The organism is Vibrio limimangrovi, from assembly GCF_054064025.1.
This window is the reverse complement of record NZ_JBSUGF010000013.1, coordinates 57,672-115,342: the sequence shown is the minus strand read 5'-3', so window position 1 is coordinate 115,342 and position 57,671 is coordinate 57,672. Positions and strand designations below refer to the sequence as shown.

The 57,671-nt window shown below is 44.2% G+C and carries 52 protein-coding genes and 1 pseudogene (2 of these 53 cut by a window edge); 27 read left to right on the top strand and 26 right to left on the bottom strand.

Annotated elements, in window-relative coordinates:
• Window positions 1–1,658, top strand: partial view of a M14 family zinc carboxypeptidase gene (locus tag ACWYU8_RS18230; RefSeq protein ID WP_457521149.1) — the 3' portion only. 1,006 nt of this gene lie to the left of the window's left edge; 1,658 of the gene's 2,664 nt are visible here — the last part of the coding sequence; its start codon lies off the left edge, out of view; the stop codon is at window positions 1,656–1,658.
• A gap of 187 nt (window positions 1,659–1,845) precedes the next feature.
• On the opposite strand, the gene ACWYU8_RS18225 is transcribed toward ACWYU8_RS18230, so the two are convergent.
• Complete coding sequence (locus ACWYU8_RS18225; protein WP_457521148.1) at window positions 1,846–2,712, bottom strand: LysR family transcriptional regulator; 867 nt, start codon at window positions 2,710–2,712, stop codon at window positions 1,846–1,848.
• A gap of 107 nt (window positions 2,713–2,819) precedes the next feature.
• On the opposite strand from ACWYU8_RS18225, the gene ACWYU8_RS18220 reads away from it, so the two are divergent.
• A complete protein-coding gene (locus ACWYU8_RS18220) occupies window positions 2,820–4,076 on the top strand; it encodes an adenylosuccinate synthase (protein ID WP_457521147.1) in 1,257 nt (418 codons plus the stop codon).
• Window positions 4,077–4,208: 132 nt separating this feature from the next.
• Here the strand turns inward: ACWYU8_RS18220 and ppsR are convergent, their stop codons facing one another.
• Complete coding sequence (gene ppsR, locus ACWYU8_RS18215) at window positions 4,209–5,042, bottom strand: posphoenolpyruvate synthetase regulatory kinase/phosphorylase PpsR (RefSeq protein WP_457521146.1); 834 nt, start codon at window positions 5,040–5,042, stop codon at window positions 4,209–4,211.
• A 339-nt stretch (window positions 5,043–5,381) separates the two neighbouring features.
• Here ppsR and ppsA point away from each other — a divergent pair, with 339 nt between their 5' ends.
• The 4 genes from ppsA to tyrS all read left to right on the top strand — a co-directional run bounded on the left by ppsA (window position 5,382) and on the right by tyrS (window position 10,979).
• Window positions 5,382–7,751 (top strand): phosphoenolpyruvate synthase, encoded by a 2,370-nt coding sequence (gene ppsA / locus ACWYU8_RS18210; RefSeq protein WP_457521145.1) that lies wholly within the window; start codon window positions 5,382–5,384, stop codon window positions 7,749–7,751.
• A gap of 192 nt (window positions 7,752–7,943) precedes the next feature.
• Complete coding sequence (locus ACWYU8_RS18205) at window positions 7,944–8,723, top strand: YSC84-related protein (RefSeq protein ID WP_457521144.1); 780 nt, start codon at window positions 7,944–7,946, stop codon at window positions 8,721–8,723.
• Between the two features lie 114 nt (window positions 8,724–8,837).
• Window positions 8,838–9,644, top strand: a complete 807-nt coding sequence (locus ACWYU8_RS18200; protein WP_457521143.1) for a helix-turn-helix domain-containing protein — start codon at window positions 8,838–8,840, stop codon at window positions 9,642–9,644.
• Between the two features lie 81 nt (window positions 9,645–9,725).
• On the top strand, window positions 9,726–10,979 hold the full coding sequence (gene tyrS / locus ACWYU8_RS18195) for a tyrosine--tRNA ligase (protein ID WP_457521142.1): 1,254 nt from the start codon (window positions 9,726–9,728) through the stop codon (window positions 10,977–10,979).
• A 92-nt stretch (window positions 10,980–11,071) separates the two neighbouring features.
• Here the strand turns inward: tyrS and ACWYU8_RS18190 are convergent, their stop codons facing one another.
• Window positions 11,072–12,106 carry an ABC transporter substrate-binding protein gene (locus ACWYU8_RS18190; RefSeq protein ID WP_457521141.1) on the bottom strand — a complete coding sequence of 345 codons (1,035 nt, stop codon included), beginning with the start codon at window positions 12,104–12,106 and terminating at the stop codon, window positions 11,072–11,074.
• 342 nt (window positions 12,107–12,448) lie between these two features.
• Here ACWYU8_RS18190 and ACWYU8_RS18185 point away from each other — a divergent pair, with 342 nt between their 5' ends.
• The 5 genes and pseudogenes from ACWYU8_RS18185 to ACWYU8_RS18165 all read left to right on the top strand — a co-directional run bounded on the left by ACWYU8_RS18185 (window position 12,449) and on the right by ACWYU8_RS18165 (window position 16,014).
• Complete coding sequence (locus ACWYU8_RS18185; RefSeq protein ID WP_457521140.1) at window positions 12,449–13,660, top strand: hypothetical protein; 1,212 nt, start codon at window positions 12,449–12,451, stop codon at window positions 13,658–13,660.
• A complete protein-coding gene (locus ACWYU8_RS18180; RefSeq protein WP_457521139.1) occupies window positions 13,660–14,460 on the top strand; it encodes a hypothetical protein in 801 nt (266 codons plus the stop codon). Before ACWYU8_RS18185 ends, ACWYU8_RS18180 begins: the two co-directional genes overlap by 1 nt.
• A gap of 444 nt (window positions 14,461–14,904) precedes the next feature.
• Window positions 14,905–15,162 carry a hypothetical protein gene (locus ACWYU8_RS18175; RefSeq protein WP_457521138.1) on the top strand — a complete coding sequence of 86 codons (258 nt, stop codon included), beginning with the start codon at window positions 14,905–14,907 and terminating at the stop codon, window positions 15,160–15,162.
• A 78-nt stretch (window positions 15,163–15,240) separates the two neighbouring features.
• A pseudogene (locus tag ACWYU8_RS18170) lies at window positions 15,241–15,353 on the top strand (ABC transporter ATP-binding protein); the annotation flags it as partial.
• A 1-nt stretch (window position 15,354) separates the two neighbouring features.
• On the top strand, window positions 15,355–16,014 hold the full coding sequence (locus ACWYU8_RS18165; protein WP_457521137.1) for an HAD family hydrolase: 660 nt from the start codon (window positions 15,355–15,357) through the stop codon (window positions 16,012–16,014).
• Window positions 16,015–16,070: 56 nt separating this feature from the next.
• Here ACWYU8_RS18165 and ACWYU8_RS18160 read toward each other — a convergent pair whose 3' ends face one another.
• The 6 genes from ACWYU8_RS18160 to ACWYU8_RS18135 all read right to left on the bottom strand — a co-directional run bounded on the left by ACWYU8_RS18160 (window position 16,071) and on the right by ACWYU8_RS18135 (window position 23,839).
• Window positions 16,071–16,928 carry a DNAase gene (locus ACWYU8_RS18160; protein WP_457521136.1) on the bottom strand — a complete coding sequence of 286 codons (858 nt, stop codon included), beginning with the start codon at window positions 16,926–16,928 and terminating at the stop codon, window positions 16,071–16,073.
• Window positions 16,928–17,650, bottom strand: a complete 723-nt coding sequence (locus ACWYU8_RS18155) for a hypothetical protein (protein WP_457521135.1) — start codon at window positions 17,648–17,650, stop codon at window positions 16,928–16,930. The genes ACWYU8_RS18160 and ACWYU8_RS18155 overlap by 1 nt, the downstream gene beginning before the upstream one ends.
• Entirely contained in the window at window positions 17,617–18,150 is a 534-nt protein-coding gene (locus ACWYU8_RS18150; protein WP_457521134.1) for a hypothetical protein, read from the bottom strand. Before ACWYU8_RS18150 ends, ACWYU8_RS18155 begins: the two co-directional genes overlap by 34 nt.
• Before the next feature lie 797 nt (window positions 18,151–18,947).
• The gene (locus ACWYU8_RS18145; protein WP_457521133.1) at window positions 18,948–19,214 is read right to left on the bottom strand and encodes a hypothetical protein; all 267 of its coding nucleotides are present in this window, start codon (window positions 19,212–19,214) and stop codon (window positions 18,948–18,950) included.
• A 295-nt stretch (window positions 19,215–19,509) separates the two neighbouring features.
• On the bottom strand, window positions 19,510–22,668 hold the full coding sequence (locus tag ACWYU8_RS18140; protein ID WP_457521132.1) for an efflux RND transporter permease subunit: 3,159 nt from the start codon (window positions 22,666–22,668) through the stop codon (window positions 19,510–19,512).
• 13 nt (window positions 22,669–22,681) lie between these two features.
• On the bottom strand, window positions 22,682–23,839 hold the full coding sequence (locus ACWYU8_RS18135) for an efflux RND transporter periplasmic adaptor subunit (protein WP_457521131.1): 1,158 nt from the start codon (window positions 23,837–23,839) through the stop codon (window positions 22,682–22,684).
• Between the two features lie 678 nt (window positions 23,840–24,517).
• On the opposite strand from ACWYU8_RS18135, the gene ACWYU8_RS18130 reads away from it, so the two are divergent.
• From ACWYU8_RS18130 to ACWYU8_RS18120, 3 genes are all read left to right on the top strand, one after another.
• On the top strand, window positions 24,518–26,026 hold the full coding sequence (locus tag ACWYU8_RS18130; protein WP_457521169.1) for a phospholipase D family protein: 1,509 nt from the start codon (window positions 24,518–24,520) through the stop codon (window positions 26,024–26,026).
• A gap of 249 nt (window positions 26,027–26,275) precedes the next feature.
• Window positions 26,276–27,121, top strand: a complete 846-nt coding sequence (locus ACWYU8_RS18125; RefSeq protein ID WP_457521130.1) for a tetratricopeptide repeat protein — start codon at window positions 26,276–26,278, stop codon at window positions 27,119–27,121.
• A gap of 13 nt (window positions 27,122–27,134) precedes the next feature.
• Window positions 27,135–27,530, top strand: a complete 396-nt coding sequence (locus ACWYU8_RS18120; protein ID WP_457521129.1) for a DUF2391 family protein — start codon at window positions 27,135–27,137, stop codon at window positions 27,528–27,530.
• Between the two features lie 8 nt (window positions 27,531–27,538).
• On the opposite strand, the gene soxR is transcribed toward ACWYU8_RS18120, so the two are convergent.
• Window positions 27,539–27,970, bottom strand: coding sequence for a redox-sensitive transcriptional activator SoxR (gene soxR, locus ACWYU8_RS18115; protein ID WP_457521128.1), 432 nt, complete (start codon window positions 27,968–27,970; stop codon window positions 27,539–27,541).
• A 94-nt stretch (window positions 27,971–28,064) separates the two neighbouring features.
• Here soxR and ACWYU8_RS18110 point away from each other — a divergent pair, with 94 nt between their 5' ends.
• The gene (locus ACWYU8_RS18110) at window positions 28,065–29,273 is read left to right on the top strand and encodes an MFS transporter (protein ID WP_457521127.1); all 1,209 of its coding nucleotides are present in this window, start codon (window positions 28,065–28,067) and stop codon (window positions 29,271–29,273) included.
• An 85-nt stretch (window positions 29,274–29,358) separates the two neighbouring features.
• Here ACWYU8_RS18110 and ACWYU8_RS18105 read toward each other — a convergent pair whose 3' ends face one another.
• Window positions 29,359–30,747: a carbohydrate porin gene (locus ACWYU8_RS18105; RefSeq protein WP_457521126.1), complete on the bottom strand. Its 1,389-nt coding sequence runs from the start codon at window positions 30,745–30,747 to the stop codon at window positions 29,359–29,361.
• A 662-nt stretch (window positions 30,748–31,409) separates the two neighbouring features.
• On the opposite strand from ACWYU8_RS18105, the gene fusA reads away from it, so the two are divergent.
• Window positions 31,410–33,440, top strand: a complete 2,031-nt coding sequence (fusA, locus tag ACWYU8_RS18100) for an elongation factor G (protein WP_457521125.1) — start codon at window positions 31,410–31,412, stop codon at window positions 33,438–33,440.
• A gap of 50 nt (window positions 33,441–33,490) precedes the next feature.
• On the opposite strand, the gene nqrM is transcribed toward fusA, so the two are convergent.
• The 3 genes from nqrM to ACWYU8_RS18085 are packed head-to-tail and all read right to left on the bottom strand — an operon-like array spanning window position 33,491 to window position 34,513.
• The gene (gene nqrM / locus ACWYU8_RS18095) at window positions 33,491–33,724 is read right to left on the bottom strand and encodes a (Na+)-NQR maturation NqrM (protein WP_457521124.1); all 234 of its coding nucleotides are present in this window, start codon (window positions 33,722–33,724) and stop codon (window positions 33,491–33,493) included.
• A gap of 1 nt (window position 33,725) precedes the next feature.
• On the bottom strand, window positions 33,726–34,226 hold the full coding sequence (locus tag ACWYU8_RS18090) for a NifB/NifX family molybdenum-iron cluster-binding protein (RefSeq protein ID WP_457521123.1): 501 nt from the start codon (window positions 34,224–34,226) through the stop codon (window positions 33,726–33,728).
• Window positions 34,223–34,513: a DUF134 domain-containing protein gene (locus ACWYU8_RS18085; RefSeq protein WP_457521122.1), complete on the bottom strand. Its 291-nt coding sequence runs from the start codon at window positions 34,511–34,513 to the stop codon at window positions 34,223–34,225. The genes ACWYU8_RS18090 and ACWYU8_RS18085 overlap by 4 nt, the downstream gene beginning before the upstream one ends.
• 394 nt (window positions 34,514–34,907) lie before the next feature.
• Here ACWYU8_RS18085 and ACWYU8_RS18080 point away from each other — a divergent pair, with 394 nt between their 5' ends.
• Window positions 34,908–35,435, top strand: a complete 528-nt coding sequence (locus ACWYU8_RS18080) for a copper resistance protein NlpE (RefSeq protein WP_457521121.1) — start codon at window positions 34,908–34,910, stop codon at window positions 35,433–35,435.
• A 118-nt stretch (window positions 35,436–35,553) separates the two neighbouring features.
• Here the strand turns inward: ACWYU8_RS18080 and ACWYU8_RS18075 are convergent, their stop codons facing one another.
• Window positions 35,554–36,438, bottom strand: a complete 885-nt coding sequence (locus tag ACWYU8_RS18075) for a LysR family transcriptional regulator (RefSeq protein ID WP_457521120.1) — start codon at window positions 36,436–36,438, stop codon at window positions 35,554–35,556.
• A 92-nt stretch (window positions 36,439–36,530) separates the two neighbouring features.
• On the opposite strand from ACWYU8_RS18075, the gene ACWYU8_RS18070 reads away from it, so the two are divergent.
• Window positions 36,531–37,430 carry a DMT family transporter gene (locus tag ACWYU8_RS18070; RefSeq protein WP_457521119.1) on the top strand — a complete coding sequence of 300 codons (900 nt, stop codon included), beginning with the start codon at window positions 36,531–36,533 and terminating at the stop codon, window positions 37,428–37,430.
• Between the two features lie 64 nt (window positions 37,431–37,494).
• Here the strand turns inward: ACWYU8_RS18070 and ACWYU8_RS18065 are convergent, their stop codons facing one another.
• The 3 genes from ACWYU8_RS18065 to pncB form a co-directional block, all read right to left on the bottom strand.
• Complete coding sequence (locus ACWYU8_RS18065) at window positions 37,495–38,013, bottom strand: glycine zipper 2TM domain-containing protein (RefSeq protein ID WP_457521118.1); 519 nt, start codon at window positions 38,011–38,013, stop codon at window positions 37,495–37,497.
• Between the two features lie 342 nt (window positions 38,014–38,355).
• Complete coding sequence (locus tag ACWYU8_RS18060; protein ID WP_457521117.1) at window positions 38,356–38,715, bottom strand: acyl-CoA synthetase; 360 nt, start codon at window positions 38,713–38,715, stop codon at window positions 38,356–38,358.
• Window positions 38,716–38,948: 233 nt separating this feature from the next.
• Window positions 38,949–40,259: a nicotinate phosphoribosyltransferase gene (gene pncB / locus ACWYU8_RS18055; RefSeq protein WP_457521116.1), complete on the bottom strand. Its 1,311-nt coding sequence runs from the start codon at window positions 40,257–40,259 to the stop codon at window positions 38,949–38,951.
• A 299-nt stretch (window positions 40,260–40,558) separates the two neighbouring features.
• Here pncB and ACWYU8_RS18050 point away from each other — a divergent pair, with 299 nt between their 5' ends.
• The 4 genes from ACWYU8_RS18050 to ACWYU8_RS18035 all read left to right on the top strand — a co-directional run bounded on the left by ACWYU8_RS18050 (window position 40,559) and on the right by ACWYU8_RS18035 (window position 42,933).
• Window positions 40,559–41,284, top strand: a complete 726-nt coding sequence (locus ACWYU8_RS18050; RefSeq protein WP_457521115.1) for an NUDIX domain-containing protein — start codon at window positions 40,559–40,561, stop codon at window positions 41,282–41,284.
• Window positions 41,285–41,316: 32 nt separating this feature from the next.
• The gene (locus ACWYU8_RS18045) at window positions 41,317–41,970 is read left to right on the top strand and encodes an isochorismatase family protein (RefSeq protein WP_457521114.1); all 654 of its coding nucleotides are present in this window, start codon (window positions 41,317–41,319) and stop codon (window positions 41,968–41,970) included.
• A 24-nt stretch (window positions 41,971–41,994) separates the two neighbouring features.
• Entirely contained in the window at window positions 41,995–42,351 is a 357-nt protein-coding gene (locus ACWYU8_RS18040) for a VOC family protein (protein WP_457521113.1), read from the top strand.
• A gap of 105 nt (window positions 42,352–42,456) precedes the next feature.
• Entirely contained in the window at window positions 42,457–42,933 is a 477-nt protein-coding gene (locus ACWYU8_RS18035) for a peptide-methionine (S)-S-oxide reductase (RefSeq protein WP_457521112.1), read from the top strand.
• Window positions 42,934–43,031: 98 nt separating this feature from the next.
• Here ACWYU8_RS18035 and eat read toward each other — a convergent pair whose 3' ends face one another.
• Genes eat through ACWYU8_RS18020 form a run of 3 tightly spaced genes read right to left on the bottom strand, consistent with a single transcriptional unit; the run spans window position 43,032 to window position 46,730 of the window.
• Entirely contained in the window at window positions 43,032–44,435 is a 1,404-nt protein-coding gene (eat, locus tag ACWYU8_RS18030; RefSeq protein WP_457521111.1) for an ethanolamine permease, read from the bottom strand.
• An 11-nt stretch (window positions 44,436–44,446) separates the two neighbouring features.
• A complete protein-coding gene (gene eutC, locus ACWYU8_RS18025; protein ID WP_457521110.1) occupies window positions 44,447–45,325 on the bottom strand; it encodes an ethanolamine ammonia-lyase subunit EutC in 879 nt (292 codons plus the stop codon).
• A complete protein-coding gene (locus tag ACWYU8_RS18020; protein ID WP_457521109.1) occupies window positions 45,318–46,730 on the bottom strand; it encodes an ethanolamine ammonia-lyase subunit EutB in 1,413 nt (470 codons plus the stop codon). The genes eutC and ACWYU8_RS18020 overlap by 8 nt, the downstream gene beginning before the upstream one ends.
• 195 nt (window positions 46,731–46,925) lie before the next feature.
• Here ACWYU8_RS18020 and ACWYU8_RS18015 point away from each other — a divergent pair, with 195 nt between their 5' ends.
• Together ACWYU8_RS18015 and ACWYU8_RS18010 are read left to right on the top strand one after the other, a co-directional pair.
• Window positions 46,926–47,885: a helix-turn-helix domain-containing protein gene (locus tag ACWYU8_RS18015; RefSeq protein ID WP_457521108.1), complete on the top strand. Its 960-nt coding sequence runs from the start codon at window positions 46,926–46,928 to the stop codon at window positions 47,883–47,885.
• A 143-nt stretch (window positions 47,886–48,028) separates the two neighbouring features.
• Window positions 48,029–48,379, top strand: a complete 351-nt coding sequence (locus ACWYU8_RS18010; RefSeq protein ID WP_457521107.1) for a rhodanese-like domain-containing protein — start codon at window positions 48,029–48,031, stop codon at window positions 48,377–48,379.
• A gap of 84 nt (window positions 48,380–48,463) precedes the next feature.
• Here ACWYU8_RS18010 and ACWYU8_RS18005 read toward each other — a convergent pair whose 3' ends face one another.
• The 3 genes from ACWYU8_RS18005 to ACWYU8_RS17995 form a co-directional block, all read right to left on the bottom strand.
• Window positions 48,464–48,727, bottom strand: coding sequence for a DUF3012 domain-containing protein (locus tag ACWYU8_RS18005; RefSeq protein WP_014233597.1), 264 nt, complete (start codon window positions 48,725–48,727; stop codon window positions 48,464–48,466).
• 189 nt (window positions 48,728–48,916) lie between these two features.
• Window positions 48,917–49,936: a type 2 isopentenyl-diphosphate Delta-isomerase gene (gene fni, locus ACWYU8_RS18000; protein ID WP_457521106.1), complete on the bottom strand. Its 1,020-nt coding sequence runs from the start codon at window positions 49,934–49,936 to the stop codon at window positions 48,917–48,919.
• Between the two features lie 209 nt (window positions 49,937–50,145).
• Window positions 50,146–51,945, bottom strand: coding sequence for a cation:proton antiporter (locus tag ACWYU8_RS17995; protein WP_457521105.1), 1,800 nt, complete (start codon window positions 51,943–51,945; stop codon window positions 50,146–50,148).
• Window positions 51,946–52,328: 383 nt separating this feature from the next.
• On the opposite strand from ACWYU8_RS17995, the gene ACWYU8_RS17990 reads away from it, so the two are divergent.
• A complete protein-coding gene (locus ACWYU8_RS17990) occupies window positions 52,329–55,016 on the top strand; it encodes a DUF2339 domain-containing protein (RefSeq protein ID WP_457521104.1) in 2,688 nt (895 codons plus the stop codon).
• Between the two features lie 536 nt (window positions 55,017–55,552).
• On the opposite strand, the gene ACWYU8_RS17985 is transcribed toward ACWYU8_RS17990, so the two are convergent.
• On the bottom strand, window positions 55,553–56,071 hold the full coding sequence (locus ACWYU8_RS17985; RefSeq protein ID WP_457521103.1) for an NUDIX hydrolase: 519 nt from the start codon (window positions 56,069–56,071) through the stop codon (window positions 55,553–55,555).
• Between the two features lie 245 nt (window positions 56,072–56,316).
• On the opposite strand from ACWYU8_RS17985, the gene ACWYU8_RS17980 reads away from it, so the two are divergent.
• Together ACWYU8_RS17980 and ACWYU8_RS17975 are read left to right on the top strand one after the other, a co-directional pair.
• Complete coding sequence (locus ACWYU8_RS17980; RefSeq protein WP_457521102.1) at window positions 56,317–56,574, top strand: putative hemolysin; 258 nt, start codon at window positions 56,317–56,319, stop codon at window positions 56,572–56,574.
• Window positions 56,575–56,784: 210 nt separating this feature from the next.
• Window positions 56,785–57,441: a hypothetical protein gene (locus ACWYU8_RS17975; RefSeq protein ID WP_457521101.1), complete on the top strand. Its 657-nt coding sequence runs from the start codon at window positions 56,785–56,787 to the stop codon at window positions 57,439–57,441.
• On the opposite strand, the gene ACWYU8_RS17970 is transcribed toward ACWYU8_RS17975, so the two are convergent.
• Window positions 57,431–57,671, bottom strand: the final stretch of a protein-coding gene (locus ACWYU8_RS17970) for a YdcF family protein (RefSeq protein WP_457521100.1). Its footprint extends 608 nt past the window's final position; the window shows 241 of its 849 coding nt (coding positions 609–849); its start codon lies beyond the right edge, outside the window; it ends in the stop codon at window positions 57,431–57,433. The genes ACWYU8_RS17975 and ACWYU8_RS17970 overlap by 11 nt on opposite strands.

Sequence of the window (57,671 nt, the reverse complement as noted above, 5' to 3'; positions counted from 1 at the left end):
GAAGCGAATCTCCGAAAGCATCTTGTACCAAGGAAAACCTGATTGCTATCACTTCACAAACCGAATTCACAGATAAGCAACTTAAAGCCGGTAAGCGATATTTTTATTACCTGCGCCGCGTAGATAAGTTCAAGAACATTGCTTCCCCTTTCGCACCAGAAATCCGCATCAAAACGCCGCTGGATAAAGCCGATTGTTCCTTTACGTTGTTCCCGACACCAGAAAAAATAGGCTATGTTGGCGAGCTCACCAAGAGCAATAGCGAACATTTTGGTCATAATTCTCTGTTTGTTGGCGTAAATAACACCAAAGGCATTTGTTATGGCGTGATCGATTATGATCTCAGCCGCTTGTCTGAAGACTCGCATATTAGTCTGGCTGAGTTTTCACTTTATCCAATGAACCGCGTTGGCGCTAAAATTGAAAATTATGGCGAGTGGTCAGTGTCGATACTCAACCCTGCAGACATCACCGACATCAGCAACTTTGAGCAAATTCATCAAGCCACTCCAATCCAAACCCTGGGCGAGACCATAGATTCCGATCGTTTAACACAGGGTATTTGGCATAGTTGGCAATTTAGTGCGATAGAAAAACGCATCCTTGAAGAGCAGTTAAAACGTGGACGTTTGCTGCTGCGCATTCAAGGCCCTGATACATTACCTCTCGGTAATGACTCCCAAATGATGCAATTTGATATTGGATATGGCCGCTTTGGCGGTGGTATTCACTATCGCCCAAGCTTGTATGTGATCTATCGCCGTAAAACCACCACGCTGCAGTTGTCTGCGGCTCAATGCCAAACTTTCCAACACAGTGAATTGATCGATAATCGACTTACGACTGGCTATGACAGCCATGGTAACGCTGAAATTGGTCAAATGGTGTTTGAGCTACCGCAACTAACCAATCCAAAGGAGCTGGTGATCACCGAAGCTGCCATCATCCTTGATATGGAAAGCACGCATGCCTTGAACCACTCGATGCGCTTTAGCGTGGCGCTTGTGGACAATGAAACTCAGCTTGATGAGTTGCCGCAAGATTTTGATCAGTTGGAATACGTAGGCTATGAAGTAAGCTCACTAGAGCTCAACCGTAACCCACGCCAAACCTTCTTATTTGATAGTTCAGCACGTCAATATGTTGAAGACTTGCACGACCGGGGGCGCTCAATTCGTTTGATCATCATCCCTACGTCGGAATCCGACACCATGGATAGCCGCGTGACATGGAAAACTCAGATAAATGAAGAATCCGTCACCCCAAAACTAATGCTAACCTATGTCGAGCGACGCAAAGAAGCCTTAGCTGCACCAACCAATCTGCAAGCCAATGTGGAAAATGGCGTGGTCAAACTCACTTGGGATAACCCAGATCACCCAGTATGGGTTGGCAGCTTTGTCGTACGTAACAGCTTTCACCCACCCAGAAACCCACTGGATGGTGTAAAACTTTACGCCGGTAAAGACGATTTCACTTACGATCGCTTTGGTAACGCCAACCTCGCCAAATACTACTCAGTATTCAGCTACGATGACGTACCAAACTACTCGTTACCTACGACAGTCAGCTATACCAGCAAAGAAGTCACTGAAGTTATTCATCAAGAGTTTGAAGCTCAGGATGAAGTGGAACAACGCTATCGTGACGGAAATTAGCCGTTAACGTTTGCAATGCACTGTTTTCAATCTATTTTCAGTGTAAAAAACAATGCCACAACCGAGTTTGCGGCATTGTTTATCTACCAACACAGCATTCGTTGCTGACGCATAAAATGGGCAACGACTTCACCAACCACACAGCAGAATTTCAAGCTATGGCCAGCGAACTGACTCCTAGCCAGAGTCAGCCAACCACGGAAACATTCTCTCCAACCCAGGTTAGCAATTGTTTGGCAGCTTTGGATAACACCTGATTTTGACGCACGATATAGCCAAAGTCAGTGTTAGGAAAGCTCGGTAAAGGCGTCACTTCTCTGGATAACTTCAGTCTTGGATCGATTGAAAAGTCCGGAACAATCGCGGTACCGAAACCGGCTTCTGCCCAGTCGATTTGCGCTTCCACACTGCCTACTTCCATGACTCTGTGCTTTGGCAGATTCAGCTCTGGTAACGAGGCATCAATCAATTCACGAGTACGCGTATCATGCCCCAGCAGAATGAGCGTCTGGCTTTCTTGTTTGTTCTCTTGCCAATCAAAAATATTGTCTCCAAAAGCACACCAATGAATTTGAGTAAGAGGTGTAAAATGAAGGGGCTGGCTCTCTTTCTGCGCGATTACAAAACCAATGTCTGCACGAGCTCGTTTCACTAAATCTACCGCTTGAGACGAGGTGGTGTTGAACAGCGCTAAGTCGATACCCGGATACTCATTTTTAAACTGCTGAAACGGTTTTATGAGTAACAAGCGCGAGACAATATCGCTGGCTGCAATAGAAAGCGTGCCCTGAGTGAGATCGTTGATCGCGTTGAGATCCGACTGGCAGATCTGTAGCTCGTTCAACATAAGCTGCGCCGTAGCCAATAAGCGCTTTCCGGCTTGAGTCAGTTGCACAGGGTTTCGCTCAATTAGCTTAGTACGAGTGGCTTGCTCTAGCTGCTTGATGTGCAGGCTCACATTCGGCTGAGTCATGTGAAGCTCGGTTGCTGTTTTCCCAAAATGCTTTACGTCCGCCAAAGTGACAAATGTTCTCAGCCAATTCAAATCCAACATAACTCGCCTTCCGATATGAGACTCTTATCAAGTCGATGAGTATAATTAATTTCTCTTATTATGGCGAACAACATAAGATTTTTCGGTCTGTTATTGGAGTACAAATTATGTCGTCTATCGTTGTTGTGGGTGCAAACTGGGGTGATGAAGGCAAAGGCCGCATCGTTGACTTTTTGGCAGAGCAAGCTTCTGCGAGTATTCGTTTCCAAGGTGGTAACAACGCGGGTCACACCGTAGTTAACGACCTGGGCACGTTTAAGCTACACCAGCTTCCAAGTGGCGTATTCAACCCAGACTGTTTGGCAGTTTTAGGTCCGGGTATGGTTATCAGCCCAGCGTCGTTGTCTCAGGAGATTGCGGAAGTTGAAGAAGCAGGCGTAAACGTGAAGCTTTGCATCTCTGATCGCGCAACACTATGCCTACCTCTACATGCACTAGAAGATACGCTAGAAGAACAACGCTTAGGCGACAAAGCATATGGTTCAACTCGTCAGGGTATTGCACCTGCGTACGGTGACCGTGTGATGAAAAAAGGCATCCTGGTAGGTTGGCTAAAACAGCCAGAAGTTCTGGTTGAACGCATCAAATTCTGGATGGATTGGAAACTTCCACAACTTCGTGCTCTTTACCCAACGTTTGAATTCGAACAAACCGCTGAAGAGATGGCGAACTGGCTATTAGAAGTGTCTTCCCCATGGCGTGATGCTATCTGCAACGTAACACTTCCTCTTAAAGGACTACAGTCAGAAGGCAAAACACTGCTATTCGAAGCGCAACTTGGCGCTGGCCGTGACCTGGTTTACGGTGAATACCCATGGACAACTTCTTCGAATGTAGTCTCTATGTACGCAGGTATTGGTAGTGGTCTACCAGCCCTTCGTCCAGAACGTGTGATTGCGGTTGCGAAAGCATTCAGCTCGTCTGTAGGTACAGGCACGCTGATCACGGCAATGGAAGAGCAAGATGCATTCCGTGAACTTGCAGGTGAGTTCGGAGCGACAACAGGTCGTCCACGTGACATGGGTTACTTCGACGCAGTAGCAACCAAAAATGGTGTTGAGCTACAAGCAGCGACTGAAATCGCACTGACCAAAGTAGACTGTCTGACTGGTCTTAATGATCTAAAAATCTGTGTTGGCTATGAAGGCGACCACAGTGAAAACCCAATCTGGCCTCAAACAGCAGCACTAGCACCTATCTACGAAAAGATGGAAAGCTGGAGCGAAGACATTACGGGCTGTCGTAAGTTTGAAGAGCTACCAGTTGCGGCACAGAAATACGTACTGCGTATCGAAGAGCTGATGGGCGTACCAGTAAAAATGGTATCTGTTGGTCCAGGTCGCGAACAAATGATTATGCGTTAAGGTGTGAAGGCTACCAACCAACGTTGGCGGCCCACATCTTTTGGCAGCGGCTTTTATCTTTTCCGGGGTAAAGCCGCTTTTTTTTATTTCGAAAACCGACCAAATGCAGTATCGGTCAAAAGCAGTACCAATCTAGAACAGACGACGCTTCATTCCCGCTCTTTCAAGAATGCGAGTCGAAATTTCCTCAACAGAGAGCGACGACGTGTTGATGTATGGAATCGCTTCCCTTCTGAACAAGGCTTCAACCGTATCCAACTCCAATTTACACTGCTCTTCACTGGCGTACTCACTGCCCGATAAACGATTCTCACGGATTTCATTCAAACGCTCAGGCGTGATCGTCAAACCAAAAAGCTTATGACGATATATTTCAAACTCTGGCAACAATCGCAGCATTTTTACATCTTCAGCGATAAACGGGTAATTCACCACTCGCAAACCAAACTGCATCGCCATGTATAAACTGGTTGGAGTTTTGCCACTACGAGATACACCAAGCAATATAATGTCAGCCTGCTCTAAACCTTTTAACGTGATGCCATCATCATGAGCGAGCGTGTACTCAATAGCGGCAATACGATCGAAGTAGGTGTCAGAATCTTTACTTACGCTGCGAGAACGCTGCAACTTCGGTGTAGGCGCCATCTGAATATCGTCCTGAACTTTTTGCACAATACTTTCAAGCACGTCATAGCTGAAAGCCGGTGCCGCCAACAGCATTTCCCGCACCTGAGGAACCACTATTGAGAAAAAAACCAGGGGTTTGACACCATTGCGTTGGTGAGAACTTTCAATTTCTTTGACGACATCTAATGCTTTGTCTGGCGTTTCGACAAAAGGAAAGGTTTTTTCATTTGAAATGAACGAGAATTGACCTAGGACAACATGGCCTAATGTCTCACATGTTATTGCCGTACCATCAGAAACATAGAATACATCACGACTTTGGGTATTTGTTTGCATTTTTGTTTAATATTTCAAAATATTTTGAGTAGGATGGTAAACATAATATTAATAAATCAACTTGGCTTCCAGTTAGGTTCCCCACAGCTTTGAAAATTCTTTGAGTTTTTTTTAGCCGGAATGTAATCGTTTGCCTTTGATATCAACCTGAACAAGTAAATGGTCGAAAATTGTTCAGAAAGAGTCGCTCATAGTGAAACATGGATTGTGGTAACTGTTTATTCTGATTACACAATTTATAACTGCACTATAAGTAACTTTAACTAACAATAACGAGTAAGTATTTGTTTGGATTGACTTAAGTCCCCTACAAAAGCTGCAATGTTTCTGGAGAAAGACATGCAAAAGAACACCCTCTGGTTCAATGGCCTATCCATGAATGATGTCGACAAAGTCGGCGGTAAAAACGCTTCGCTTGGTGAAATGGTTTCTAACCTAGCTAACGTTGGCGTTTCTGTTCCAAATGGCTTTGCGACAACCTCATACGCGTTCAATAAATTCCTTGACCACGAAGGTTTGGATGAGCGTATTCACCAACTACTCGATGAACTGGATGTTGAGGATGTGGATGCTCTGCGTAAGACAGGTGCAACCATCCGTCAATGGGTACTAGAAGCCCCTTTCCCAGCAGATCTTGAACAAGATATCCGCGAAAACTATCAAGAACTGGTTGAAGGTAACCCTGAACTTTCAGTCGCAGTTCGCTCTTCTGCAACTGCGGAAGACCTTCCAGACGCATCCTTTGCTGGTCAGCAAGAGACGTTCCTGAACGTGAAAGGTATTGACGCAGTACTCGAAGCGACTAAGCATGTATACGCTTCTCTATTTAACGACCGTGCTATCTCTTACCGTGTGCACCAAGGCTTCGACCACCGTGGTATCTCGCTATCAGCGGGCATCCAACGCATGGTTCGTTCTGACAAAGCTTCTTCAGGTGTTATGTTTACTCTGGACACAGAATCAGGCTTCGACCAAGTAGTATTCATTACTTCATCTTGGGGTCTGGGCGAAATGGTGGTTCAGGGCGCAGTAAACCCGGACGAATTCTACGTTCACAAGCCACTGCTTGAATCTGGCGCGCACCCTATCGTTAAGAAAACATTCGGCTCTAAACTGATCAAAATGATCTACTCAACTAACCAGGAAATCGGTAAGCAAGTAGACATCATTGATACGTCGGATGAAGAGCGCAATACGTTCTCTCTAAATGACGAAGAAATCAAAGAACTTGCAAAACAAGCGATGATCATCGAGAAACACTACCAGCGTCCAATGGACATTGAGTGGGCGAAAGATGGCATCGACGGCAAGCTGTACATCGTTCAGGCTCGTCCAGAGACAGTATGTTCTCAAAGTGAGAAGAACGTTATTGAGCGCTACGAGCTAAACAACAAAGCTGAAGTACTGGTTGAAGGCCGTGCAATCGGTCAGCGTATCGGTAAAGGTAAGGTACGCTTAGTAGACTCACTAGACCAAATGTCACTGGTTCAAGAAGGTGACGTACTGGTTACAGACATGACTGACCCGGATTGGGAACCAGTTATGAAAAAAGCGTCTGCTATCGTAACTAACCGTGGCGGCCGTACTTGTCACGCTGCGATCATTGCACGTGAGCTAGGTATTCCAGCTATTGTTGGTTGTGGCGATGCAACAAGCAAACTGACTGACGGTATCGAAGTAACCGTATCTTGTGCTGAAGGTGAAACAGGTTACGTTTACCAGGGCAATCTGGACTTTGAAGTGAAGCGCTCATCAGTAGACGAGCTACCACTACTGCCGACTAAAGTGATGATGAACGTAGGTAACCCGGATCGCGCGTTCGACTTTGCTCAAATTCCAAACGAAGGTGTTGGTCTTGCGCGTCTTGAATTCATCATCAACAAGATGATCGGTATTCACCCGAAAGCGCTACTGAACTTTGACGCTCAAAGCGATGAGCTAAAAGCTGAAATAAAAGAGCGTATTCGCGGCTACAAAGATCCTATCGACTTCTACGTAAGTAAACTAACAGAAGGCATCGCGACAATCGCTTCAGCATTCTGGCCAAAACGCGTTATCGTTCGTATGTCTGACTTTAAGTCTAACGAATACAGCAACTTGGTTGGTGGTAAATCATACGAGCCACATGAAGAGAACCCAATGCTAGGCTTCCGTGGTGCATCTCGTTACATTTCACCAGTGTTTGAAGACTGTTTCGAACTAGAAACTCAGGCAATCAAACGCGTTCGTAACGAAATGGGCTTGAAGAACATCGAGATCATGATCCCATTCGTTCGTACTCCAAGCGAAGCAGCGTCGGTTATCGACCTGTTGGCTAAGTTCGATTTACGCCGTGGTGACCAGGGTCTGAAAGTTATCATGATGTGTGAACTGCCTTCAAACGCAGTGCTGGCTGATGAGTTCCTGAAGTACTTCGATGGCTTCTCTATCGGTTCAAACGATATGACTCAGCTAACACTTGGTCTGGACCGTGACTCTGGCGACGTCGCTCACCTATTTGATGAGCGTAACCCTGCGGTTAAAGTGATGCTGAAGATGGCAATCGATGCTGCAACGAAAGCTGGTAAATACGTAGGTATTTGTGGCCAGGGCCCGTCTGACCATGAAGATTTAGCAGAATGGTTGATGGAGCAAGGCATCAGCTCTGTATCACTTAACCCAGATACGGTTATCGATACCTGGCTACAACTAGGCAAAGTTAGTAAGTAATTCGCGTTAGAATTATCGAATCTAAAGCCCTCAAGCTTCGGTTTGGGGGCTTTTTCTATTCTGTAACAAGCCATTATGTCAATATTGCGTGAGTTCGTGACAATATTCTCAACCTAGAGTCACCTGTAATTTTCCCTGCGCGTATTTTCACCTAGAATGAAAAGAAATCCATTTCGCAAGAGATTGAAGTCGATGAAAAAACCGATCGTTATCTTAACAACGCTAATGCTACTTGCCTCTCCAGCCCATGCAGACTGGGACAAAATTTCCGAAAAAATGTCTGAGTTAGGAGATGCAGTCACGGAAGGGGCGCAAGAAGCGTGGGACAGCACTAAGACGTTTTCCAAACAAGCATGGCAAGATTTTATGAACTGGTCAGAAGAAGCGATGAACACGGCTGGTGAATGGACAGATGCGAGCATTGAAAAAAGCAAAGAGTGGATTGATATCGCGGATAAAAAAATTGATGAGTTGATGGAAGGCGATACGCCGGAAGAAGCCCGCCAAGCGGTCGATTTAATGGCTGACAGCACCATGTTCAAACTCTTCAATGAAAAACCGGAAGCGAAGGCGCTCTACGATCAAGCATATGGCTACGCGGTATTTGACTCTCGCAAGTTATCTTTACTGTTCCACACCAACTCTGGCTCTGGCGTTGCGGTAAATAAAGAGACAGAAAAACGCACTTACATGAACATGTTCGGAATGGGCTTGGCACTCGGCGCTGGCGGCAAGTTTTATCAACAAGTGGTTCTGTTTGAAAACCAAAAAGATTTCGACTTGTTCGTCACTGAAGGCTGGGAAGCGTCAAGCGAAGCAACGGCCCTTGCAGGTGATGAAGGTGAAGAACTCAGCGCACACTTTAATAGTGGTGTAGCGGTATACCAGTTGAACTCAAAAGGTCTGTTAGTCGATGTCAATGTGTCTGGCTCTAAATACTGGGTCAACGAGGAGCTGACCAACTCACAGTAAGCGAGCTATGAAGATACTAAGGGGAGCATCGTCCAAGCAAAAGGCGGCACTCCCCTTTCTCGATGAATCGGTTTTCGTTATTCTGGCCTTAAATCAAAGCTAAACCAATATCGTATGCCCGACAGCCAAATCAACACGCTACTTGCTGATGCAATTTCTGCGTTAAATACGCCTAACTTCACACCTAAACTAATGCGTATCATTAGCTCACTACTCGACTTTGATTGCGCGGTGATACTGGGCTATCGTGAAAACAAACACCCTATTTATCTTTATGATTCGATTCAAAATGAGCGTGATTTGCTCTTTCAACGCTATCTCACCAATTCGTTTCAAAATGATCCCTTTTTCCAGAAGTTAAACGAAAGCAAAAAACAAGGGATTTTTACGCTAAAAGATGTGGTTCGTAAGGGAGTAGATTACCAAGCCTATTGCGACCAATTTTATCGCCAGACTGGCTGGAAAGATGAACTCAGTATGCTGATCCAAATCGAAGCTCATTCCTGGGTAATGTTCTATTTCGGCTATCTGGAAGAAGGCAAACGCTTCTCAAAGAATCAAGTCAGCCGATTACAACCTTACTTTTCGATACTTCAATCGCTGTGCCAGCAACACTGGAAACAAACTGAGTTTTCAATGTCTGAGCCCGTTTTTAACCCTGAGACTTATTCTGGAAGTCTGCGCGAGCTAATAGAACATGCTTTGACTACATTTGGCGTAGATACGTTGACCCGAAGAGAACAAGAAGTCTCTTCATTACTTGTACAAGGGTTTGATACGAAAGAAATCGCAACTCAACTGAACCTAATGCAAGGCACGGTCAAAAATCATCGTAAACGCATTTATGCACAATTAAAGATCTCTTCTCTTGGTGAACTCTTTCAGCTTTTTCTTAATCACTTAATTACTCACTCAAGATAACAAACTGTCCCTTTAGGGATATATCAGCAAGTGGTGTGACGTTTTAGTCTGAATACAACGATAACTCAGACAGATAAGACAATGACATTGATTAAGGATTTACAGGCGCGAGGCTTGATCGCGCAGGCAAGTGATTTAGAACAAATTCAAACACTTTTAACAGCACCACAAACGGTGTATTGCGGCTTTGATCCAACCGCTGGCAGCTTGCATATCGGCCACCTGGTACCGTTAATTATGTTAAAGCGCTTTCAAGATGCGGGTCATCAGGCGATAGCCTTAATTGGTGGCGCGACTGGCATGATAGGTGATCCAAGTTTTAAAGCTACCGAGCGCAGCCTCAACTCAGAAGAAATCGTTGCTGGATGGGTAAGTGACCTCTCCAGTCAAATCAAACAATTGATGAATCGCCAACTCACGAAGCCAATGATGATGGTAAACAATGCCGACTGGATGCAAGAGATCAACGTTATCAACTTTTTCCGCGACGTGGGTAAACACTTCTCTATCAACACCATGATCAACCGCGAGTCCGTGAAACAGCGTTTGCAGCGTCCCGATCAGGGGATCTCATTTACCGAATTTAGTTACGCGCTTTTGCAATCCTACGACTTTGCCGAGCTAAACCGACAACACGGCTGCCGATTACAAATTGGCGGGAATGATCAATGGGGAAACATTGTCAGTGGGATTGACTTAACACGACGCCAAAACAGTGAGCAGGTATTTGGCTTAACGTTACCTCTGATCACCAAATCCGATGGTACCAAGTTTGGTAAAACCGAAGGTGGCGCAATTTGGCTTGATCCAAATAGAACGTCTCCTTACGCTTTTTACCAGTTCTGGCTAGCCGCAGAAGATGCCGACGTTTACAACTTCTTGCGTTACTACACCTTCCTGAGTTGTGATGAAATTACTGACATCGAAACAACAGACAAAACGAGCAAAGGAAAACCACGAGCACAGCGTATTCTTGCCGAAGAAATGACGCGTTTTGTACATGGCGCAGAAGGTTTGGCAAGCGCCCAGCGCATCACTCAAGCCCTGTTTAGCGGTGATGTTCAACAACTGAGTTTATGTGAACTAAAACAGCTTGAGTTAGACGGCTTACCACGCATAAAAAGCACCCAACAAGACTTGGTAGCGCTACTTATAGAATCTGGCTTAGCAAGTTCAAAACGTATAGCTCGGGAGCTAATTGAGAACAACGCCATAAGTGTCAACGGCGAAAAAGTCTCTGGGGACACGCCGAGTTTAAGCTTCGCGCTATTCGACCAATATTGGTTGCTCCAGCGCGGTAAGAAACATTTCTGCTTAGTGACGCGAGATGCTTAACTTTCGGAGATAAAAAATCCCCTCATCACGTAAATGATAAGGGGATATCAGTGTAAAGCGCTTTCAAACCCGCAGGTCAGCAGCCGCAGTGGTTATTGAGCTCTTAGACTTTGCCAATACTTATCATAAATCGCTAACGTTTCAGCGCCGACATCGTTAATAAACTCGCCTTTTTCCATATCTTCTTTCGCAGGGAAAATGGTCGGGTTATTTTTTAGTTCATCTGGTAACAGGTTGCGGCCAGCATTCGTCGCAGAGGCGTAACCTAAGCTATTTACGATTTCTGCCTGGTTTTCTGGCTGGTACATAAAGTTGATAAATTTGTGTGCAAGCGCTTTATTTTCACTGCCTGAAGCGATAGTGAAGTTATCCATCCACAACACCGCACCTTCTTCTGGCATCACAAACTTCAGTTCAGGCATTTCAACCTGACCTTGGTAAGCATTACCATTCCATTGCATACCGACAGAGGTTTCTCCGGACACATAAGGAACCTGCGGCGCGTCTGAGTTGTATAGCAGTACGTTATTTTTTAAAGTCACCAGCGATTCATAAGCTTGCTTGATTTCCGCTTCATTTTTGCTGTTCACACTATGGCCATTCATTTTCAAAGCCATACCGAACACGTCGCGAATATCATCAATCAACATTACCTGTTGCTCATAACGCGCATCCCATAAGTCTGCCCATTTAGTGACTGGTTGTTCTACCATGGATGCGTTGTAGCTGATCCCAGTAACGCCCCAAATGTATGGTAGCGAGTAGTCATTTTTAGGGTCGTGAGCTTGGCCTAGCAAACCTTGCATGGTGTCTTGCATGTTTGGCACTTGCGCATGGTCGATCTTGGCTAATAGCCCTTCTCTGCCCATTTTTTCAATAAAGTATGCAGAAGCAAAAACAACGTCATAGCCAGAGCCCTTAAGTAGCTTTAGCTTGGTGTACATTGATTCATTATTCTCAAAAGTAGAATAATTAATCGTAACGCCTTCTTGTTTTTCAAATGCTTTTAGTGACGTTTCCGGTAAGTAACCGCCCCATGCATAAACGTTCAATGTTTTATTCTCTGCATGAGCAACCATGCTGAGAGCAAGTGCACTCAGCGTCAATCCTTTGATGAAAAATTTCATGGTATGCATTCCAACCAGTCCAGCAACACGCTGGGATTCGATGCATAATTAGTTAATAATTCAACAATTAAAAGAAAAAATAATTAATCTTAAAAATCAAAAATATTTATTAAGTTTGTACTATTCAAGCCTATTTAGAACAGATAGACCGAAGGGGCACACCACACCACACCACACCACACCACACCACACCACGATTTAACGTTACGTTTCCTCATTGTGTAATTGTGAAAACAATAAATTACATGACTTTTAATCGCATTTCTCTAACCTAAAATATTCAACCTTTAGTTTAGCGCATATTGTTTAATATTGGTTTCATTTTATAGTTGAGACCATAGTATGACTTGGGAAATTCTTAGTAAAAATCCAACCGAAAGCAATGCTAGAGATGTCGTCGTATTAAATAGGTTTAGTGATTTTTTGAATCAATTTGGAATCAATCCTAAAATATTAGACAAGAGAGAGGTTAAAATAACCAGGCAAGCTATTCTGGTTATTAAAGCAATGACGGACTTCGACAGAAAAAATGTGATCAATGACATTTATAAAATTATTGACAGTCCAAGAAAATCGAGTCTAACCACGCATAGACGTAACCCATTTTGGCGCGTAGCAAGAAACATGACTCCCTTCAGAAATTATCATTTTTTAATTCTTTATCGAATATCTGATAACGGGTCTGTAGTAATTGAGGAGATTATGATTGATGCTCAATTACACGGTAGTCGAGTAAAACCTAAAAATCAAAGAACGATGCTATATGACGTAAGAAAAGAAGCAGAAGATCGCTATTCCAAAGAAAAGCATACAAACAAAGAGATAAAGTCCGCACTAAATAGTTGGGACGGGAAAGGAGCTGATATCATCTCGAAAATTAACTGTAATCACGTTACGATAAATGGCATGAATAATGATTATCATACCGCATCTCAGTTAATGGGCGTTCATACGGATGTCGCTTATAGGAAGGACAACATAGTAAGGTATAATCTATTCCATAATCCCACTGATGGTGGAGTATTCGATTTAGCTGAGTGTATCTTTGATCAAACACGTATATTTAAAAGTAGAAATGCACAGCAACTAGCATCTTTAATTATCAAGGCACAAAGTGAACGTCGCCGAGTAAAGTGGACCGTTCATAGTCAAGGTGCGATTATATTCCGCTCTGCGCTTGAGGAAGTAAAAAAACTAAAACCTGAATTGATATTGAATGGGCACGAATTAGCAGTCCATAGCCCTGGTGGAAACTATGGAATTTTGTCAATGAAAGCAAAACGTTTAGGTATGAAAGTACAGCCACTGAGGTCTAACCCGGCAGATTTTGTACCCAATGTCATAGGATTAAATGGAATAACAAGTTTAACTAAGATGAATTTGAGCTTAAGCCCCGTCTTTATCTGGGCTTGTTTTCTGTCCAAAACAATAGGAGGTAGCCCACACTCCTTACCCTACCTCGGGTTAGATACTTACGAAAAACAGCTTAGAGAATCCGGTGCTAGACAAAAAGCGAGGGTGATTGGTAACTACGCTAGAAGAGGTAAACACTGATGGGCATTAGGACTTTCTTAAATTTGAAGTTTCGCTCAGGAGCGAAATTATCTAAACCCAGCCACCGAATCTATCGATTTGGAAGACTTGTCTGCGACTTAACCGTTCCAGGCGGATTTTATCAATCGAGTAGCTTCGAAGAGTTACCAGAAATAACGCGTGAGTATTTAGATGATAACGTTGAGATTGATTACCATAACCAACTGATTGAAGTAGATCGTTTAGGATGGCCTTATCACACCATACTTCCTTATCCTGGAACATATGATTATTATGGCCAATTAACGATGAAGATTCATTTAATCCCCTATGCTAAGGGAGAAAACGTTAAAAGAACTCCATATGACATAAAAGATGATATTTGCTTTCGCTATGATGATTTCTACAATGCTGAAGAACATGATCCTAATACGGGCAGAGGGTATAACAAATATAAAGCAAAGTCTGTATATAAGCATTACACAGAAGAAGTAATTTTAGGCGATGAAGAGTTAAGAGCGCAGATTATCAAGGAGCGAATATCTGAAATCTTAGTAAGAATACCTGAGGTACATGTTTCTGAAAACTATGTCATGTATGAATCTTCAAGGGGTCTAACTGAATTTAAGAATAATTACTGCTTTTTGTTTAACGAGTACTGTTATTTGAGCATAGAAATAAATCATGATGGGTGGAATGATCGTTATATGAATGTGTGTCTTGAAAATGCACAAAAAGCTGAATGTATGATTATCTCTTCCGTTAACATATCTGAGTACATTGACCAAGATCCCTCTAATAGGCTCGAGCTTAAACATTAATTACTGTATCTAATTTATTGTTTAAAATTTGGATACAAATATTTTTGACGCTTATCGTTAAATAACGGCAAGCGCCTAATAAGTAACTGACTTTTTGAACAACTGACAGTCCGATTAAAGCGTTGTTGGCGTTAGTTCCGCTGATATCGTAGTTGGGTTAACAATGCCTCATGAGACTTATGGCACAACCAAGGCGCACTGATGCGCTTTGATGACAACTGACAGACGGTGGAAAGGTCGAACAGCTCTCGGCAAACATGTTTAAACCCTAAAAGTAGTACCCAAACAGGTTACGACTAAAAGACACTCGTCCTTAAAGCGGTAACAAATGTCGCTTCTTAGTTTGTTAGTGCAAATACTACTAACACTTAGCCCCTCTCTCGGTTATATAATACCTCCCTGAAATATTTTGTTACGTTACTTCGGTAACATCTGAGACTAGACATGAACAACAGCAGATGGTTCGGCGTATTGGGCGGCGTAATCTTTTTAATTAGCTCAATGCTGCTTTTTGGATCTTCGGCCCAAGCTGCTTGGTATCAGTTTCCAATCGAAGCCTTCGACGGAATCGCTTTCACCTTAGCTTTTGGTCTAGGGTTGAATCGCGCTGTCGCATACGTTGCTGCATCAATTACGCTCGCAGCAATCTTCTACATTGGCTATGTTTTGGGTTATCGCATTCATCACAAGATGAAACTTTGACTTAATAGAGTAGCGATTTCTGCCCTTCCCAATAACAACTTATGACGGTAATAGGTAATCTCTCTCACCCCGCACTATCAATGCGAATTAACGGTCGATTTACTCAACCGTTCATCTGAGCGACTATAGCGAATGGCAGTCAGTTAGAACTACTCTTCAACCTAAACGAAATTCAACCTGTAAGAGCTTAACATGTCCAAACCTTTGTATGTATTTGATATGGATGAAACCTTAATCAGCGCTGACTGTGCGATGATTTGGAACGAATTTTTAGTCGAAAAGGGCATTGCTACACAACCTAACTTCATCGAAGAAGATAAACGTCTAATGAAGCTCTACGCAGAGGGGAAAATGGATATGGAAGACTATCTTAAGTTCTCCATGACACCACTTGCTGGCATGCCTATTGAGCAAGTAAAAACCTTAGTCTCAGAGTGTGTAGACAAGCAAATTCTGCCTAAGCAGTTTAAGCAGTCCAGAACGTTGATCGAGCAACTCACACGTGACGACATTGATATGGTGATCATTTCCGCGAGCGTGGCTTTTCTAGTTGAAGCGGTTGGCCAACGTCTTGGTATCCCAACGTCACTTGGGATCGACTTGATTGAGCAGCAAGGTACTTACAGCGCAGAAATATCTGGAGTTCCTAGCTACAGAGAGGGTAAGGTCACCAGACTACAACAATGGTTAGAAGCGCAGCCGGAGTCGTACTCAGAAATCCACTTTTATACTGATTCCATCAACGACTTACCGCTTTGTCAGCACGCAGACTACACCTATCTGGTTAACCCATGCCCTCTTCTTAAAGAGCATGCGAATCAGCCTAACTGGACCATTTTGACTTGGGATTAGTTCTTAGGGATCAAGTAGAGCGACTCTAAGACGAGCAACAATTGGAGTTGGTCGTCTTAGAAGAAACCATTGTCCTGATCATCATGCGAGAGCTTTTCTACGTTCGGCTCGACAACCGAGTCAATAAGCGGGGAAATCTCCAGGCGTTCCAACACCCGTTTTTCAAAAGTTTCATCGGCAGTTATAATCCAATCGAGAAGTTTTTTCTTAGTTTGATAACTCTCTGTCAAATATTTAAATTCTATACTAAAGAAAAATCTACCTTTAATTGGTAAATTATAGACTCTCCGATAGTCTCTCTTAAATTTAAGGTTTCCTTCTATATATTTTGAGTAATGGTTTCTGCCAATATTGACGGTCTCACACTTTATCGGCGGATAACCTCGAAGAAATGCTCGTATTAAGTAATCTTCTTTTTCTTTCTCAGCTTCTTCGGTTTCTGGTTCTTCGCCCCATTGACGATTGGCACGTCGACGGAAGTCATTCATCATATCTGTATGACAACCTCGCCATGAATTTTCAATTGGATTAGGATCGTGATAAAAATCAAGGTAATCTTTTTCTAAAAAGTACGAAAGCTCCTCAACCGTGTTTATCACTCTATCGGCTGATTTTATTCGGAGACTAATGAACAGTTTTCCTTGTAGATTAACCGGAAGTATTGGGTTAAGGATGACTTTGTGAAAACAAAAAAGCACGTAGGCTAAATTTATAACTTTTTCATGCCTCTCAATTTCAGCGTTGATGTCAAATCCTGATAAATTAACTACATCTTGGTAAACACATCCAGAATAAATATTGTTTGGGCATTCGAATGAGAGTAAAAAATCATCAATTTGAAACGAATTAGTAAGTAAATCAGAAAAGTCAGGCTTACCACGAAATCCATCTTTAATTATTTTTCGAATACGCATTATCGACCTTTAATCCTTAAATAATTATCAACATCTTTCAAGCGCTTTAACGCTCGTTCACTTCCTGACATCATCAATTGCTTACGATAAGACTCCACGCCAAAATATGGCAGAGTATGTGGGCTTTCTGTCATTGACCCATTCATTACCAAACCTAGGAACTTACAGCACCTGACCAAACTACTTGGCGATAACTTATTTTGTCTCGCAGCAATGTTGGGAACTATGTCAAACGGACTCGTTCTGGTTCGATCATAATGTACCCTTAATCCTAGTAACTCTGCATTTCGCCCTAGCTTTTGGGTATTCGAACCACCTGCATGAACGACGAGTTCCTGATTTACTAACTTTAGTCCAGAATTCTTTTGTCTCGCGAACTCTAATGCCGCATTAAAAATAATTGCGCCCTGGCTGTGTACCGTCCATTTCACTCGTTGTTCTTTTTCCGCACACTGTTTCATCACCGCCGCTAGATGTTTGGCATTATGAGAAGTAAAACGAGTCTTATCGAAAACACATTCAACCAGATCCAAAGGAGCCCCATCTGAGGGATTGTGAAAAAGTGTATACTCCCTAGGATTGTCGTCTTTATATGCCACTTGCGTATGCACGCCCATTAAACGACTTGCCTTCTCGTAGTTATTTTGCATGCCATTTACCGTCGCATGGAGAGTTTTAATTTGATGGGTTAATGTAGCTTTACTCGCATCCCACTCCCCCATAAGTAATTGAGTCCCTTTGTCATCTTGTGTTCCATCATATTGACCATTTTTATCTTTCTTTTTTGCACATGATACATTTGGGTTCTTTGATGGGCTGATTTGCTTAATTCGATTCCATGAAGTTTTTCATCAAAAGCAATGTCATGGATAACGACTTTTCCATCTTTTAGCATGCAGGTCAGCAAATAATGATAGTTTTTAAATGGGTATCGGGTACGAAATATTCTTAATAAAGGGTTGAGTTTGTGCCTTACCACAGACTTTGCATTAGGATTAGCCGCAACAAAATACATTTCTTTGACCACTTGCTTTTGGTCATATTCATTCATTGAGGCCAGCATCAGTAATGCCTGCCGAGAAAGGTTTAGTTTCTTATGACTAAATAATGACAAGTCTAATTTTATTCTCTTACCTAAAAACTCTTCAATTTCACTTATAGATTTTTTATTAAATTCTATGTATTCAAACGCTTCATTTCGTCCCGAAAATTCCCAGGTCATAGTTAAACTCCATTTGAAAATTTCATAGAGCTTAAAATGAAATGTTTAAAAAAAAGTAGTATCTGTGGTGTGGTAATTTCTAATTTACGAGGGTGTTTTTCATTTTATGAAAATAATAAGTGTATTAACTTCCAATTTATTGGGTATTCCTCGTAGTATGCAACCCATGCTATTACGTCTCCTGGAGAAATCGAAGCCAACTATTTAACCAGACTTTCTGAGAACGCCATGGATTAACGCCCGACGCGTGAAAACGATACGCCATTAACTAACCCACAAAGTTAACAAAAGAGAATATCGATCTGCATTCTGATTGGGATGAAAAAGCCAGGCAGCGCTTTGCAGTCACGTTTATATAGCGAAAGCTTACGGTCAAATTAGACCTTATCTTTCAAACGGTTATTAAACATTGATTTTTAGCACGCACAAAATACACGCACACAACAAATTTGCAATGATAAGTAACAATAATGAAATCATTGATTGAAGAATTAACATTTCAACAATGATTGTAACAATGTTAACTTTAGCTCCGTTGGTCGCGCTGGTGGTAAGCCTCTCACCAAGCTATTGTCAGTTTGATAAGGATGTTCGACCATCTCCATAATGAATAGACACCGAATTTGGTGCCCCTTTTCGCCCGCAAAGACCGTTCTTTGCGGGCTTTTTTCTTTCTGATACTCATCACTGGAAAACAGCTACAAAAAATGCCAGTTTCAAAAACTGGCAAGCAGAGCAACAAGGTCAACGTTTACTGCTAACGGATGCGGACCTTACATTGGAAGATAAAACAGTGATTATGACTTACTCGCATCGGTTTTCTGACACGGTATCTTTACTAATTGTGCCTGTTCTTCTTTAATCCGTTTAACGATCACCGCCTCACGCTCATCGATATCGTCAATGTTCATTTGCTGAATATCTGCTATTGCTTCGTGCTTCATTTCGGAGAAGTCCTGGCGTAAATCTGAGCTCCACTCCTCCTTGTCTAAAGTGTTAGCAGCAGCGATTGATGATGACATTACAGCAATAAGACCTAAAGTAGAAAGAAATACGCTTTTCATAGCAAGCTCCTTGAGGATTAGCAGTTTATTATGGGTGCGCTTTATACATTGCACGTACGATGCCAACTTTTAAATGCTTAACTATCAACGCCTTACTGTAAAGTGCACGTTATCACTGGTTACCTGAAGGTAATTTTCGCACACTGATGGTCAAATTAACCAAAATTATTTTTGTTTGTCATTTCATTCATTAAATCTATAGCACAGTTAGCAACTGAATGACGGATGCTTTTTGACAACGAATAGAAAAAGAGCAACCCCGAAGGCTGCTCTTGAGTTTGAGAAGACAAGCAATTTAATTGGATAATTTAGTGTGGGCTTCTGTCACATCATCTTGCTTTCTAAAACGACCAATAATACGAAACAAGAAACGTTTAATTTCCCTGAATATATTCTTGATGTCCTCGAGCATGAGATACAGACACGGCACCAGCACCAGTGTCAAAATTGTCGCATACAGCACCGCAAAACCTAACGCAACCGCCATTGGGATAACGAAGCGAGCCTGTAAACTCGTTTCAAACATAATTGGAAGTACACCAGCAAACGTCGTAATCGACGTTAGGGTGATAGCCCGGAAACGTGCGCATCCCGCCTCAACGACCGCTTGCTTAATACTCATCCCTTTTTCTCTGACTTGATTTACGTAATCCGTCATCACCAAAGAGTCATTAATTACTACACCCGCGGCCGCAATCAAACCAAATGTCGACATCATACTGATATCTAAACCTAGCCAGAAGTGCCCCCATATCGCGCCAGTTAGACTAAACGGAATAACCGACATGACAATAAGAGGCAGGGTGTAGCTCTTCAGTGGAACGGCAAGAAGGATATACACGATGATCATCCCGGCAATAAAGAAGAGAATTTGCTCGTTGCGTTGCGCAGCTTGTTCTTCTATATCCCCGCCTAACTCGGTTTTGACACTTGGATACTCCCGCTTCATGTCAGGCAAGATACTGTCATCAATGATTTTTACCACTTCTTCAGGCTCGATAAGTTCTTCATCAATAGAGCCATAAACGTAAACCGTTTGATATCCACCCTCTCGGCGAATGGTACTCACACCTGGTTGCTCATTGATTTGAACAACATCACCAAGCATGACTTTTTTTCCTGCTGGTGTGGTGATTACAGCATAACGCAGAGAAGAGAAAGCTTCACGTGTGAGTTTCGGATAACGGACCATCACTTTAATTTCTTCGCCGTCACGGATAATACGCTGCGCTTCACCGCCATAAAAGCTGCCGCCAACTTGCTGAGCGATCATAGTGAGATCCAAACCGAGATCGTAAGCAACGGGAGCAAGTGAAAGAAGCACTTCCTTACTACCAGAATCAATAGATGATGAAATATCGTACAGACCTTCCTGCTGCTGCAAACGTTCAATCAGGTAACGTCCAGCATCGTTCAGATCGCTAATATTTGAGCCAAACAGAAGGTAGCCAAACTCGTCTCGATCACCGCCACCAGCACTCTGATCACGGATTTTAATGCTCTTAATTCCCGGGATAGTTGGCATGGCTTCTCGCCAACGTCGTGCAAGTTCAAACGTATTGAAAGGACGCAGATCTTCATCAACCAGAGGCACCAATACACGCCCTTCCGTCCGGCTTCTATTATATGACAACACATCACGAATCATTCCCTGACCATACTCTTCTATGGTTTGAGACTCGACTTGCTGCATGACGCTCTCAATGGTTTTGAGTGCTTCAATGGTCTGCTCACTTGATACGGTATCATTCATTTCAATGGTGATCGCCGGGTAATCGGTCGGTACTTTCGGGTTAGGGATCACACGTACATAGTTTGAATTAACTAAAGCAGCACTTATCGCTAACAGGCCACAAAAAACCGCGAAAACAGTCCAACGCCAATGCGTACACTTCTTCACAAAACCGTGATAAGTGCCATTAACGAAACCAAAGAAGCGCTGATTGAAACGGTCCCGCCACCCATTAGGCTTGATCGGGCTGAAGTGAGTATGTGCCAGATGCGCTGGCAAAATCAGCTTAGATTCAATCAGACTGAAGATAAGACATAAGATGACAACACCCGCGATACCGTAAAAGAAAGCGCTATCAATACCACTAGACAGTAAGAAAGGGGCAAATACAGCAATGGTCGTCAACACACCAAACGTAGCGGGTGTCGCTACACGTTTCACACCACGTACCACGTTATCAACGCCACCGCCTTTTTCTTCGATTTCACAGTAAGCACTCTCCCCCATCACGATGGCGTCATCGACAACGATGCCCAACACCATGATAAAGGCGAACAGCGAAACGATGTTAACCGTAATTCCCAGCGCTGGCATGAGCATAACAGCGCCAAGGAAACAGACTGGTAAACCAATCATTACCCACATTGCTAAACGGAAACGCAAGAAAATGGTCAACATGATGGCCACCAGCGCTGCGCCTTGCAGCAGGTTTTTTAGCATCATGTCGAGGCGACCGTTAAGGTAATAGGTCATATCCACCAAAATCTTCAGCTGGACGTCATTCGGCAGGGTTTTGTTTTTCGCCTCGATGTATTTCCGAACCGATTCAGCAACAGGAATGATATTCTGGTCGCGAGTCGCTTCTACTGACATGTAGATAGCATTTTGTCCTGAGTACTCAAAATAGCGCTCTTCCTCAGTAAAACCATCTTTAATCGTGGCAATATCCTGAAGCAGGACTTTCGCACCGTTTGCACCTAACTTCACCGGAATATTTCGGAACTCATCCCCGTGGTAATACTGGTTCTCAATACGAACCGCAATCATCCCGGAATTCGTTTTGACTTCTCCGGCAGAAAAGTTGGCTGAATAACGACGAATTGCATCACTCACATCATTCAAGGTGAGATCGTACTTACGAAGCACAAGAGGATCGACTTCAATCGCAATTTCTTCCTCCGGTGCACTCAAGTTCACCAGCATAACGTTTTCTAACTGCAGCAGTTCATCTTCTACTTGTTTAGCGATCGGCTTTAACTCTTCAAGCGGCCTATCGCCTACCAGCCCCATTTCAATAACATCCTGTCGCCACTCAACCTGATAAACATTGATAGGCTCCATTCCCACTGGCAAGTTAGATAAGGTATCGATACGTTGGTTAACATCATCAAGGACTCGTTTGATGTCGGCATTCACATCAACTTCGATAGAGATATATGCGCTGCCACGCGTCGCTTGAGCTACGACTTTTTTTATGCCGGTAACGTCTTTAATCGATTCTTCTACCTTGACCAGTATGCTCTCTTCAATTTCTTGTGGAGACGCACCCGGATATGTTGCGCGTAAATCGATGTAGTTCACTTCGATGTTAGGGAACATCTGCCTTTGAATAAAAAAATAGCTTACGATACCCATGATGATGATGAACACCATCAACAGGTTGGCCGCCACTGGGTTATTGGCAAAATAGGCAATTAAACCCTTTTGGTTAGTATCTTCCATGACAAACTCCTACTTACTGTACGACGGTTTCGGAGTCGTCATTCTTTTTTGCAATTTGCACTGCCATGCCTTTTTGCGGGTACTCAGGCAGCGTCAGGACGAGTTTATCGCTCTGTTCTAAACCATCCCCGACTAACATGAACTCCCCTTCTGCTCTCAGTACCGTTACGGTGCGAGGCTGAAGTTCGTTATCATCATTCACGACCCAAACCGTACGGTTTTTCACTAATTCTTGTGGAAGACGGTAGATGTGCTTGAGTTCTTTCCCGGTAAAGCTGACTTCAACATACGAGCCAAACTTAATCGGCGGCTTTTTGTTATCAATCCCGTATGGGTCTTCAACCTGAATAACCATATTGATCATTCGAGTTGCGCTATCGATCATACCTAAGTCGCGAACTACTTTGCCTTCACGAGTCGTTGACAAAATGCCTTGCTGAGTCACGGTCGCTTTGAGCTCATTAATAGATTCCGGCAAAAACACGCTATCAAATCCAGCAATTGGAACATGTACTTCTGCCACTTCAATATTGTTGAGCGTAGCAATGCGGGAGCCAGAAGTGATGAACTGACCCACACCAATGTCACGTTCAACAACGAGCGCGTCATACGGTGCGACCACTTTGCAATTTTCCAGATCACGATTCGCACGCTTTAGAGCAGCCTGGGCGGATTTCACTTTTGCTTGAGCACTCAATACGTGCGGTTTACGTAGGTACAAGTCCGTCACTTGCTTGTCACTAAGTTGTTTGGCCTGACGTTTTGCAACTTCCGCTTTCGCTTGCTCTTCGATCAATTCTGCTCGCGCACTAGCCAGCGCTGCTTCAGCCTGAAGTACCGCAGCTTCGTAGTTGTCGCTTTCTACCGTGAATAGCACCTCACCCCGCTTAACAATGCCACCAGTGACAAAGTTTGGATGCCAGCTAATCACTTCACCGCTAACTTGTGCAGAAAGATGGGTTTTTTCGAACGGGACCAATTCACCGTGACTTGTTATCACGACCTTGTGATCCGTTGGGAAAAGAGAGGAAGCCTGAACAGTAGGTTCTGTGACTGTGTCTTTAGCTGATTCTTTTTCTGGTGCTGTTGCTGCTATTGCCGCGTATCCTGCATAAGATCCACCAGCCACAACGAAGGGCAAAAGCCAACGTAGCATGGGTTTTGTTAACATCAAAAAATCCTTTTTATTGTTTTATTCACCGTGTTGTTCACAACGTAACCATCGGTGCAACAAGCCATTTTCTAGGCTGAAACTTAGAAGGTCACCTCAGTACTTCTTTCAACAAACAGTGAGGTAATTGCATCTGAAATAGACAATTTTGCTCAGTCCCGTATAAACAGTCTAAATTGCCACCAGGGCTAATCAAAATGGCAGCTCCTATCGCCATTTGTGACCGTAAACTATGAAAAATTATCCTTTAAAAGTTCATAAAATTAACAAAACTTTAACCAACATCGCAAGTTGTGAGACCTTACTTCAAGCATTTATAGTCAAGCTGTGCGATAGATATTAATTCCTTATAATTCATTAGGTTATATTTTTCAGCGTAATTGACGTAGTTATGTATGGGTCAGAACTGTCAGATATTAGTGTTTCCAACTAATTAGAGTAAAAACATTAATTAAATAAATGATTTTGTGCGTTCAAAAAATCGAGCCACCACAAAAATTTGCACTTTGAACGTCAAATTTGTTTATGTGTTAAAGAGTGGCAGACAGTGATCGCAGTGCAGAATTCCTTGAGTTAACACTCGTTCCTCATCTTTGGTGACTGCATCTCATAATCACTTATGTCTATAATCACCTAAAAATAACATTTTGTATTACAAGGATATGTCCATTGAATCATATGTTGACCAAGTTTATTTTCACTTGTGTGTTTACTTTTCTATCGGCTTGTTCATCGATTGAGCACAGAGATCCTAGTGAGAAGTCCACCACGTTCCAGTACGGGTACCAGTCAGACACCATCCTTGCGCAATATTTTGAAGCTTATGGCAAAGACCCAAAAACAGAAACTGGCTTCTATCCTCTAAATCAAGGTCATGATGCGCTTCTGGCACGTACATCTCTGATTGAGTCAGCGCAAAAAAGCTTAGATCTTCAGTACTATATTTATCGTGGCGACGAAACCAGCAATCTCATCACATGGCGCTTGTATGAAGCCGCACAGCGTGGTGTTCGGGTACGCTTACTGCTTGATGACATGCAAAAGCGTAACGATAAGGTGATGGCAGAGATGAATGCACATCCAAACATCGAAATCCGTTTGTTTAACCCTCACCAATACCGATCTGCACGATTTTGGGGACTCGCAACCGACTTTGACCGTCTGAATCGCCGGATGCACAACAAATCACTGATCGCCGACAGTGTTGCCGCAGTGGTTGGCGGACGAAACATCGGCAATGAGTACTTCTCTTTCGAGTCCGAAGTCTCATTTGGTGATTTCGACTTGTTGCTCTACGGAGAATCCGTTCAACAAACCGCAGACCAGTTTGATCTTTACTGGAATAGCGCTTATGCCATACCAATGGAGTGGGTGTACCCAGATTCAGCACAAATCACGGATGCGGCGATTAAAAAACAAGTTAACAAGCTGCAACTCGAAGAAAAGTTCACTAAAGGTAACTATAACTTTACTCGTTTAGACATGTACCAGGCGCTAACACAGCACAAGCTTGCTCTTTATTGGGGCGAGGGTGAAATATGGTTCGACTTGCCCGACAAAGTAGCGACACATAAGAGTCAGCTGATTGGCAACCTGTCCGAGTTACTCAAGAGTGTAGAACACTCGTTCGTGCTTATCTCGCCGTATTTCGTCCCGACCGAGGCAGGAACTAAAGCATTGACCAACGCGGCAAAACGAGGGGTCAATATCACGATCATCACCAATAGCTTAGCCTCAAACGATGTATTTGCTGTTCATGGCTGGTATTCAAAGTACAGAGAAGAGTTACTCGCTTCGGGTATCGATCTATGGGAAGTGAAAGCCAGTGCTAAACTCAAGAGCAAATGGAGTTTAACTGGCAGCAGTCGAGCAAGTTTACACGCAAAAGCCATGTTGATAGATAACCAGACCCTGTTTGTTGGATCAATGAACTGGGACCCACGTTCAGCGAAGCTTAACACCGAGATGGCTTTCGTTATTAAGCAACCTGAATATGCGCAAAGTTTTCTCGCAACCTTGCCAGAAATATTGAACAACAATGCTTACCACCTAACGTTACGCGAAGGCGATATAGTCTGGACCGACAAGAAAACCGGGCAGGAATATGACTCAGAACCAGAAGCAGGAATGTGGCGTAAGATGGGCTCCTGGTTCTCCGGTATATTGCCAATCGAAGATCAGCTTTAAGTTGCTTCTAACTAAAACAGCGCCCAAGCCGGCGCTGTTTTAGTTTTAGCTTGAGGTTGTTTGGGTATAAGCAACTATGTTCTAGAATAAAAATGTTGGTTCATCTGTTTTTACGTAAGAGTGCCACTACCTTTTAAAAGATAGGAACAAGGTCAACAACTAATTCTTTTGGCAGAACTTTGCTAAACGTTTATTCAATTTGTTATGGTTGCACGGTCTATCTGTATTCTTAAAGTGAAAGGACATTTTATGCGCTTATTTATTGGTATTTTTTTCTCACTGATTATTTCGCTACCAACATTAGCGGCTGAAGAGAAATATTCAGAATCAGACCTATTAGATAGACCGCTTATGGAGCGCTACATTCTGGATGAGTTGAAGACACTGCGTCAGGACTTCCAAAACTTAGAAAAACGGACGATCACCGAAATCACCGACCGTGAACTCAGCGTAGCGGATAAATCGTTGAACTATGCCAATGTGACCGTCACCTACTTCTTCTACATCATTGCGGGTGTTGCTTCACTGATCGCTTTTGTCGGTTGGCAATCTCTACGCGAGTTTAAACATAACACCAAAGAGATGGCGGACAAGCGACTAGATAAGATCGCGAGCGAATATGAGAAGAAGTTTGTTGCTCTCGAACGAGATTTAAAACGTAAAACTCGCATTATCAGTGAGAACAACAAAGAGATCGAAAAAATCAACGAAATCCATAATTTATGGTTGCGTGCACAGAGTTCTCAAACACCAGAGCAGCGTATTGAGATTTACGATGAGATATTGGTTATTCGCCCTGGCGATTTGGAAGCACTCACTTACAAAGCGGATGCGGCGATGGAAATCAATGAATACCACTGGGCACTGAGCATATGTAACCGAGTGTTAGAAGTGGATTACACCAACGGCCCTGCGCTTTATCAACGCGCCTGTGCTTATTCGCGATTGGGTATTGAAGAACAATCCATTGAGGACCTAGAGCGTGCCATTGAGTACAGCCCATCTATTCGCGATTTGTTAGCAGAAGAGAGAGACCTTGAGTTACTACACGGTAACGAACGATTTGAGAAGCTGCTAAACCTCCATCACGAATAACGGGATCTGCTGCATGAGCCGTCACTTCAATCTCGAAGATGCCAGCCAGGTATTGGTTGGCGCTTTCGCCCTTGCCGTTCCCATATCATTCTCTGAGGAAGCGTGGCGCTTAGGGGAAAGCTTACCCATGACGAATCTGCTCATGCTGTTAAGCCTTTCGGTGATTTTCCTGAGCTTTTTCGCTTATCAGAGTGTGTTTCAAAGCCGAATTCGGCATCGCGTCTCGATCTTTATCTTCCGCGTCGTCATCGCCTACTCAATCGCAGCTATAGTCGTTGCACTAGTATTGCTTTGTCTGGATAAACTTCCACTCCTGACGGAGCCATTGGTCGCGATAAAGCGTGTTATCGTCATCACTATGCCTGCTTCTATGGGCGCGATTGTGGTAGACAGCTTCGATAAAGAATAAGCCTGACTTCACTCATCCAAAGTCAGGTTAGATCCAGAATGGTCTTGTCCTAGTACATCTTCTGGGTTACGTAGGGAACAGGTATCTAGCGACAAGCAACCACAGCCAATACAACCACCCAGATCATTTTGTAGCGCTTTCAACTTCTGAATTTTTTGCTCCAGTTGTTCATGCCACTGGCTTGCCATACGTTCCCATTGCGCTTTATTAGGTGCTTGATGCTTGGGCAAGTTATCCAGCGCTTGCTTAATCTCTTCTAGAGAGAGTCCAACCAGCTGCGCGGCTTTAATCACGGCAACACGACGTAACACACTTCGATGGTAACGGCGCTGATTACCCTGATTGCGCCAACTCGAAATTAGTCCTTTTTGCTCATAAAAATGCAGTGCTGAAACTTTCACTCCTGAGCGTTTCGCCACTTCACCTACGCTGATGTCCATCCCAGATTCCCTTCGCCATTAATTAAAATAATTCTTTACCTAAAGCTTACTTGAGGTTTTAGAGTGAAACCATACTAATTATTGAGACAAGAATATGAACAATAAAACTCAACCTTATTTGGCAGGAAGGTTCTTCGACAGTATCTCGTCAGGATTATTTATGATGGCACTACCTTGGGTCATGTTAACGTCCCCTAAAATGGGCACCTTTGTCGCTTTGGTTTTCCTCTGCTGTACCGCTGTCGCTTTCTTGGTCACACCTTTCTTTTCTACTTTAATTGACCGTCATTCACGCAAGGCTTTACTAGTTGGGAACCAATGGGTACAGGCAGGGATGGCATTCGTGGTACTTATCACTTATTGGCTAGGGCTTGAATCCAACTGGCTTTTGGCGTTCACTCAACTGGTGTACTGGGTTTCCAATAATTTCGCCTGGTCGACCAACAATGCGTTCACTCAAGAGAATTATCCGCGGCATGAATACGCCAGAATTTCTAGTCAGCAGGAAATCGTGATGCAGTCAACGACACTCGGATCGGGCGCTCTTGGCATCGTATTACTGGAAACCTGGGGAATGATCGAGTTTGCTCTGTTCGCTGCTACATCTTCATCGTTGGCCGCCATTTTTTACATGGTGACACCGTACACTCGTCAATTAAGAGAGTCACACGCGGTTCCTTTCATGAGCCAACTGAAAGAGAGTAAGCAGATATTCAGCCAAGAACCCCACTTTTATGGATTTATTTTACTTTCTTGCCTCTCCTATCCCGTACTGACATATTTGAGCAAGTTAGTACCGATTTGGTTTTCTGAACAAGGCATCACGGGAGATTGGTTTGCGGGTTTTAACATCAGCTTTGGGTTAGGTTCTCTGTTTACCGGGCTGATTGTAACGAAGATACTCGACCGTATCCCTCACGCCAGTATTATCTTCATCTCAATGGCCTTACTTTCCCTGACGTTGATTGGTATGAGTTTCTCAATGCACCCAGTTGGTATATTGATGCTGATTGCCCTCTTTGGCGTCTTTAATGCTTTAAATCGAATTGCGCGAATTAACTGGATGCATCATACCGTACCTATTCATCAGCGCGGTCGCATAGATGGCGGGATCAGCATGTTCAGTACCACAGTACAATCGCTAAGCTATGTCGTGATTGCCATGTTGAGTCACTATGACATGACTCGCTATGGCTTTTTGTTTGCCGCAGGAACCATGATGATAGCGGTTAGCATAATGTGGGGACTAAATCGACGTATCACTCACTACGACAACCCGCCGCTTCACGCTGTAGCCAAGTAAGCAAATGTCAGGTTGAGCACATAAAAAAAGGATGGCAGCCAACACTGTCATCCTTATTGCTTTAAGAGTTCAAACTGCCAGAGCCTTAGAACCAAGTTTCCATTTGCAGAGCGAACACGGTTTCACCACCACGCCCCATTGTGCTTGCGCTGTCGTCTACGCTCACTGAGTAATTATTAAGATCATCACTCCAATCAACGTAACTCACGGCAAAGCGCAGTTCAGGACGGTCAAAGAAACCCGCTGCCGTCGCTAATTTAAGTGTTGGCGCTACTGTCACTTTGTAGAAACTGCCACTCGCTTGCTCAACACTGTTGTCCAGATCCATGTACTGGTAGCTACCTTCGTAAACCATTTCAAAGTTTTCTGTAAGCTCTTGAGCCAAACGAACGTTTAGAGAAGCCCACATAAACTCGTCATCGGTTTTCACACGATCCTGACTGTACTCCGCCATCAGCGCAGGTGCGATTCTCCAGTTATCCGCAAAACGAGTCACGCCGTATGAAAACGCACGAATCGCCTGAGCGTCGTCATTCAAATCGCCATTTGAACCGATGCCTTTTAGCTCTGCACCTAGCCCCTGACCAATCGAAAATCCTGTTTTCGAAAAGCCATCATTTACGCCGTAAAAGCTGTCAGCGTGGTAAGCAAACAGAGCATGAACACCGCTTTCAGCACGCTTAGTTGGTGACGTGTTGCTGGATGTTCTATCTTCGTTGTCAGACGATACCATACCACTCAACATCACCTGGAAATTGCCAATACGGTTATTGGTCGTCGCAATGTAGTTTTCGATGTCAGTACTTGAGCTGTCGATTTCACCGAAGTCACGGCCATAAATTGAGAAATTTGATTTCCACTCATCCGTGATCTGAACATCGTAAATACCCGCACCAGTACCCGCCAAAAACACGATATCTGAATCGAAAAAGTTAATATCAAAGTTATCGCGGTCGAAACGCTTACCCGCCCATACTGTCGCATTATCAAATGCGCCGCTGAAAGAAGGTAAGTTTTTCAGCTCTGCATACACCTGACGAACATTCAACTTACTGTCGTCAGCCGTCCAATCATTGCTGCTTTCCACACTGTCAGCCAACATAATATGGAATCGTGCACTCGAGCCATCATCCATATGACGGTTGTGGATCAGGTTTGCTTCTAAGTAGTTATCATCCTCCAAGCCTAAACGACCAACCGGAGCGCCTAGCGCACCTGCGGCTGTCATGTAAGGTCCTGTTCCCGTTGCACCGTTCAAATCATCATTAATCAAAATGCCTGCACGTGCATATCCATGGAACTCGAATTGCGATGCTTTGCTGTCGGCGTTATTCGCAACTTGCTCAGTTTGCTCTAATATGGATTCCAATTCGCTAATACGAGCTTCCAGAGCGTCCATTTCTTCATTTGCATGTGCAAATGTTGTAGGTAATAGAGCAGCAGCGATACTTAATGCCAATACATTCGCTTTCATTATTTATTTCTCCAACATTAAATTGATTATTTCGAGATAGGGCAAACGTTCCCGACAAAATCGATTAAATGTGGACTAAAACTCTAAAGAAAAGACAAAAAACCTGTCATATGATCAACCTTATATGAGTTAAATCCATAAATAATTCGTAAATAACTATATAAAACATTTAGGGAACGATCCCGACAATTAATGAAAAGTATTACCGACATCACGATCTATTAAGCGATCACTTGGTACTGATCACACATTTCATGTCTGCCGTGAGAACAAGCGATTGTTACTGTGAAATGTCCGGAATAAACACCGCGAGGAACATGAACATTCAGGTTTATGATCTCGATTAAAAAGCAATAAGCACCAGCATGAAATAAGTCACATAAATTAAATGCTTAATGCGCCATGCTGTTAGGGTCGGACCGAGTTAAATAGTTTGTGTGGTAAGCAATACGTTTCTTCCCAACAAAAATTCACCAAAATTGGTCAGCAACTTCTAATATCGTAATAACCTCTTAATCTGCTTCATCTCAGCAAGGCGGTTGTATGCATAAAGTCATCCGGAAAATGACATGGAAGACGAACAGGCGGTAAACCCGCCCCTACTCCAATGCAGTTCGTGACCTGATAACAGGTTTCCTCACGTCATCTTGCAAGGAGGCTTTATGCCTATCAATAAAATCCGCAACATTGCTTTTGTCGGTCAGACCGGAACCGGTAAAACAACCCTTGTCGAAAAACTGCTTTTCACATGCGAAGCAACCCATCACTTAGGAAGCGTAGAAAAAGGTGATACCGTTACCGATTTCGACCCACAATCTATTCAATATCAACACAGTATTGAAGCAACCCCTGTCGCATTAAACTGGAATAAACATCGCCTGAACATTATTGACACTCCGGGACAAAGTGAGTTACTCGGCAGGACGATCAGTGTTTTCCCTTCTGTTGAAACATCAGCACTTATCATCGATCCGCAAACGCCTCTCAATCAAACGTCTGATCGCTTGTTTGCTTTTGCTCAAGAGCAACAAAAATGTCAGATGATCATCATTAACAAACTCGACAGCCACGGCAATCAGTTGCAGCGATTGATGGATAGCATTGCGGAACACTTTGGTGACAAGTGTTTACCAATCAACTTACCTTCTCTCGACGGGCAAACTGTGGTGGATTGCTACTTTGAGCCAGAACTCGAGCGTGAAGCCTTATTGGCAAAAGTCTCCGAAGCACATGAAACCTTGATTGACCAAGTCATCGAAGTTGATGAAGCCTTAATGGAACTGTATTTGGAGCAGGGTTCGGAATTAACGGCAGAGCAGCTTCATGATCCTTTTGAAGAAGCACTCAGAACAGGTCACGTGATTCCAATCTGCTTTGTGTCTGCACAGACAGGGGCAGGTATCGAACTACTACTGCGCACATTGGCAGAAATTATGCCTATGCCAAACGAAGGCAATCCACCACTGCTAGAGAAAAACGGCAAAAAGATAAAAGTTAACTGTGAAACCTTAGAACATACCGTCGCACACGTTTATAAGGTCAGCGTCGATCCTTACATGGGTAAACTCGCTTACCTTCGCGTTTACCAAGGCGAAATTAACGCAGGCAGTCAACTTTACATCGGTGAAAGTAACAAGGCATTTAAAGTTGGACATCTCTATCAATTGCAAGGTAAAGAACGGATGGAAATTCCGCGGGCGCTGGCCGGTGATTTCTGTGTACTCGCCAAAGTGGATGATCTTGAGTTTGACTCCATCGTACATGATTCTCATGATGAAGATGGCGTTCAATTAAAAACCCTAAATTTCCCTGACCCTATGTACTCTCTGTGCTTAAAACCGCTAAAAAGAGGAGACGAACAAAAACTGGGGGATGTCCTAAATAAAATCGCCAGTGAAGACCCATCATTGCGTATTGAGCATCGTGCACGGACGAATGAAACCATTATCAGTGGACAGGGAGAGTTTCACCTTAAAGTTGCACTAGAGAAAATGGCGAGCATCTACAAGCTAGAAGTAGAAACTTGCCAGCCTAGCGTCGAATATTTTGAGACCATTACCAAACCTGCTGAAGGCCACTACCGACACAAGAAACAAAGTGGCGGCGCTGGTCAGTTCGGAGAAGTCCAACTGAGAGTTCGTCCTCTAGAGCGAGGAGCGGGATTCAAGTTCATCAACAAAGTCGTCGGGGGCGCTATTCCAACTTCTCTTATTCCAGCAGTAGAAAAAGGGATCCTACAAGCTTTGGAGGAAGGCGCGATTTCTGGCAATCCTATCAAAGACGTCGAAGTGACGGTCTATGATGGCAAATACCATTCTGTCGACTCAAAAGAGATCGCCTTTGTCATCGCAGGTAAAAAAGCCTTCTTAGATGCGATTCATAATGCTGATCCTATCGTTCTTGAGCCAATATTTCAGATGGAATTGCATATTCCAACCGCCAACGTGGGAGATGTGTCAGGTGATCTATCCGGTAATCGAGGATTGATCGAAGGCACAGAGCCGATTGATAGCAACTTCACCCTCATTCGTGCTAAATCACCCGTCAATGAGTTACAAGATTACGCTCGCAGATTGCGAGCAATTACCGGTGGCGAAGGAAGTTTCAGTATGACGTTAAGTCACTACGAACCTGCACCTCCAGCGGTTCAAAAACAAGTCTGCCACAGCAGTGGTAGTACTCAACAAAGCTGATTACTGAATAAAACGACGTAACTTAAAGCGCCCTCATGATGAGGGCGCATTTATTTCAGCACGTTTTTGGCATCAGTACTTTCAGGTGAGGAGTTAGGTTCAGAAATTTGATACAAACGACGCTCTGGTTTGGCACAAGTGGTTTCACAGTTACACACTTTGTCGACACCAACGTTAGTCAAGCCTCCACAGCTTCCTTGAATACGCTTGTTGTGGAAAATCACCCCAAGCGACATCAAAAGAATAACCACGAGAAAACCAAAAAAGGTAAATAACCAAACCACGCTAACTAACCTTATTACCCGAAGATTTTAAGCTAAGTATAGTGGGGCTGGCCTGTAATGTAGATGTCATACTCGACTGGTTAGGACGAGTTAATAATGACGGCTTCACTTTTTTGCTACCACATCCACAGGATCCGCACCCGCCTTTTTTCTGGTGATTAAGAGAAGGACGGCCTTGAGACGGTTCCGTGAGCTGAGTTCTGCCCACACCCAGCACATCTTCCAGTGAACTGCGCGTAGACAACCTGAAGACTTGTTTACCACTTTTAAGCAGTTTTTCCAGCGCACGCTCGCCAATATTGCGAACTAACACGGCATCGACATTGTACTCTTGTAGTGACTGAATTAGCTGAGATTTGGCTTTACAGCCAGACCGTGGCATAGCGGCAATGTTGGCTAAATTTTGCAGCATCCCATCGGTATCAGAATAAATGGCAATGTACGGTGCTTTTACAAAGTGGTTTGCCACTCGCTCACCATCATTAGGAATAGCATAAATCATAAGTTCGACTCCTCATTCGGAAAAACTAATGCATGACCCTCAACTAAACTTTTTGCGACTTTAAATCTTGCGCGGTTTACCGTGTTGCCAAAAGTTTGTCTGGATACGCCCATTTGATCTGCGGCTTGTTGTTGGCTGAGCCCCTCTAAATCGGCTAAACGCAACGCTTCCAGCTCTTCAGGTAAGATACTGACTTGCTCCAGTTGATGAAAAGGCACGCCGTTGGGTTTGAAACAATGGTGAGCAGCCCGTCCACATATGCGTCTTTCAATTTTTGGTCTCGCCATCACCATTCCTCTTAAATCTCTACAAACCCTAATAACTCCAAGAAACAGGTTATTGGGATACACGTTACGCCCAACCTTGGCATATGCCAATAATAATTTATAGCATATGCTACAAACCTAAGTTTGCAAAAATCGTAGAGTGAGTAACATTAAGAGAAGTCGTCGAAAGAATGACATTCTGAATTCGTGACATTTTTTCCACGTAGTCAAAATAACTGCAAAACAAATTTATTTAGAACGGTGTTTTTACACTTCCCTGATGATTCTGACAGTTTTATGCCAGACACCAGTTTTATTGACAAAACGATATCATTCTCTTGCTTTGTTATGACGTGAATTTCATAAGCAGATCTATCATAGCTCCATACAAAATCTTGATTCAAAGAGGGATAAAATGAAAAAGACATTGTTGGCATTAACAGGTGCGGTAATTATTCTAGCTGGCTGCCAAGACGAAAAACCAGCCGAAACAGCCGCCGTAGAAGCGCCTCAGGTTGAAGAGACGCAAGTTGTCACTGCGGACCCAATGCCAGTAGTTGAAGAACAGGTGACGCAAGAGCAAGGTATTTCTACAGAAACATTTGTAGACAATGAACACAATGCGATCAATTCACTTGATTGGAATGGCACTTACCAAGGTACGCTTCCATGTGCAGACTGTTCTGGCATTGATATTAGTATCACACTGAATCAAGACGGCACATACCTGCTTGAGCAAAGCTACCAGGGCAAAGAAGATGGTCAGCTAAAATCTGAAGGTCAGTTTAGTTGGAATGAGAGCGGCAATACAGTCACACTGTCCAGTGAAGATGCGCCAAACCAATACTTCGTAGGCGAGAACATGCTAATGAAACTCGATATGAACGGTGAAAAAGTACCGGGTGAACTTGCCTCGAACTACAACTTAATCAAGCAGCAATAAGATCGTTAGTTATCTGATAATAAGAAAAACCGAGCATTCATCGCTCGGTTTTTTCTTTTCACCCTGTCGACAAACGCTTTTTGGCATTCGATTTTTAACACTGGCGGGATTACTTTATCTAAAGACACTGCTGCTTTAGCCAGTTGGTTAACTTTATGATCTCGGCTTGCTTAGCGCGGCTTTTCTTATGAACAAAGTAAAAGCTATCGCCAGTGTCTAAACCGTGAGATGGGATATAAACTAAGTCATGCGCGATATCTCGTTCGTTAAGCATAAAGTCGTTTGCAAATGCGATACCTTGGTCATAACGCGCAGCCTCTATCGCCAGTAACATGTGGCTAAAATGCTGAATATCCACATTACCAGGTAAAGAAAAACCACCAACCTGACACCATTCTGCCCAATCTTTTCCCCGCTCACGATAAATAGAATCGGTTGAAAGCAGTGGATATTGCCAAAGTGCGTCCGGCATGGGTTTATCTTGCATCTCTTTCCATATTTTATGGCTACACACGGGATATAAGATGTCTTCGTAGAGGTGAACGGACATATAATTGCGCTTTGGCTTTTGTACAGTAATAAAACAATCGCCAACACTGTCCGTCTGTTCGGGATCGCCAGATACCATATTAAGCGTAAGCTCGATTTCTGGGTAGAGGCGCTTAAAATCAGACAAACGTGGTATCAGCCATTTCACCGCAAGGGAACTGTAAATAGCAAGACGAATGCTGCCCTTTTCACCCTCACGCACCCTCTGGCTCGCCATCGCAATCGTACTAATCGCAGGGCTAATGTCTTCGAGATATAATGTCCCAGTCTCAGACAAAGAGAGTTTTCTCCCTTGGCGAACAAACAGCGACTCCCCGAGGTAATCTTCCAGTAAACGGATCTGGTGACTCACGGCACTTTGCGTCACACTTAGCTCTTCAGCGGCAAGAGAAAAACTCAAATTTCGCGCGACAGATTCAAAGCAGTGAACGGCTCTTAGCGGCGGTAACTTCATTATCTAAAAATCTCATAATTAAACTAATAAATATCACTTCACTTCATCCTATGACATCACCTACTCTTGCGCAAAGAAAGAGGAGATAAAACGTGAAAGTCACATCTGTCGGAGCAGCAATGCTGCTATTAATTTTTGGAAATCTCATTGCGGTAATGTCAGATTCTTTAATTAAAATCGTTGGCAATGACGTGCCTGTTTTTCAGTTCGTGTTATTTCGACAAATTTCGGCGGTGCTTTTTCTGTTACCTTTTTGCTTAGTCGACAGGCCAGCCCATTTTATGCAAGGATTTAAGTGGCATGCCATTCGCGCTCATGTCTGGCTAATTGGTGCGGTATTCATGGTATTTGCGATCTCAGCTTTGCCTCTGGCGACTGCGAACGCAATTTTCTATGCCGCGCCACTGATCATGCTGCCTATCGCTACGCTTTTCTTCAAAGAACAGCTTTCTAAACAATCCGTTTCTGCGGCAATAATGGGGTTTATCGGCGTATTAGTGATCATACGCCCGGATCAAATCAGCTGGGCTGCGATTTCTGCATTTGTCGTGGCTTTAACAATAGCGATCAACAACTTATTGATTCGCAAATTACCGGGCAATCAGTCCGTCGCGCATACATTGATGATGACCAACCTGGCAGGCATTCCCGTTGCGCTGTTGTTGGTCTTTATTGAAGCAAAACCTTGGGACTGGAGTGCTTTCCCTGTCGCTGCAGGTTCAAGCCTGCTGATTATGGTGTATGCGGCGACGTGTGTACTAGCGTACCGTTCTGTCGAAAGTAATAAGATTGCGAGCGCTGAATACAGTGGTTTGATAGGCGCGGTCGTCATCGGGTTTATCTGGTTTGACGAAGTACCGGACATTTACATGGCCATCGGTACTATCATGATACTAGTCCCGTTGATTTGGCTATCGAAGCGCGAACGTCGTATTCGAAAACAACAAGCTCAAATTCAAGTCAATCAGGAACAACAGGTGCAGGTTACCTGATACCAGATAAACAAAAATCCCTTTGTCCAAAAGACAAAGGGATTTTGTTTAACTTAGTATCCAACTACTGTGGCAGAACCACATTACCGTCCTGGATTGGGAAGCTTTTGGTCGACGGCTTATTTGCCAGACGCACCGTTGTCGGAGCACCTGCAACTTCATAGGTTACGTCATAACCAACAACTTTTTCTGACGTTGTGTATTCTGTGTGACACTGTTGTTTTGTCGTCGTAATGACATCACCTTTTTGCACGTTTTCCTGGATCTTACGACCAGTCAATGCACCAGCGATAGTACCTGCTGCAGTAGCAATAATTTTGCCAGAACCGCCTCCAATCTGGTTGCCCAGAGCCGCTCCTGCTGCTGCACCACCTACTGTGCCGAGGATTTTATTATCGTCTGTCGGTTCAACTTGCTGGGTCACTACCACATCTTTACATACTTGATGAGGATTCTTGACTGTTTCGGTAACAGCCTCGATCAGAGTAATGTTTGCTTGTGTTGGTGCTGGGGGTGTCTTGTCCTTACAGCCCGCTAATACAGCAACAACCACGGCCGCAGTTGCGATAGATTTCATATTCATGATTTACGTTCCAACATGGTTTTCTTCTATATCAGGTATGGTAAGCCGACAAAAGAATTCCACATCAGGCGAACATAAGCTCCCTGTCATTAGGGAGTAAAAAAACGATGTTTTATAAGAACAAAGTTAAGAAATATCTAATAGAGTGTCAATTGAGCTCGATGACTCACCGAGATCTATCATTAAAACAAAACCAAGTGCTTGTGTTGATTCCTGCACAGAGCGATGCTTCAGAAAATGAGGCGGACAACAGAGGGGAACCTGAGTTCAGCAAATAAGCCCACCCATTCATCTCCATCAGCAGAGCGCCGTTGTAGAAAATTGAAAAGTAGGGCTAAGTAATTAAGCCAGGCTGAGAAATAACTCATCATCCGTGATGTATTTATGTCGGTGACTCATGTTACGCAGATGCATAAACATAAAGTCTGGAAAACCCGGAGCAATGATGTTGTTTGGCTCCCAGCAAACACCACCAACAAAAACATAGCGGCCTTGCTTTTCTTCGTCATGAAGTTGGTTGTTGATAGGAGAAGATAACTCGGCGCGACAACCTTCCACGACACAGACAATTTGCCCCTTGAATAGACCAATCACTCGTCGTACCAAATTCGCTTTGATCCCACATTTCCATGCCTGACGAGTTGCCAGCTCATAGCCGTATTTTCGTATTGCTTTCTTTTGCAAATGCACAACTAAATTCATCTTTCACTCCTGATTCAAGCTATTACGTTGAAGCCCAAAGTCATCAAGAAGCAGTTAGACGCACAGTTAAGCCAGAGGATCAGGCTGAAATGAGTTTCCAGTGTATGTACACCATCCACAGTACTGCAACGTTGGGTATATGTACTATAGCGAACCCATCCTTCATGCCTGACAAGATAATTTTTGTCGAAACGATAAAGGAAAGTTATCAAAATTCACAGAAAGCGTAAAAATCAGGCATCAATCAAATAGTTTTGCCCTTCATTCTCTAAGCGATCAATAAGGTCACGGCACTCATCCAAATTTAAAGGCTGCTCAAAGCGACGCTTCAGGTTCATCAAAAAGAAAATATCTTCGCACATCGCTTTTTCTGGCTCATCACTGATCTTAGCGACAGGAGAATCATTGCAAGACACCATTTTAATCACAATAGACAGAGGCTTATACGCTTCCCCTTTACGATTAACATAGTCGCCCATGTCATTGGCAAGGAAGGTACCGATACCAAAACTCACCTGAACCCGGCCTTGAAAATGCTCGCTGATATCTAAAGCCGTTTCAAAATCTAGCCCATCCGTAAACACCAATGTCTTGGTCATTGGGTCGATATTCAATGATTGATAGTGCTTAATCATTTTTTCTCCCCAAGTAAATGGACAACCACTGTCGTGACGTACCCCGAAGTAAGCGTTACTTAACTCTTCGTCAAAGTCTTTTAGAAAAGCATCAATACCGATCGTGTCTGTCAATGCAATACCTAACGCACCATTAAACATCTTTTGCCAACGTTGCAGAGCGATTTTTTGTGAGTCACGGACATTCACTAACGCCTGATGCCCCATAAACCACTCATGAGCCACAGTACCGATCGGCGTGAGGTTCATTTTTCGCGCTAAATGATAGTTGCTGGTTCCTGTCAGACAATCTGGCAACTCCCGATGCAAATACTCCAACATGGTTCGTTGAGCTTGAAATGAAAAGCGGCGGCGAGTCGACATATCAGAAAACTTAAAGCTGGTGATGTTTCGGCGCTTCAATTCAGATTTAAGATAACGAACTTTCTCTTCCAACACGGTTTGGAATTGCTGGGAAGGAATATCAGACCAACGCAGACGGCTGCGAACTTCAGAAACAATGCTCATGATGATTGTTTCGTACAAGATCGTTTCTTTCCATAATCCATTGATAGTGATCCGCAGTTGGCTCGAACCATCAGGCATGGGTTTGTTATGCAAAGCAACATCATTTTGGGGGTTAAAGCGGAAGTGACGTAGTGCGTCGACAAACTCAGGTTTGAGGTATGGCGCGACACTTTTCATGTACTTGATTTCATCGTCTGTAAAACGAAGGTCTTGAAGCTTCAGGATTTCAGCTTGTACCGCTGGCAACATTTCCGAAAGATCTTCTTCACTGCGCACGATAAATTTGTATGACACCATCGCATCAGGATACAGCGCGGCAACAGCGCTCATCATGTTCACTTTGTAGACATCAAAGTCCAACGCACTTTGAATGATGCGAGAAGAAAATAGTTTGGTTGTCATTAGGTGTCCTTCGATACGCCCTTCCTTGGGTATATAACTTTTTGTTACTAACTTATTTGCGTAAACAATAAACACCCTGACTTAGTTTGTCAACTTTTGTTACTAACTACTCTTTTCTATGAGGTTTTTATTTTTAAAAATTCAATACTCCTTGTGTATAACTAAGCTGCATAGGAAACTTAATACCCAAAGTTAATCATTAATGGCATAACTCAAGTTAATAACAAATCGTTACTTACCCATTGATTGAACAGTTGTTATGCGCTAGATTACTTACAACTTATTTTTAGGACCCAACCATGATCGTAACTGTCGACATTATCCCATTCAGGCTCTCGGGCTGTGCCAATAAAGGATTGGAAGTGTTGCTGATTAAACGTTCAAATCCGACCCGACCTTACCACGGTGTCTGGGCGCTACCGGGTGGATTTGTCTTTGATAAAGATTTAACCAGTGAAGGTGGACGTCCGGCGGATGAAAACTTTGAAGCGGCACGACGCCGTATCTGCCGCGAAAAGATTCACACCTACCCTCGCCACTTCAGTGAAGCGTTTATTGATGGAGATCCTAAACGCGACCCAGACGATTGGAGTTTAAACATCACCCACTACGCATTAGTGGATCGCAATAATGCAGAACAAATCAACAACGCTGGCGTACCGGAATGTCACCTAAAGTGGTTCCCGTTACAGGCTATTCTCGATGGTGAAGAAACTCTGGCCTTTGACCATCAGAATACGATTGAAAAAGCGTGGCAGAAGCTGCGAGCATCCATCGAGTACACATCCGTGCTTCTGTTTGCGTTAGATAAAGAATTTTTGGTTGCCGACATCATCTCCGCTTATCAGGAGTTTGGTATCGACATTAGCCGCATGACCATTAAGCGACGTTTGATCGATTCTGGCGTATTGAAACCAACCAACAAAGTCGCCTCCACCAACAAAGGTAAAGGTGGTAAACCTGCCATGGTGTACACGCTTACTAGTGACGAAGTGACCTTTTTCCAAAACTGCTTGCGCGGTTAATCGCAGGTAACCAGACAGACAAGGAGTCTGCCATGACTGTTCGAGTAAACTATCAAACCACTGCGGTGTTCGATGTCGATCCTGAGAAAGGATTCAGTGAGCTTTGCCCTGACGAACTACCCGTAGCAGGCGCCCTTGAAATAGTACCGGAACTGCTTAAAAACCACGCAAAGGGTTGTTTAAAACTGGTGAGCCGCGACTTGCACCCTCCTAAAGCCACTTGGGACGCAGAAACGCCAGCCAATATGTTAGAACCCGTTGGTTTGCCAAACGTCGACGTAAAATGGAATCGTCACTGCGTACTCGGCACGACCGGTGTTGAACTGTTAGACGGATTGCCGCCCGTTCTGGAGTATGATTTCCAAGTCAATAAAGGCATGGATCCAGACGCGCATCCATACGGCGTTTTCTTTCATGACGTTGCTGATACCAAAACGACTGGTGCGAATGAGTTCCTGAAATGTAACGACATCGATACGCTTGTTGTCGGTGGCTTAGCCCTCGATTTCTGCGTAAAAAAATCGGTTATGCAGGCATTAACTCTCGGCTTTAAGGTAGTTGTGAATCTCGCTTCAACACGTGCGGTATTGCCGGATACCCTTGATGATGTGATTGCTGAAATGAAACAAAACGGCGCGTTATTTGTTGACTGTGCTGATGACATCATCGTTGAGCAGTTTGCATAAGATCATCACGATAAGGAAATCACCATGCACCAACACGAAAAATTAAATTACGTAGAGTTTGGCAGCACAGATTTGAGTGCGACAAAGCAGTTCTTTGAGCAAGTTTTTGGCTGGTCATTTGTCGATTACGGTCCGGATTACAGCGCATTTTCTGGACAAGGATTAGACGGTGGATTTTTTAAGTCAGATCTTGTCAGTAACACCTCAAATGGCGCAGCGCTGTTGGTATTTTATAGTTCGGACATTCAGGCGACCTTGTCCAAGGTGGAACAACATGGTGGGCATATTCTGCGCCCAATTTTTGAGTTTCCCGGCGGTTGTCGATTCCACTTTACTGAACCAAGTGGTAATGAGTTTGCGGTTTGGTCAGAAAGTCACTAGTTCGACCGCCAGAAACATTCACTTGTGGTCTGATTAGCTGGTGACACCTTGCACTTGACTCTGATGCCACGACATAATGCGCCAAACTTTTAAGTGAACAGATTTATGCAAGAGATTTACTTTGCGGGCGGCTGCCTGTGGGGCGTACAGGAATTTATGCGCCACCTTCCCGGCGTGATTGACACCGAAGCTGGTCGCGCGAACGGTACGACAAACTCCACTGCCACGGATTACGACGGTTATGCGGAATGTGTACGCACTCAATTCGACCCTTCGCTAGTTTCACTAGAAGAACTAATGGGTTACTTCTTTGAAATCATCGACCCTTACAGTGTCAATAAACAAGGTGAGGACGTCGGCGAGAAATACCGAACCGGAGTTTACAGTAAAAATCCGCAGCATCTTGAGAGCGTCAAAACCTATATCGCAGCAAGTGACGACGCAGATAGAATCGTGGTCGAAGTACGTGAGTTAACCAACTACGTGCCAAGTGATGACGAACATCAAGACAGACTGACGCGCTTTCCGGAGGATTACTGTCATATTCCTTTGGATTTATTGCACAAGTATAAGAACCGCTAGCGTTCAGCATCGCCGGGATATTCTTCAGAAGCCCAAAATCAACAAAGGGAGCCGAGGCTCCCTTTTAGTTATTTACAATCGTATCTACTGAGAAGAACTTAACGAGCGCCTTCTGCTTCCAATTCCTGTTCCGCCACTGACAACATTGCAAACTCTTCTTCTGCTGAAGTCGCAACCAGTTTGTTGCGGCTGTAGAGTCCGTAATACGCGCCACCGATAACAAACAGCCCCATGGTCATAAAGAACGCTGAAGGGTCAAATGCATAAACGCCAGTCATCGCGATTAAAGAAAGCACCAACGAGACACTTGAAGTAACAATACCACCTGGTGTTTTGTATGGGCGATGTAGCTCAGGTTGCTTGATGCGTAACAAGATGTGGCTAAGTGACATCAAAGCGTACGATACGGTTGCGCCAACAACAGCCATTGCCAGAATCAAATCACCTTCACCGGTAAGCGAAACTAAGAAGCCAAACACACCCGGTACAAATAGCGCTCGGGAAGGCACTTTTTTCTCTGTAGTTAGCGACAGACTTTGTGGCAGATAACCAGCACGAGAAAGCGCGAACACCAAACGGCTGTAGCCATAGATGATAGAGAAGAACGACGCAATCAGACCAGCCAGACCGAGTACGTTAACGGCAGTAGCAATAGTCGGGTTACCTGTCAGCTTCAGTGCATCAACCAATGGTACAGCGCTATCCCCGATGACTTGTGAACCTACCGCACCAACTAATAGCACAACCACAAGAGTCGCCGTTAGTAGAAGGAATAACATTGCACCGATAATGCCTTTTGGTACGTCTTTCGCCGGGTTTTTCGCTTCTTCTGCCGCTAAAGGAACCCCTTCAACCGCGAGGAATAACCACATCGCAAACGGCAGTGCAGCCCAAACGCCATACCAGCCAAATGGTAACGCTTCTGTTGCCTGAGCAGTTGCTGGAGCAATATCAAACAGGTTATTGATGTCGAAGTCGCCTATCAGTACACCTGCGGTCGCCAAAATGGCCAACACCGCTAATCCACTGATGACCATCATGACCTTTAGCGCTTCACCCACACCAGCCATGTGAATTCCGATAAAGACGGCATAAAAAAGTGCGTAGACAACAGGGCCATCAATACCAATCAATTCATTCACTGCTGAACCAATGAATATTACAATTGCAGCAGGTGCAAGCGCATACTCAATAAGCACAGATAGACCGGTGAAGAAACCGCCTGTAGGGCCCATGGCCTGACGCGCAAAGCTATAGCCGCCACCAGCAGCCGGAATTGCCGCCGACATTTCCGCCAATGATAAAACCAGCGTTAGGTACATCACCGCCATCGCAATCGCTGCGATAAGGAAACCACCCCAGCCTGCCTGAGCGATACCAAAGTTCCACCCGGCAAAATCACCGGAAATAACATACGATACGCCCAGCCCCGCAAGCAGAATCCAGCCTGCGGTCCCTCTTTTTAACTGTCTTTTAGCCAGATATTCCTGATGATTAGACATAGTAAATCCCTCTACATTTTAGAAATTAAGAAATTGTTGTTGTGCTTATCTTCGAGGTCTCCACCACTCTCTTCGTCAATGGCAGAACGGTCCTTTAAGTTCACGCCTGAGAGTTGTAGTTTTCTCGCCTCTTTAAGCAAATAGAATGCGCGATTACAAGCATCGTCATAGTTGAGCCCCTGCGGTCGCACATTAGAAATGCAGTTTCGGTCAGAGTCCTTAGAGCCGCGCTTCGCTCCCCAAGTCAGGTACATCCCCATACTGTCTGGAGAAGTCAGCCCGGGTCTTTCACCTATCAGAACCAGCACCGCTTTGGCGTTAAAACACTCGCCAACATCATCACCGACCGCGACTCGTCCCTGATTAACCACAGCAATCGGTGCCAGATTCCACTGATGGTCATCATCAGCGCTCATTAAGGAAACTAAACGACTAATGACAGGTACAGCGTGGTTTTGAATCGCGACAGAAGACAGTCCATCCGCCACAACGATCGCTAAATCCAGTTCCGCATTATGTTCCTTGGTGATCGCTTCAAGTTTTTGCCATGAAGCATCATTAAGCTGACGGCCTAAATCTGGTCGCTGCAAATACATGAATCGATCAGTTACTTTGCTTGTCACTACGACAGGTGGCTCAAGTGTTTGTTTAAGAATCGAGTACGAGTCGGACAGCTGAGCGACCAGAGAGTCTACATTCAGAGTGCAATGCACTGCGTCCATCGCTTGCGCGTGATCGAGCTGAAAAGAGAGTAACTCTTCCGTCGGAACACTGTTTCCACTACGACCTAAAGCGATGCGAGCAGAAGTAAACTCGCGTAACTTATCCCAAGGATTTCGTGTCACCACTTTTTCTGTTACGCCATCAGAAATAGAAACCACTTTACCCATGAGAACGCCCCTTATTCAGTTGTGCAATAGCCCCTGCGAACGAGCCAGAAACGCGGTCATTTAAACGAACTTCGTTCACATCTTCGAAAATTTGCATCTCCATTAACCACTGTTCGAACTCAGGAGCAGGCTTCAGACCTAATACTTTTCTTGCGTATAACGCGTCATGAAACGACGTGGTTTGATAGTTGAGCATGATGTCATCAGACCCCGGAATGCCCATGATGAAAGAACACTCTGCAACGCCCAACAGCGTGAGGAGGTTATCCATATCATTCTGATCCGCGTAAGCGTGGTTGGTGTAACAGATATCGCATCCCATCGGCAGCCCGAGAAGCTTGCCACAGAAGTGATCTTCCAAGCCGGCTCGAATGATCTGTTTGCCATCAAACAAGTATTCCGGGCCGATGAAACCAACCACCGTGTTCACCAACAAAGGATCAAACTGTCTTGCCACAGCATAAGCACGAGTCTCACAGGTTTGCTGATCGACGCCGTGGAAAGCATTCGCAGACAAAGCCGTGCCCTGTCCGGTCTCGAAATACATCACGTTATTACCGACCGTGCCTCGGTTTAGTGAAAGTGCCGCTTCCTGCGCCTCTTTCAAGATGGCTAAGTTGATTCCAAAGGTGTCATTAGTGCCTTGTGTACCGCCGATTGACTGGAAGACCAAATCCACCGGTGCGCCCATTTCGATCGCCTCAATGGTGTTTGTCACGTGAGTCAAAACGCAAGACTGGGTAGGAATTTGATAGTGCTGAATAACCTCATCCATCAACTTCATCAGTTTGACAGCCTGAGGGACGTTGTCTGTCGCCGGGTTAATACCAATAACCGCATCACCGTTGCCGTACATCAGTCCATCAAAAATCGTCGCCGCAATGCCGTTGAGAGAATCTGTCGGATGGTTTGGCTGCAAACGAGTGGATAAGCGGCTCGGTAAACCGATGGTGTTACGAAAAGCAGTGACAACCTGGCACTTTTTCGCAACCAGAATAAGATCTTGATTGCGCATGATTTTGCTGACGGCCGCAACCATCTCCGGAGTTAAACCGGGACGAATCTTAGCCAAGGTCACACTGTCGGCCTGCTCGCTAAGTAGCCAGTTACGAAAATCCCCAACGGTCAGGTGCTCTATCGGTTTAAACGCTTCACGGTCGTGCGTATCGATAATTAAACGTGTGATTTCATCGCTTTCGTAAGGAATAACAACTTCATTCAGAAAAGTTTTTAATGGCAGCTCAGACAAGGTCATTTGAGCGACCACTCGTTCAGCCGCCGATTCTGCACTCACCCCTGCCAATGCATCCCCAGACCGCTCCGGTGTTGCTTTCGCCATCAAGTCTGCCAACGACGCAAAGGTGTAGACCTTATTTCCTTGCTGTCGACGATAAGTTGCCGTCATGATTCATCCCCTCAACTACATGGTTCAGTTTTTGCAGTTTTATTGCTGATAGTTCTATAAGTCTCTATGGGGAATAAAGCGAAATGCATTCCCGATGATTATCAAAAATCGGCAATATTGAAAAATTTATAATAAACAATTAGTTACAATTTCATTGCTCTAATTTGATTCACACAACAGGCATCGGAAGTAATTATGATGAATGATGGATTGAACCGAATCGCACCAAGTTTGTGCATGCATCCCACAAAAGATGCAAACCAGCAGGCAGCAAGCCTTGTTAATTGGCAACAGGAATACGACCAAATCAGTAATGGCCGTTTCCTCGGTCAGATACGAGAGCGTCGCTTCTCCAGTGTTCATGTATTTCGTGAAGACAGTAACCGCGCCCTTAGGCAACAATGCCGTATCGAAGAAGGCGGACTCTGGTTAGGGCTAAGTGCAGAAGATAAGCCGCTACACATCAATCATTCACAACTTGCTGCTGACAAGCTTCTACTGCGCCAAGGAGGAGAGGATTTCGAGCTGATTACGCCAGAAGCGTTTTCAATTTATGGTATGGTGCTCAAGCAAGATTTTGTCCAACTGATCAAAGAGCAACTCGAACTGGATGATATTAACGGGCAAGAGCTCTGTTTATCTGGCTTAAGTGAACATCACATTCAACGACTCAAGTTCTACTTAGCGATGCTGCTCAATCCTGAACAAGCACGATGGTCATGTGAAACGCATCAATCTGTCATTAAAGATGTCCTGCTCGAACTCTTTTCTAAAAACATCGAGGCGTTGAAAACTCAGAAAGAATCATCCTCAAGAACACACTCTCAGCGCCAGGTTGTGATGAACCGAGTTCGGCAGTATTTAGAAAATCAGGATTACCGCACGCCTATTGCAGTCACTGAACTGTGTGAGGCCGTGCATGTTAGCCGAAGAACTTTGCAATATACATTCGAAGCTTGTTGCGATACCGCTCCTAAGCAATTCATTCATCGCATGCGCCTGAATCAAATACGCCGGGTCCTTCAGGATCCACAAGACACTCGTAACATCGCAGAGATAGCCTTTGATTTCGGCTTTTTTCATCTCGGCCAATTCAGCCAAAGTTATAAGCAGCTGTTTGGTGAAACACCAACAGAAACGAGGCTGAATCACTAAGTTGATAAGGAACTTAAGTAAAGTTCTCTATCAAACATTTCTGTTCACCAAATCCAACATTGGGTCTATGATGACAAATCACACAGGGCGGTGAACATCATAGCCTTATGAATTAATTAGAAATTTGAGAGGGTGACTGGACAATGAAAAAGGCAATTTCTCTACTTCTCGCGACCATCTGCGTTGGTTTAATGTCGCCAACGACTTTTGCCTCAGAACGAGCGGAAAAAGGTTGGCAGTTGATTGAACAGGGTGCAATGATCGTCGATGTCAGAACACCTCAAGAGTTCTCTCAAGGTCACCTGGACAACGCCGTTAACTTTCCGCTTTCAGAGCTAGACAAGCATTTTAAAGACACCAATAAGGAGCAATTGATCGTTCTGTACTGCCGGAGTGGCAACCGCTCAAGTCAGGCGTATCAGTATCTTCAGTCGCAGGGATTTACGAATCTGCACAACGCAGGCGGTTTTGAAGAACTTCAAAACGCTCGGTAACTGGCAAGCATAAAGCCCCCATATAAGAAAGCCAAGCAGTAAGCTTGGCCTTTAAAGATTGGAGTTGAGCGGATTTTAACTCAATTAGAAAATACAGTGCTTGGTGTAACTTGACGCTTCATTCGCCGTCCAGTCACCTTTTGGTTTCTCTTTCAGGTCTTTACACCATTGCTCGCTACCCACTCCATCTTGAAGAACACAGTGTTTAGCAAAATCCATGGCAGACTCAGTAGTCCATTCCGTCTTAGGCTTATCTCGCATGTCATTACACCAACTTTCGGTGCCAACTTCATCACTACAAGCCGTTAAAGCCGCAGACGCCAACAGTAGCATTACCAGTTTTTTCATAAGATTTAGGTTCCAGTTTCAAAAATGTTCTAAACAATCAACATCAAGATAAGGCAATCTCACATCATTTCTGATGTCCAACATCTTGAGGCGACTTTTGTATAAACTATAACTAAATTATTAATCTACGTGTTAAAACATCGAAAATTTAACTGATTTTACACGATAAAAAGGCGCATAAACGATCGGTTATAGACACTTAGCTTTCGTCAATGAGAAAAGGTTCGCAGATCCTGTTCCAAAACACGCTAGACGTAACTCTAATGCCATCTGTTCAAAATGGTCGATGACTTCTTCAGTGCTGATCGTAGCGGCTTTAAGTACTGCGCCTGCCTGACCGATTAAGTTTGCTCCTAAGTAGATCGCCTTCGCGGCTTCGAGTCCGTTGTACACGCCTCCAGATGCAATCAAAGGCAAGGTTGGGTACTGCGCGCGAATTTGTTCAATACATCGCACGGTAGGTATACCCCAATTGCGAAACAGCTCGGCTGCTCGCTTCATACGGACATCATCCTGGCAATAGCCCTCGACGGCACTCCAGCTGGTACCGCCTGCCCCGGCGACATCGACAGCATTGACACCTGCTTGAACTAACCGCATTGCGATAGACTCACTGATACCAAATCCGACTTCCTTGACGATGATAGGAACGTTTACCCGAGATTTAAGTTGCTCAATCGCATGCAAGGCACCAATCCAGTTATGGTCGCCATTTTTCTGAAAGGCTTCTTGCATTGGATTGAGATGAACAATCAACGCATCCGCCTGAATTGCGTCTACCGCACGCTGAGCATTATCCAGATTAGCTTTATCACGCAGTTGCGCTGCACCAAGGTTGGAATAAAGAGGAACATCTTTCGCCAACTCGCGTATCGTTCTGCCTAAACCTGAATGCAAACTGTGCTCCAGGCTGATACGTTGCGAGCCTACGCCCATTGCAATTCCTAATTCACTAGCCGCTTCGGCTAAGCGACAGTTAATCGATTCTGCATCTTTCGCGCCGCCAGTCATCGAACTAATCAAAAAAGGCAAAGCTAATCTGCGGCCCAAGAACTCGGTCGATAAGTCGATGGCGTTAAAGTCACATTCTGGCAACGCACAGTGCTCAAACTCGATCGACTCAAAGCCCGCCGTTTTATTCTTCATGCTCATGTCATGATGTAAAACAGCGTCTAGATGTAAATCTTTTCGGTTAGATTGCGGAGCCATAATGTCACCCTAAAGTAAATCAGTCGCGCAGTATTGCGATCCTTGTCAGTAACGTCAATGCGAAATTTCTGAAATAACCACAATACTTTTTTAAATGCTCTGGCGATCTTGAGTTACTCTCGACTCATGTTTAAAACAAATAAGGCCAGTTGCTTTTGTAAGCTTGGATAACAAATTAGCAGTATGCCAAATCCAGCGAATGTAAAATGCTATTGGATATTTTCTGCCATAACCAATGAAACAATCGTACTGGTATTGCCGGGTGTAAATTGCTCGGGATCATCACAGAAGTGAATTTTGCCCTTTTCCTCCACATGAAAGAGCGGAATGAGCAGATTACTCTTATGGTGTGCCAAATAATCCTGATAAGTGAAATTGTCACTTAGCTTGGTATGTTTGATTTCTGCTCCGCGGCTGAACAAACTCGCCAATTGGCTATAACTGACGTTTCCACCCATCAGTAATCTGCCATGATACTCTTGCGCAACCGAATGCTTTTCACTGCCATTGCCGTTTGTCTTCGCTTTTTGCAAACAATGCACTTTATCTTCGCCAAACTCACCGACAAACTGCATACAGGCCATAATGTTGAAATGTTGGTCTGGCGTCAGAGCAACAACCTGACCAATACCAATTAAGTCAAGGTTATCATCTGCATGGCTGGAAATAGGGTTGCCATAGTAATAGTCCAAACCCATCATTCTTACCTGACTAATGTATTCCCAGTTAGAGTCGGTCAAAAGTATGCGTCGGTCATAACGAGCCAGCGCCTGACCAATTTCTCTCGCCACTCGGTTCGCACCGATAAGCAAAAAACCTCGTGGTGCAGGTTCTGCGACCCCTAATGCAATCGCGACAGGTCGAGCGGTTGCACTTTGCAATACCACTGTTCCTATGATCACCATAAACGTCATGGGTACGAGTAAACTTGCCTCACTGATGCCGTATTCCGTCAATTTAATAGCAAACAGAGAAGATATTGATGCGGCAACAATACCACGCGGAGCAACCCACGAGAGAAACAGCTTATCTTTTAAACCTAAGTTGCTCCGCATGGTGGAAAGAAAAATCGATAACGGGCGAGAGACCAGCTGCATAAACACAAACAGGATCAGAGCGCCAGTGCCAAGCGCTGTGAAATCATCCAGGCTAATACGAGCAGCTAAGAAAATAAACAAGCCGGTAATGAGCAGAATAGTCAGGTGCTCTTTGAAGTGCAGAATCTGTTGGATATTGATATCTTTCGCGTTAGCAAGCCACATCCCCATGACCGTCACCGTCAGCAATCCTGCTTCCGACTCGATATGGTTGGAAACAGAGAATACACCGAGTACGACCATCAAAACGGAAAACGGCTGCAAGTATTCCGGCAACCAGCCTCGACGTAGCACCGCGGAAACTGCCGCGCCTGAAACAACACCCAGAATCACACCCACTGCGATAATCGTCGCGAATACTTCGATACTATTTATCGCATTATGCGAAACGATGAATTCATAAACCATGACAACAAATAGAGCACCAAGTGGATCTATCAAAATCCCTTCCCAGCGCAGAATATTGGATAAGGTACTGTTTGGTCTTACTGTTCGGAGCAAAGGAACAATGACTGTCGGCCCTGTAACGACCGTCAAACTGCCGAACAGCATGGCTAACTCCCATGTGAAGTCCAGAAAATAATGGGTCGCCACACTGGTCAAAGCCCAGGAGATAATCGCCCCGATAGAGACAATACTCCACACCGAACCACTGACTCCGCGAATGTCTTTGAGGTTTAACGTGAGACTTCCTTCAAAAAGAATAACCGCCACCGCGAGCGAGACCAGAGGAAAGAGCAAGTTTCCTAAGATGTCATCCGGCTTCAGCCACTGCATAAACGGGCCGACAATAATGCCAGCCAAAAGTAAGAACAGAATCGCAGGTAAACGAAGCCGCCACGCTAACCACTGACACCCCAACCCTATGACCCCAACCGCTGACAATACCAGCGCTTCATTACCAACCTGCATCTATCGTCACCTATTTTTATCGTTGTTTTAGCGTAAACACGCCAGACACAATCTTATCCGTTGAAATTATTAATATAGTTGAGTTCACGTTTACTCCATCGATAGTCACGAGAAAAATCGCCAAAAGGTAAACATTCTCCTCAAAATTACCACGCAAGTTTGAGATTTGGTCGCTTTTAATCCTCTCCCCACTTACACATAAACGTTCAGGTTGTAAAATGCTCAGTTCATGTATAACCCTTTGTTTTAAAAATTTTAGTCGCAACCTAGCACCCAAGAACTCGCAAGCATAGACCATAGACTAAGCTTTTACATAAGGGCTCAAAGTTAAAAATCCTCAATGGGATACGACGAAAAGAGAACAATGAAAGGGAGATAAGCGCTTGTTGACTTTATTGGCTGTAATTGTGGCCTGCTTTGCCTTAGTGATGACATTGAAAGCGGTCAGCCGGATATCAAAACTGGAAGACGAGATTTCGCTGCTCAGAAGTGAGCTGTCAGACTTACGTTCGCGATTTTTGAATCGGGTCACCCATTTGGACTTAGAACAGACCTCGACGTCCAATGTGATTGAGATTGCAGATCCAGCCTCTCTTCAAGCAGAAACTCCGCTCAAACAAGAACGAAATAAAACCGATTTCGATGCAACTTCTCAATCAGCCGAAGAACCGATGCTGGCTCAGCAACACGCGTATAAGGACGACATGCAAATTGCCAGTTTATCCACAAGCGACGCCAGTCGATGGGAAATACAAACTGAAAAGCTATTTTCCAGTATTCAGGAAAATTGGCTAGTGTGGATCGGTGCCCTAGCGATGCTGATCGGTGGCGGCTACCTGGTGCAAGTCATTGGTAGCCATATTGAGTTTTCTCCATTCATGCGTGTCACCTTTGCTTTTACACTCTCTTTTTCGATGGTGATTGCCGGAGAATGGTTTCACCGAAAAGAACAACATAGTCCCGAGCGAGCAAAACGCGCACAAGGGTTCACGTATGTACCCGCAGCAATTACAGGAACCGGCTTGACCGGTATTTACTGCACGGTGATATTTGCGTTCGTTGTCTATAAGATGCTGACGCCCAGTGTTTCACTATTAATCTTGGCGGCGGCGGCCTTTTTCAGCCTTGCTCTATCATTGCGCCAAGGTCCACTGATGGCAGTTCTGGGACTGATTGGTGGTTATACTGCTCCGCTATGGATAGGCGGTACTGACCCTGATTATTTCTTATTGGCGGGCTACATCAGTGCCATTTCCATTGCGGCGACCTTGCTCATGCAAACGGTGCGACGAGCCTGGATCGCACCTGGAATTTCAATACCGCATACGTTATGGATGCTGATTCTGATTGAAAGTATCCCGACAGAGTTATTATTCAACTGGCTTTATATTTACTTAACGCTCACCCTTTTTCTCATTTATGCCGTGCCGAAATTAGGGTGGAAACTTAATCCTCGCTACCGCCATTGTCAGGGAAAATGGACAAGCCCATCGACGATCACCGCTCTTGTTGTCGCGCTACTGACTTTTTCCGCAGTAACACGAATGACGGAAGTGAACGTTTTGCAAATGGCTTATTGCTATGCGTTGCTTGTTACCACAATCTGGTTACCAGCCGTGCGCAAAGGGTGGTCGATGAGGTCGTTTCTCCCATCAATTTTAGTGTCTGCAACCGCAGTTATGGTCATTTCCATCGCCTTTGACGCGCTCGGGATGTCAAAGAGTGAAGCCAGCATTTTGAGTGCATTAGCGGTCAGTATTATCTTTATCTATGGAAGAACCGTCAGCCAACGACTTTATGATCGCTCTGACATGAGCGGCATATTGTTGCTCACCTTAGCGCCGTCGATGACATTAATCGCACTATTTTACACGCACGAATTTATGCGGAGTTACGCTTGGCATTGGACATTTTTTGCGGCTTTAATCGCGGTTTGCTATGCGTACCTGGGTCTGCGTCTGAGACTCCTGAGCGACGAGTCTTCCGCTGTGGTTCACGCTATCATCGCCGGCTGTTCTTTCGTGTGGTTAAGTGATACCTGGCTCACCACGGCGATTTCTGTACAAGTCGCAATAATGGCTCTGCAAATTCAGTCCGGATACTTTCGTCCGGCAAGTTGGGCAGTCAAAGTCATGATGGGCACATTGGTCATCCGCTTGACCTTGTTACCATTTATTCCTGATTGGCAGCCTTTTGAAACAGGCCACTGGGCTTGGGCAATACTCAGCTATCTACCAGCGCTAGCCATACTTGCATTTGCTCGCTACCAATTGCTAAAAGTCGACTCAGAACTCGCCAACTGGTTTGAGGGCGCGCTCCTGCATGTATTTCTAATGGCGCTGTTCACGCAAACTAACTTCTGGCTAACAGGGCAATACGGTTACTTAGGTCATCTCGACTTTACCAGTGCAGTTGTCTTTGCCAACCAAACACTGGTTATGGGATTGGTATACAGCTATCGTAGTCAGTTTGCCCAGCAGCTCACCCTATTGTATCAGGCCTACAGTTACCTTCTGTGGGGAACCTTTGTTGTGCTGATTGTCTTCCTCAACACCATCGAATCACCTTTAAATGTCGACAACGTCTCGGTTCAAGCCATACCAATTTTCAACATGTTGAGTGTCGGTTGGCTACTTCCGGCTGGAGTTCTAATCTTAGCGGTATTCAAACGTTGGAATACTTTGCATATCCACCGACATGTCTTCTCCAGCGTCGGATCTGCACTCGCGGCAATATGGTTGGGCATGTCTATCCGTCAATTTTGGCAAACAAATTCTATGACTCTCTACCAACCAACCAGCATGGCTGAATTATTCAGCTATTCATTCGCCGGTTTGTTCGTTGGTGGCATACTGACCTGGAGTGGCATGGTGCGTAAGACTGCGGTTTTCCAACGCATAGGCCTGATCATACTGGCGTGTGTAGCGCTGAAAGTGTTCTTATGGGATGTACGTTCACTGGATGGTTTCTGGCGAGCCATTAGCTTCCTGGGGTTAGGAGCATCGTTAATCGCACTGGGCTGGTTGTTCCAGAAGTTTAATCGCTCAGTCGCACAAACTTCTGAGTTTTAACCACTTATAGACTTTAGTCGTGCCCAGCAATGGATAATTCGCGGAAAAAATAATCAAACATATAAATGTCAGAGCAGTGTCAATTTATGAAAACCCACTCTGCAAATTTAACAGCACGTGATCTCGATACAAACGTGTGCAGAAAAGTTAAGGTATTGTATCTCATAGGTAAGAAAGAGTAGTGGTTTACTGATAATAATCCAACTAAAGCTTGTAATCGAATAGATATGCATCTCATCACTGATGTAAAACAAGCTGAAATACAATAGTTAGACCAAATAATCATTTACATACCAAAGATGAAACGGCTATTGTGCTATTAATTTACAACAAGATTTAACTTGCAACAAAAATTCAAAATACCGAGATGACGCTTCGCTTGCGCGTCTGGAATAAGTCCGGGTTCCGGGGGGGAGCTCGGACTTTTTTATCACATGGGTGCAGTGATGTTTAGATGAGTCGTTACCTTACAGCTTCGCACTCTGATTAATTGAAACGGTCACTCTCCGGCCCGATGATGGAAAAATGAGGCGAAATTAAAGTAACTCTTTAGCTATTAAGTGCAATAAAAAGGTTTCTCTCTCAATGCTCATCCCTTTTTTCGGACTTTCCGCCATCGTTTTCTCATTGTGAGCAATTGCCTCCTGGATGTTCATCCACACGGGACGCATTCCATTTTTTACTTCGTAATCTTCGTAAGCGGTCTCGCCTAACTCACGATCAATTTTACAGGTGTAGCAGTAAGAAATCATATGCATCACATCGGCATCATCTTTGTACCAAGGTCGAAACTCTTCAAAAATACCAAATGGCTTAATTCCGTGGATATTCTTGGCTCCAGTCTCTTCCTCTAGCTCACGAACTAGCCCCGCAATCACATCTTCGCCATCATCAATACCACCACCAGGTAACGTGTAATCATGATAACGCTCAGTGTAAAGCAGTAATACATCTTCCCCATCAAGCACGATGGCACGCGCGGCATTTCGCTTAAAAATGATTTTGTCATCTAAATGTTCGATATCTGGATGAATGGTAGATTTTAAGTGTCTCATCGAGAATTCCGGTGTATGTCCTTTGAGCGCATACTACCGAAATTCACCTTATTTCCCAAGTTGCAATTCGGGTAAGCCCCCCGACCTTCCGTTCCATGTTCTGGACAAGTTAAGTCCCTTCATACGTCCATCTTATTAATTATAAATCTTTAGCCCCTTCATACTTTTAACACCGAGAACACAATAGCCTGTGAAAGTTTCCTATAATCAATACAATACTCGCTCATCCCATGCGGAGATCAAGAATGAAAAAGACAAGTTTAATGATGGCTATGGCAGTGACAGCAGTACTTGCTGGATGTTCCACATACGAAGGTGCAACTCGCTCGACGGAATACACATCTGCAGCAAACCCAGCTTCGGTTTACTGCGTTCAGCAAGGTGGTGAACTGGAAACTATGACCGAAAACGGTGAGCGTGTGACTTACTGTGTTCTTTCCGATGAACGTGTTGAACAATGGGAATATTATCGTGATCACCATCAGGAAGGTGAGGACTACTAGTCATCTACGTATTAACTATTCTGAGTTGAGGAGCCTGATAGACGGCTCCTTTTTTATTTGTGCTGTTACTTCTCTTTAATTCAATTTGTGCGACCTTTCTGACATTCCTGACAATTTCATGACATAGCTTTCCAATCGGACAATAAAATTCCGTGACAAATATCACGTAAATTCACGGTTTTTCCACATTTTTTGAAGCAGGTGGTCAAGATGAAAGCACAAACAGTTAAAGACACTGAATCGACACAAACAAACATCATCACTGATGAGTCAAAACGCATCATTTACCGCTCCTGCCTGAGCGCTTTGATGATTGTGGCAATTAGTATTGTCGTCAATCTAAGTATTCGTCTTGATTGCATCGTATTGGGGTCAGGTATAGCTGAATTATCGGTAACGGAATCGCTACAGCTAGTCATGCTCGCAATTGCATCCTGGTCATTTTTTAGCTTATCTAAACAAGTATCTGAACTTAAACATGCAGCCATTTTGATCGCTGGTTTTTTTGCCGTAATGATAATTCGTGAAATGGATTACTGGATGGATATGATTCACCAGGGCTCTTGGGTAATCCCTGCACTGACAGTGACAGCTTTCGCTTGTGCTAAAGCGTACCAAGGTGGAAAAGGCACAGTGAATGAAATGGCAAAAATCCTAAGTAATCCACACATGAAACTTTTAATTGGCTCAGTGGTACTATTGCTTGTTTTTTCACGCCTCTACGGTATGAGCAGTTTTTGGCACCACGTAATGGATGTAAGCTACATCCGAGAAGTCAAAAATATCTCAGAAGAAGGGATTGAACTGCTGTGTTATAGCTTGATTGCGTTGAGTGCTTTCCGAACTTGTCGAGAAATCACAGCATAAACTCAGGATCGAGTGTTCGGTTGAGCAACGTTAATATTGGATGAAAGATATCTAATGCTTGTTTCGCCACGCCCACATCACAATCAAAGGCCGTCATTTCGATGGCCTTTTTCATTTCTTCAACTTGTAAGAGGGTTTCATTACCCAAAGGTAAAACCAGTAGTTTCTCTATCGCTGCTTGAGCTATCAGCAATGGTTTGGATCTCACGGCAGATAAATCTCTCGTAAAA

Excerpts from the sequence above, each read along its gene's own strand:
- ACWYU8_RS18225 (WP_457521148.1), bottom strand. The coding sequence starts at position 2,712 with ATGTTGGATTTGAATTGGCTGAGAACATTTGTCACTTTGGCGGACGTA.
- ACWYU8_RS18220 (WP_457521147.1), top strand. The coding sequence starts at position 2,820 with ATGTCGTCTATCGTTGTTGTGGGTGCAAACTGGGGTGATGAAGGCAAA.
- ppsR (WP_457521146.1), bottom strand. The coding sequence starts at position 5,042 with ATGCAAACAAATACCCAAAGTCGTGATGTATTCTATGTTTCTGATGGT.
- ppsA (WP_457521145.1), top strand. The coding sequence starts at position 5,382 with ATGCAAAAGAACACCCTCTGGTTCAATGGCCTATCCATGAATGATGTC.
- ACWYU8_RS18205 (WP_457521144.1), top strand. The coding sequence starts at position 7,944 with ATGAAAAAACCGATCGTTATCTTAACAACGCTAATGCTACTTGCCTCT.
- ACWYU8_RS18200 (WP_457521143.1), top strand. The coding sequence starts at position 8,838 with ATGCCCGACAGCCAAATCAACACGCTACTTGCTGATGCAATTTCTGCG.
- tyrS (WP_457521142.1), top strand. The coding sequence starts at position 9,726 with ATGACATTGATTAAGGATTTACAGGCGCGAGGCTTGATCGCGCAGGCA.
- ACWYU8_RS18190 (WP_457521141.1), bottom strand. The coding sequence starts at position 12,106 with ATGAAATTTTTCATCAAAGGATTGACGCTGAGTGCACTTGCTCTCAGC.
- ACWYU8_RS18185 (WP_457521140.1), top strand. The coding sequence starts at position 12,449 with ATGACTTGGGAAATTCTTAGTAAAAATCCAACCGAAAGCAATGCTAGA.
- ACWYU8_RS18180 (WP_457521139.1), top strand. The coding sequence starts at position 13,660 with ATGGGCATTAGGACTTTCTTAAATTTGAAGTTTCGCTCAGGAGCGAAA.
- ACWYU8_RS18175 (WP_457521138.1), top strand. The coding sequence starts at position 14,905 with ATGAACAACAGCAGATGGTTCGGCGTATTGGGCGGCGTAATCTTTTTA.
- ACWYU8_RS18165 (WP_457521137.1), top strand. The coding sequence starts at position 15,355 with ATGTCCAAACCTTTGTATGTATTTGATATGGATGAAACCTTAATCAGC.
- ACWYU8_RS18160 (WP_457521136.1), bottom strand. The coding sequence starts at position 16,928 with ATGCGTATTCGAAAAATAATTAAAGATGGATTTCGTGGTAAGCCTGAC.
- ACWYU8_RS18155 (WP_457521135.1), bottom strand. The coding sequence starts at position 17,650 with ATGGGGGAGTGGGATGCGAGTAAAGCTACATTAACCCATCAAATTAAA.
- ACWYU8_RS18150 (WP_457521134.1), bottom strand. The coding sequence starts at position 18,150 with ATGACCTGGGAATTTTCGGGACGAAATGAAGCGTTTGAATACATAGAA.
- ACWYU8_RS18145 (WP_457521133.1), bottom strand. The coding sequence starts at position 19,214 with ATGAAAAGCGTATTTCTTTCTACTTTAGGTCTTATTGCTGTAATGTCA.
- ACWYU8_RS18140 (WP_457521132.1), bottom strand. The coding sequence starts at position 22,668 with ATGGAAGATACTAACCAAAAGGGTTTAATTGCCTATTTTGCCAATAAC.
- ACWYU8_RS18135 (WP_457521131.1), bottom strand. The coding sequence starts at position 23,839 with ATGTTAACAAAACCCATGCTACGTTGGCTTTTGCCCTTCGTTGTGGCT.
- ACWYU8_RS18130 (WP_457521169.1), top strand. The coding sequence starts at position 24,518 with ATGTTGACCAAGTTTATTTTCACTTGTGTGTTTACTTTTCTATCGGCT.
- ACWYU8_RS18125 (WP_457521130.1), top strand. The coding sequence starts at position 26,276 with ATGCGCTTATTTATTGGTATTTTTTTCTCACTGATTATTTCGCTACCA.
- ACWYU8_RS18120 (WP_457521129.1), top strand. The coding sequence starts at position 27,135 with ATGAGCCGTCACTTCAATCTCGAAGATGCCAGCCAGGTATTGGTTGGC.
- soxR (WP_457521128.1), bottom strand. The coding sequence starts at position 27,970 with ATGGACATCAGCGTAGGTGAAGTGGCGAAACGCTCAGGAGTGAAAGTT.
- ACWYU8_RS18110 (WP_457521127.1), top strand. The coding sequence starts at position 28,065 with ATGAACAATAAAACTCAACCTTATTTGGCAGGAAGGTTCTTCGACAGT.
- ACWYU8_RS18105 (WP_457521126.1), bottom strand. The coding sequence starts at position 30,747 with ATGAAAGCGAATGTATTGGCATTAAGTATCGCTGCTGCTCTATTACCT.
- fusA (WP_457521125.1), top strand. The coding sequence starts at position 31,410 with ATGCCTATCAATAAAATCCGCAACATTGCTTTTGTCGGTCAGACCGGA.
- ACWYU8_RS18090 (WP_457521123.1), bottom strand. The coding sequence starts at position 34,226 with ATGATTTATGCTATTCCTAATGATGGTGAGCGAGTGGCAAACCACTTT.
- ACWYU8_RS18085 (WP_457521122.1), bottom strand. The coding sequence starts at position 34,513 with ATGGCGAGACCAAAAATTGAAAGACGCATATGTGGACGGGCTGCTCAC.
- ACWYU8_RS18080 (WP_457521121.1), top strand. The coding sequence starts at position 34,908 with ATGAAAAAGACATTGTTGGCATTAACAGGTGCGGTAATTATTCTAGCT.
- ACWYU8_RS18075 (WP_457521120.1), bottom strand. The coding sequence starts at position 36,438 with ATGAAGTTACCGCCGCTAAGAGCCGTTCACTGCTTTGAATCTGTCGCG.
- ACWYU8_RS18065 (WP_457521118.1), bottom strand. The coding sequence starts at position 38,013 with ATGAATATGAAATCTATCGCAACTGCGGCCGTGGTTGTTGCTGTATTA.
- ACWYU8_RS18060 (WP_457521117.1), bottom strand. The coding sequence starts at position 38,715 with ATGAATTTAGTTGTGCATTTGCAAAAGAAAGCAATACGAAAATACGGC.
- pncB (WP_457521116.1), bottom strand. The coding sequence starts at position 40,259 with ATGACAACCAAACTATTTTCTTCTCGCATCATTCAAAGTGCGTTGGAC.
- ACWYU8_RS18050 (WP_457521115.1), top strand. The coding sequence starts at position 40,559 with ATGATCGTAACTGTCGACATTATCCCATTCAGGCTCTCGGGCTGTGCC.
- ACWYU8_RS18045 (WP_457521114.1), top strand. The coding sequence starts at position 41,317 with ATGACTGTTCGAGTAAACTATCAAACCACTGCGGTGTTCGATGTCGAT.
- ACWYU8_RS18040 (WP_457521113.1), top strand. The coding sequence starts at position 41,995 with ATGCACCAACACGAAAAATTAAATTACGTAGAGTTTGGCAGCACAGAT.
- ACWYU8_RS18035 (WP_457521112.1), top strand. The coding sequence starts at position 42,457 with ATGCAAGAGATTTACTTTGCGGGCGGCTGCCTGTGGGGCGTACAGGAA.
- eat (WP_457521111.1), bottom strand. The coding sequence starts at position 44,435 with ATGTCTAATCATCAGGAATATCTGGCTAAAAGACAGTTAAAAAGAGGG.
- eutC (WP_457521110.1), bottom strand. The coding sequence starts at position 45,325 with ATGGGTAAAGTGGTTTCTATTTCTGATGGCGTAACAGAAAAAGTGGTG.
- ACWYU8_RS18020 (WP_457521109.1), bottom strand. The coding sequence starts at position 46,730 with ATGACGGCAACTTATCGTCGACAGCAAGGAAATAAGGTCTACACCTTT.
- ACWYU8_RS18015 (WP_457521108.1), top strand. The coding sequence starts at position 46,926 with ATGATGAATGATGGATTGAACCGAATCGCACCAAGTTTGTGCATGCAT.
- ACWYU8_RS18010 (WP_457521107.1), top strand. The coding sequence starts at position 48,029 with ATGAAAAAGGCAATTTCTCTACTTCTCGCGACCATCTGCGTTGGTTTA.
- ACWYU8_RS18005 (WP_014233597.1), bottom strand. The coding sequence starts at position 48,727 with ATGAAAAAACTGGTAATGCTACTGTTGGCGTCTGCGGCTTTAACGGCT.
- fni (WP_457521106.1), bottom strand. The coding sequence starts at position 49,936 with ATGGCTCCGCAATCTAACCGAAAAGATTTACATCTAGACGCTGTTTTA.
- ACWYU8_RS17995 (WP_457521105.1), bottom strand. The coding sequence starts at position 51,945 with ATGCAGGTTGGTAATGAAGCGCTGGTATTGTCAGCGGTTGGGGTCATA.
- ACWYU8_RS17985 (WP_457521103.1), bottom strand. The coding sequence starts at position 56,071 with ATGAGACACTTAAAATCTACCATTCATCCAGATATCGAACATTTAGAT.
- ACWYU8_RS17980 (WP_457521102.1), top strand. The coding sequence starts at position 56,317 with ATGAAAAAGACAAGTTTAATGATGGCTATGGCAGTGACAGCAGTACTT.
- ACWYU8_RS17975 (WP_457521101.1), top strand. The coding sequence starts at position 56,785 with ATGAAAGCACAAACAGTTAAAGACACTGAATCGACACAAACAAACATC.